At 45.2% G+C, this 57,671-nt stretch carries 59 protein-coding genes (1 of these 59 only partly in view); 54 read left to right on the top strand and 5 right to left on the bottom strand.

From position 1 onward, the window contains the following. Positions 1–564, bottom strand: partial view of an ABC transporter ATP-binding protein gene (locus tag G5A70_RS08295; RefSeq protein WP_173749196.1) — the 5' portion only. 1,194 nt of this gene lie to the left of the window's left edge; the window shows 564 of its 1,758 coding nt (coding positions 1–564); its start codon is at positions 562–564; the stop codon falls past the left edge of the window. Then, a complete protein-coding gene (locus G5A70_RS08290) occupies positions 561–2,345 on the bottom strand; it encodes an ABC transporter ATP-binding protein (protein WP_173749195.1) in 1,785 nt (594 codons plus the stop codon). Before G5A70_RS08290 ends, G5A70_RS08295 begins: the two co-directional genes overlap by 4 nt. Positions 2,346–2,533: 188 nt before the next feature. Here G5A70_RS08290 and G5A70_RS08285 point away from each other — a divergent pair, with 188 nt between their 5' ends. The 28 genes from G5A70_RS08285 (at position 2,534) to G5A70_RS08150 (ending at position 32,557) form a co-directional block, all read left to right on the top strand. Then, complete coding sequence (locus G5A70_RS08285; protein ID WP_308781650.1) at positions 2,534–3,019, top strand: MarR family winged helix-turn-helix transcriptional regulator; 486 nt, start codon at positions 2,534–2,536, stop codon at positions 3,017–3,019. After that, positions 3,012–4,745, top strand: coding sequence for an ABC transporter ATP-binding protein (locus tag G5A70_RS08280; protein WP_173749194.1), 1,734 nt, complete (start codon positions 3,012–3,014; stop codon positions 4,743–4,745). The genes G5A70_RS08285 and G5A70_RS08280 overlap by 8 nt, the downstream gene beginning before the upstream one ends. Next, positions 4,738–6,633, top strand: a complete 1,896-nt coding sequence (locus G5A70_RS08275) for an ABC transporter ATP-binding protein (RefSeq protein WP_173749193.1) — start codon at positions 4,738–4,740, stop codon at positions 6,631–6,633. Before G5A70_RS08280 ends, G5A70_RS08275 begins: the two co-directional genes overlap by 8 nt. Positions 6,634–6,835: 202 nt before the next feature. Continuing rightward, entirely contained in the window at positions 6,836–7,012 is a 177-nt protein-coding gene (rpsU, locus tag G5A70_RS08270; protein WP_004222305.1) for a 30S ribosomal protein S21, read from the top strand. Between the two features lie 76 nt (positions 7,013–7,088). After that, the gene (cls, locus tag G5A70_RS08265; RefSeq protein WP_173749192.1) at positions 7,089–8,624 is read left to right on the top strand and encodes a cardiolipin synthase; all 1,536 of its coding nucleotides are present in this window, start codon (positions 7,089–7,091) and stop codon (positions 8,622–8,624) included. 123 nt (positions 8,625–8,747) lie between these two features. After that, positions 8,748–9,335 (top strand): putative ABC transporter permease, encoded by a 588-nt coding sequence (locus tag G5A70_RS08260; RefSeq protein ID WP_173749202.1) that lies wholly within the window; start codon positions 8,748–8,750, stop codon positions 9,333–9,335. Positions 9,336–9,406: 71 nt separating this feature from the next. Beyond that, on the top strand, positions 9,407–10,609 hold the full coding sequence (locus G5A70_RS08255; RefSeq protein WP_173749191.1) for a D-alanyl-D-alanine carboxypeptidase family protein: 1,203 nt from the start codon (positions 9,407–9,409) through the stop codon (positions 10,607–10,609). A 112-nt stretch (positions 10,610–10,721) separates the two neighbouring features. Continuing rightward, complete coding sequence (locus G5A70_RS08250; protein ID WP_173749201.1) at positions 10,722–12,047, top strand: MATE family efflux transporter; 1,326 nt, start codon at positions 10,722–10,724, stop codon at positions 12,045–12,047. Next, positions 12,040–12,846, top strand: coding sequence for a metallophosphoesterase (locus tag G5A70_RS08245; protein ID WP_173749190.1), 807 nt, complete (start codon positions 12,040–12,042; stop codon positions 12,844–12,846). The genes G5A70_RS08250 and G5A70_RS08245 overlap by 8 nt, the downstream gene beginning before the upstream one ends. Before the next feature lie 69 nt (positions 12,847–12,915). Then, on the top strand, positions 12,916–13,668 hold the full coding sequence (locus tag G5A70_RS08240) for a segregation and condensation protein A (protein WP_173749189.1): 753 nt from the start codon (positions 12,916–12,918) through the stop codon (positions 13,666–13,668). 3 nt (positions 13,669–13,671) lie between these two features. Beyond that, positions 13,672–14,241: an SMC-Scp complex subunit ScpB gene (gene scpB / locus G5A70_RS08235; protein ID WP_173749188.1), complete on the top strand. Its 570-nt coding sequence runs from the start codon at positions 13,672–13,674 to the stop codon at positions 14,239–14,241. 90 nt (positions 14,242–14,331) lie between these two features. Then, positions 14,332–15,564, top strand: a complete 1,233-nt coding sequence (locus tag G5A70_RS08230; RefSeq protein ID WP_173749187.1) for a D-alanyl-D-alanine carboxypeptidase family protein — start codon at positions 14,332–14,334, stop codon at positions 15,562–15,564. 68 nt (positions 15,565–15,632) lie between these two features. Continuing rightward, positions 15,633–16,151, top strand: a complete 519-nt coding sequence (locus tag G5A70_RS08225) for a nitroreductase family protein (RefSeq protein ID WP_173749186.1) — start codon at positions 15,633–15,635, stop codon at positions 16,149–16,151. After that, positions 16,141–17,235, top strand: coding sequence for an arginase family protein (locus G5A70_RS08220; protein WP_173749185.1), 1,095 nt, complete (start codon positions 16,141–16,143; stop codon positions 17,233–17,235). The genes G5A70_RS08225 and G5A70_RS08220 overlap by 11 nt, the downstream gene beginning before the upstream one ends. Positions 17,236–17,239: 4 nt before the next feature. Further along, entirely contained in the window at positions 17,240–18,529 is a 1,290-nt protein-coding gene (locus G5A70_RS08215; protein ID WP_180211116.1) for a VWA-like domain-containing protein, read from the top strand. Further along, complete coding sequence (locus G5A70_RS08210) at positions 18,526–20,052, top strand: AAA family ATPase (RefSeq protein ID WP_173749184.1); 1,527 nt, start codon at positions 18,526–18,528, stop codon at positions 20,050–20,052. Before G5A70_RS08215 ends, G5A70_RS08210 begins: the two co-directional genes overlap by 4 nt. Before the next feature lie 103 nt (positions 20,053–20,155). Beyond that, positions 20,156–22,039, top strand: coding sequence for an anaerobic carbon-monoxide dehydrogenase catalytic subunit (gene cooS / locus G5A70_RS08205; protein ID WP_173749183.1), 1,884 nt, complete (start codon positions 20,156–20,158; stop codon positions 22,037–22,039). A gap of 18 nt (positions 22,040–22,057) precedes the next feature. Beyond that, on the top strand, positions 22,058–22,504 hold the full coding sequence (locus G5A70_RS08200; protein WP_173749182.1) for a 4Fe-4S dicluster domain-containing protein: 447 nt from the start codon (positions 22,058–22,060) through the stop codon (positions 22,502–22,504). Between the two features lie 3 nt (positions 22,505–22,507). Beyond that, on the top strand, positions 22,508–23,740 hold the full coding sequence (locus tag G5A70_RS08195) for an NAD(P)/FAD-dependent oxidoreductase (RefSeq protein ID WP_173749181.1): 1,233 nt from the start codon (positions 22,508–22,510) through the stop codon (positions 23,738–23,740). 204 nt (positions 23,741–23,944) lie between these two features. Continuing rightward, positions 23,945–24,094 (top strand): hypothetical protein, encoded by a 150-nt coding sequence (locus tag G5A70_RS08190; RefSeq protein ID WP_173749180.1) that lies wholly within the window; start codon positions 23,945–23,947, stop codon positions 24,092–24,094. A gap of 54 nt (positions 24,095–24,148) precedes the next feature. After that, positions 24,149–25,372: a tyrosine--tRNA ligase gene (gene tyrS / locus G5A70_RS08185; protein ID WP_173749179.1), complete on the top strand. Its 1,224-nt coding sequence runs from the start codon at positions 24,149–24,151 to the stop codon at positions 25,370–25,372. Positions 25,373–25,476: 104 nt separating this feature from the next. Beyond that, positions 25,477–26,019 (top strand): beta-class carbonic anhydrase, encoded by a 543-nt coding sequence (locus G5A70_RS08180; protein WP_173749178.1) that lies wholly within the window; start codon positions 25,477–25,479, stop codon positions 26,017–26,019. 290 nt (positions 26,020–26,309) lie between these two features. After that, complete coding sequence (locus tag G5A70_RS08175) at positions 26,310–26,951, top strand: hypothetical protein (protein ID WP_173749177.1); 642 nt, start codon at positions 26,310–26,312, stop codon at positions 26,949–26,951. 315 nt (positions 26,952–27,266) lie between these two features. Then, positions 27,267–28,703, top strand: a complete 1,437-nt coding sequence (locus tag G5A70_RS08170; RefSeq protein ID WP_173749176.1) for an acyl-CoA carboxylase subunit beta — start codon at positions 27,267–27,269, stop codon at positions 28,701–28,703. Positions 28,704–28,719: 16 nt separating this feature from the next. Then, positions 28,720–29,496 (top strand): OadG family transporter subunit, encoded by a 777-nt coding sequence (locus tag G5A70_RS08165; RefSeq protein WP_173749175.1) that lies wholly within the window; start codon positions 28,720–28,722, stop codon positions 29,494–29,496. 25 nt (positions 29,497–29,521) lie between these two features. Beyond that, positions 29,522–29,890, top strand: coding sequence for a biotin/lipoyl-containing protein (locus tag G5A70_RS08160; RefSeq protein ID WP_173749174.1), 369 nt, complete (start codon positions 29,522–29,524; stop codon positions 29,888–29,890). A gap of 76 nt (positions 29,891–29,966) precedes the next feature. Beyond that, positions 29,967–31,115, top strand: a complete 1,149-nt coding sequence (locus tag G5A70_RS08155) for a sodium ion-translocating decarboxylase subunit beta (RefSeq protein WP_173749173.1) — start codon at positions 29,967–29,969, stop codon at positions 31,113–31,115. A gap of 29 nt (positions 31,116–31,144) precedes the next feature. Beyond that, complete coding sequence (locus G5A70_RS08150; RefSeq protein ID WP_173749172.1) at positions 31,145–32,557, top strand: oxaloacetate decarboxylase subunit alpha; 1,413 nt, start codon at positions 31,145–31,147, stop codon at positions 32,555–32,557. 47 nt (positions 32,558–32,604) lie between these two features. Here G5A70_RS08150 and G5A70_RS08145 read toward each other — a convergent pair whose 3' ends face one another. Beyond that, positions 32,605–32,838, bottom strand: a complete 234-nt coding sequence (locus G5A70_RS08145) for a hypothetical protein (protein ID WP_226853568.1) — start codon at positions 32,836–32,838, stop codon at positions 32,605–32,607. A 170-nt stretch (positions 32,839–33,008) separates the two neighbouring features. Between G5A70_RS08145 and G5A70_RS08140 the strand changes: the two genes are divergently transcribed. Genes G5A70_RS08140 through rpsA form a run of 5 tightly spaced genes read left to right on the top strand, consistent with a single transcriptional unit; the run spans position 33,009 to position 37,827 of the window. Then, on the top strand, positions 33,009–33,941 hold the full coding sequence (locus G5A70_RS08140; protein ID WP_173749171.1) for a MurR/RpiR family transcriptional regulator: 933 nt from the start codon (positions 33,009–33,011) through the stop codon (positions 33,939–33,941). 11 nt (positions 33,942–33,952) lie between these two features. Next, positions 33,953–35,200: an NAD(P)/FAD-dependent oxidoreductase gene (locus G5A70_RS08135; RefSeq protein WP_173749170.1), complete on the top strand. Its 1,248-nt coding sequence runs from the start codon at positions 33,953–33,955 to the stop codon at positions 35,198–35,200. Between the two features lie 20 nt (positions 35,201–35,220). Then, the gene (gene cmk, locus G5A70_RS08130) at positions 35,221–35,889 is read left to right on the top strand and encodes a (d)CMP kinase (RefSeq protein ID WP_173749169.1); all 669 of its coding nucleotides are present in this window, start codon (positions 35,221–35,223) and stop codon (positions 35,887–35,889) included. 20 nt (positions 35,890–35,909) lie between these two features. Next, entirely contained in the window at positions 35,910–36,761 is an 852-nt protein-coding gene (gene ispH, locus G5A70_RS08125; RefSeq protein WP_173749168.1) for a 4-hydroxy-3-methylbut-2-enyl diphosphate reductase, read from the top strand. After that, positions 36,742–37,827 carry a 30S ribosomal protein S1 gene (gene rpsA, locus G5A70_RS08120; protein ID WP_173749167.1) on the top strand — a complete coding sequence of 362 codons (1,086 nt, stop codon included), beginning with the start codon at positions 36,742–36,744 and terminating at the stop codon, positions 37,825–37,827. Before ispH ends, rpsA begins: the two co-directional genes overlap by 20 nt. A 29-nt stretch (positions 37,828–37,856) precedes the next feature. On the opposite strand, the gene G5A70_RS08115 is transcribed toward rpsA, so the two are convergent. Beyond that, positions 37,857–38,981: a ribonuclease H-like domain-containing protein gene (locus G5A70_RS08115; protein ID WP_173749166.1), complete on the bottom strand. Its 1,125-nt coding sequence runs from the start codon at positions 38,979–38,981 to the stop codon at positions 37,857–37,859. Between the two features lie 107 nt (positions 38,982–39,088). Here G5A70_RS08115 and G5A70_RS08110 point away from each other — a divergent pair, with 107 nt between their 5' ends. The 21 genes from G5A70_RS08110 to G5A70_RS08010 all read left to right on the top strand — a co-directional run bounded on the left by G5A70_RS08110 (position 39,089) and on the right by G5A70_RS08010 (position 57,352). After that, the gene (locus G5A70_RS08110) at positions 39,089–40,012 is read left to right on the top strand and encodes a putative ABC transporter permease (RefSeq protein WP_173749165.1); all 924 of its coding nucleotides are present in this window, start codon (positions 39,089–39,091) and stop codon (positions 40,010–40,012) included. Positions 40,013–40,068: 56 nt separating this feature from the next. Beyond that, on the top strand, positions 40,069–41,391 hold the full coding sequence (gene rsxC / locus G5A70_RS08105; RefSeq protein WP_173749164.1) for an electron transport complex subunit RsxC: 1,323 nt from the start codon (positions 40,069–40,071) through the stop codon (positions 41,389–41,391). Positions 41,392–41,403: 12 nt separating this feature from the next. After that, entirely contained in the window at positions 41,404–42,363 is a 960-nt protein-coding gene (locus G5A70_RS08100) for an RnfABCDGE type electron transport complex subunit D (protein ID WP_173749163.1), read from the top strand. Next, on the top strand, positions 42,360–42,971 hold the full coding sequence (locus tag G5A70_RS08095; protein ID WP_173749162.1) for an RnfABCDGE type electron transport complex subunit G: 612 nt from the start codon (positions 42,360–42,362) through the stop codon (positions 42,969–42,971). Before G5A70_RS08100 ends, G5A70_RS08095 begins: the two co-directional genes overlap by 4 nt. A 1-nt stretch (position 42,972) precedes the next feature. Further along, positions 42,973–43,674: an electron transport complex subunit RsxE gene (gene rsxE / locus G5A70_RS08090; protein WP_173749161.1), complete on the top strand. Its 702-nt coding sequence runs from the start codon at positions 42,973–42,975 to the stop codon at positions 43,672–43,674. 12 nt (positions 43,675–43,686) lie between these two features. Continuing rightward, positions 43,687–44,262 (top strand): electron transport complex subunit RsxA, encoded by a 576-nt coding sequence (gene rsxA / locus G5A70_RS08085; protein ID WP_173749160.1) that lies wholly within the window; start codon positions 43,687–43,689, stop codon positions 44,260–44,262. Positions 44,263–44,275: 13 nt separating this feature from the next. Further along, a complete protein-coding gene (locus G5A70_RS08080) occupies positions 44,276–45,064 on the top strand; it encodes an RnfABCDGE type electron transport complex subunit B (RefSeq protein ID WP_173749159.1) in 789 nt (262 codons plus the stop codon). Between the two features lie 151 nt (positions 45,065–45,215). Then, the gene (locus G5A70_RS08075; protein WP_173749158.1) at positions 45,216–45,587 is read left to right on the top strand and encodes a NusG domain II-containing protein; all 372 of its coding nucleotides are present in this window, start codon (positions 45,216–45,218) and stop codon (positions 45,585–45,587) included. A 58-nt stretch (positions 45,588–45,645) separates the two neighbouring features. Next, a complete protein-coding gene (locus G5A70_RS08070; RefSeq protein ID WP_173749157.1) occupies positions 45,646–46,110 on the top strand; it encodes a Gx transporter family protein in 465 nt (154 codons plus the stop codon). Further along, the gene (ruvA, locus tag G5A70_RS08065; protein WP_173749156.1) at positions 46,107–46,718 is read left to right on the top strand and encodes a Holliday junction branch migration protein RuvA; all 612 of its coding nucleotides are present in this window, start codon (positions 46,107–46,109) and stop codon (positions 46,716–46,718) included. Before G5A70_RS08070 ends, ruvA begins: the two co-directional genes overlap by 4 nt. A gap of 15 nt (positions 46,719–46,733) precedes the next feature. Next, a complete protein-coding gene (ruvB, locus tag G5A70_RS08060; protein ID WP_173749155.1) occupies positions 46,734–47,723 on the top strand; it encodes a Holliday junction branch migration DNA helicase RuvB in 990 nt (329 codons plus the stop codon). A gap of 66 nt (positions 47,724–47,789) precedes the next feature. Beyond that, positions 47,790–48,200 carry a cell division protein ZapA gene (locus G5A70_RS08055; RefSeq protein WP_173749154.1) on the top strand — a complete coding sequence of 137 codons (411 nt, stop codon included), beginning with the start codon at positions 47,790–47,792 and terminating at the stop codon, positions 48,198–48,200. A 68-nt stretch (positions 48,201–48,268) separates the two neighbouring features. Further along, the gene (locus tag G5A70_RS08050) at positions 48,269–50,494 is read left to right on the top strand and encodes a U32 family peptidase (protein ID WP_173749153.1); all 2,226 of its coding nucleotides are present in this window, start codon (positions 48,269–48,271) and stop codon (positions 50,492–50,494) included. Positions 50,495–50,502: 8 nt separating this feature from the next. Beyond that, positions 50,503–51,831 (top strand): FtsW/RodA/SpoVE family cell cycle protein, encoded by a 1,329-nt coding sequence (locus G5A70_RS08045; RefSeq protein ID WP_173749152.1) that lies wholly within the window; start codon positions 50,503–50,505, stop codon positions 51,829–51,831. Positions 51,832–51,928: 97 nt separating this feature from the next. Further along, positions 51,929–53,266 (top strand): peptidoglycan D,D-transpeptidase FtsI family protein, encoded by a 1,338-nt coding sequence (locus G5A70_RS08040; protein WP_226853570.1) that lies wholly within the window; start codon positions 51,929–51,931, stop codon positions 53,264–53,266. Positions 53,267–53,411: 145 nt separating this feature from the next. Then, complete coding sequence (locus G5A70_RS08035; protein WP_173749150.1) at positions 53,412–53,864, top strand: NUDIX hydrolase; 453 nt, start codon at positions 53,412–53,414, stop codon at positions 53,862–53,864. Between the two features lie 86 nt (positions 53,865–53,950). Continuing rightward, positions 53,951–55,471, top strand: a complete 1,521-nt coding sequence (gene pap / locus G5A70_RS08030) for a polyphosphate:AMP phosphotransferase (RefSeq protein WP_173749149.1) — start codon at positions 53,951–53,953, stop codon at positions 55,469–55,471. Next, a complete protein-coding gene (locus tag G5A70_RS08025; RefSeq protein ID WP_173749148.1) occupies positions 55,465–55,800 on the top strand; it encodes a hypothetical protein in 336 nt (111 codons plus the stop codon). Before pap ends, G5A70_RS08025 begins: the two co-directional genes overlap by 7 nt. Before the next feature lie 4 nt (positions 55,801–55,804). Continuing rightward, entirely contained in the window at positions 55,805–56,716 is a 912-nt protein-coding gene (locus G5A70_RS15720) for a DUF2953 domain-containing protein (protein WP_226853566.1), read from the top strand. Positions 56,717–56,729: 13 nt separating this feature from the next. Then, on the top strand, positions 56,730–57,152 hold the full coding sequence (locus G5A70_RS08015) for a GerW family sporulation protein (protein WP_173749147.1): 423 nt from the start codon (positions 56,730–56,732) through the stop codon (positions 57,150–57,152). A gap of 53 nt (positions 57,153–57,205) precedes the next feature. Further along, positions 57,206–57,352, top strand: coding sequence for a hypothetical protein (locus tag G5A70_RS08010; protein ID WP_173749146.1), 147 nt, complete (start codon positions 57,206–57,208; stop codon positions 57,350–57,352). Positions 57,353–57,410: 58 nt separating this feature from the next. Here G5A70_RS08010 and rpmB read toward each other — a convergent pair whose 3' ends face one another. Then, positions 57,411–57,599, bottom strand: a complete 189-nt coding sequence (gene rpmB / locus G5A70_RS08005; RefSeq protein WP_173749145.1) for a 50S ribosomal protein L28 — start codon at positions 57,597–57,599, stop codon at positions 57,411–57,413. Positions 57,600–57,671 lie beyond the last annotated feature (72 nt).

Below are 57,671 nucleotides of genomic sequence, written 5' to 3'. Positions count from 1 at the left end.
AAACTTTGCCACAAAAAAGCTGAGAGGGGTCAGCACAATGATCAGAAGAGTGATAAATACGTTTTTGGAAAACATAAATACCAGGGTTCCCATAATGGTGACAACACCGGAAAAAAGCTGTGTGAAGCCTAAAAGCAAACCGTCTGAAAGGGTGTCTGCATCGGCAATCACCCGGCTGATGATATCTCCGGTGCTGTGTCTGTCCAGATAGGAGAGGGGAAGCACTTGAATATGGCGGATAGCTTTTGTGCGGATGTCCTGTACGGTACGGTAGGTCATGCGGTTATTGATGAGGTTCATGACCCAGGACGCGGCGCCGGAGAGAGCGGCCAATATGAGAATTTGCCATAGATACTGCCACATTTTGGAAAAATGCACCTGATTCCTGGCGACGATTTCATCAATGGCGTTTCCGAAAAGAATCGGAACATAAAGCTGAAGGATTACGGAAACTGCGGCAAGCACGATACTGGCTATCAGCAGAAACCGGTATCTTCCGATAAAGCGGAGTACCTTTTTAAAGGTTTCCATACTGCTGCTCTTTGTTTTCTTTGAAATACTCATGGGTTTCCCTCCCTTTTGGATGCCGGAAAGCTTTCGGCTTTGTGGTTTTCTGTATATTTTGTGCGTTCTTCGGGAAACTGTGAGAAGAAGATTTCCCGGTATGTTTCACAGGAGTCTACCAGCTGGTCGTGGGTGCCTTTTCCCACCAGGAGGCCATCGTCCAGAACGAGAATCTGTTCTGCATGACGGATACTGGCAGAACGCTGGGAAACCAGAAAGGTAGTCACATTTCCCCTTAGTGCATGAAGTGCCTTTCGCAGGGCTGCATCTGTGGCAAAGTCAAGGGCGCTGGCGCTGTCATCCAGAATGAGAATTTCAGGATTTTTCACAAGAGCACGGGCAATCGTAAGACGCTGACGCTGGCCTCCGGAAAGATTTTTTCCGTTCTGTGTCAGATGAAAGTCAAGCTGTCCCTCTTTTTTCTCCACAATCTCTCTGGCCTGGGCCATGGAAAGTGCTGCCCAGATTTCTTCATCTGTGGCATCTTCCCGTCCCCATTTCATATTTTCGCGGATGGTTCCCTTAAAGAGCGCTGCCTTTTGAGGAACAACCCCGATTTTTTCCCGGAGTACATCTTGGGTATAATTGCGAATATTTTGTCCGTCCAGAAGCACCTGACCTTCTGTGGCATCATAAAAACGGGCAATCAGGTTTACAAGGGTTGTTTTTCCGCTTCCGGTTCCTCCGATAATTCCTACAGTCTGTCCCTTTTCTACAGAAAAGCTGATGTCAGAAAGACTGGGAGCGCCTGTGTCCGGATAAGAGAAGGTCACATGTTCAAAAGCAACGGCACAAGCAGAGGGAGTGTGCGCTGCGGTTTCTTCCGGATAGTCCATAGCAGGTGTGATTTTCAGGATATCAGCCACACGGCCGGCGCAGGCTGCTGATTTGTTCAGCGTGATAATCAGAGAGGCCAGCTTAATCAGTTCAATAATCATTTGAGCCATATAGTTATAAAGCGCAACCACTTCGCCCTGCTGCATATTGCCTAAATGGACCTGGATTCCGGCTCTGCTGATGAGAATAACGGTGGCAAGGTTAATCAGGACATAAGTAAGCGGATTCAAAAGAGCGGACAATTTCCCTACAAATTCGTTGAGCTTTGTCAGTTCCCGGTTGTGCAGGTCAAATTCTGCCACAGATTCCTGTTCGCGGCAAAAGGCCCGAATGACCCGGACACCGGTGAGATTTTCTCTGGTAAGTCCGGTGACCTTGTCAAGTTTCCCCTGCACGTTCCGAAACAGGGGGATGCTGAGATACATAATGAGAAAGACGGCCAGAAAAAGTACAGGAATGGCTACAACAAAAATCAGGGCGCAGCGCACATTGACAGTAAAGGCCATGACCATGGAACCAAGGACAATAAAAGGGCTGCGCAGCAGCAGGCGGAGCCCCATGTTGAGGCCGTTTTGTACCTGGTTAATGTCATCGGTAAGCCTTGTAATCAGAGTATCTGTTCCCAGCCTGTCAAGCTGGGAGAAGGAAAAACTCTGTACATGGTCAAAGACAGCCTGTCTAAGCTCGGCAGCAAAGCCGGTGCTTGCCTTTGCGGCAAAAAACTGGGCTGTAATACTGACAGTCAGACCGGCAGCAGCCATGAGAAGCAGGATAAAAAAATTCTGAATGATAACCTCCCGGTTATTTCCCGCAATTCCCACATCAATCATACGGGCGATGACCACGGGAACCAGCAGGTCAAATACTACCTCCAGAAACTTGAAAAAGGGAGCCAGTATGCTTTCTTTTTTGTAGTTTTTCAAGTAGACAGCGAGACGTCGCATGTTCTGTTTCCTCCGTTTCTAAAATAAAGTTTCAGGAAAAACCTGATAGACAATCCATATTATACTCCAGCACAGAAAGATAGAAAAGGAGAAAAAGAAAAAAGTGTTGACATTAAAAAAAATGGTCTGTATAATATGAAAAAGTTAGGAAGCTAACTAAAAGAAGCGAGGTGCAAATGATGCAGGATATGGATGAAAAAATAAGAAACATGCATACAGGAAGACTGGTGAGAATACTCAACCATCAGTTAAAGAGAGAGCATAAACCCGTGGAAACTCCGGAAGAGAATGAACTTACCCCCATGCAGAGACATGTGCTGAAACACATTTTGCTGGAAACTCTCCACAGAGATATTTATCAGAAGAATATAGAGGAAGAGTTTAACATCAGAAAATCCACAGCGTCAGGAATTCTCAAACTCATGGAAAAAAACGGTTTCATATACCGGGAGAGTGTGAAGGAGGATGCCAGACTTAAGCGGATTCTTCCCACAAAGAAAGCAGAGGCCATGCGTCCCAGCATTCTGGAGCATATTCATGAAACAGAGGTTCGTATGACCCGGGGGATTTCCCAGGAGCAGCTTTTTCTGTGCAAAAAAACTCTTTATCAGATGTGTCAGAATCTTGCAGAAAAAAACAGGGAAAATAAGGAGGTAGACAGGATAAATGAATAAGACACTTTTAAAATCAGTCCGGGAATACAAAAAACAGTCGGTACTGGCCCCGTTATTTGTAATCCTTGAGGTATTGATGGAAGTTCTCATCCCCATGGAAATGGCAAAGATTATTGATACCGGCATTGCCGAAGGCAATCTTACCTACATTGTACAGCGGGGACTGATTCTTGTAGTCATGGCCATGCTGGCTCTTTGGTTTGGTGCGATTGCAGGAAAGATGGCTGCTATAGGTGCGGCCGGTTATGCCAAGAACCTGCGGCATGACATTTTTTACAAGGTACAGGAATTTTCTTTTAAAAATATTGACAGGTTTTCCACTTCGGGACTTGTTACCCGAATGACAACCGATATTACGAATGTACAGATGGCGTATATGATGAGTATAAGACTTCTGGCCAGAGCCCCCATTATGGTGCTTCTTTCCTGGGTTATGACTCTGCTGATTAACGTAAAAATCGCCCTTCTGTTTCTGATTGTCATCCCGCTGCTTGGCGGAACGCTTATTTTTATTGCAAAAAAAGCGCATCCTCATTTTATCAAAGTATTTGATGAGTATGATGTATTAAACAATTCCGTTCAGGAAAATGTAAATGCCTCCCGCGTGGTAAAGGCATTTGTAAGAGAGGATTTTGAAATCAGCAAATTCCACGGAATTTCAGGATATGTGTACAATCTTTTCACAAAGGCAGAAAAAATTGTTGCATGGAACTCCCCTGTTATGCAATTTACCATGTATGTTGTTGTACTGTTGCTTGTGGCAATCGGCGGAAAGAGTATTGTGACAGGAACTATGGCGACAGGAGAACTTACCAGTGTGATTGTGTATGCCCTTCAGATTCTCATGTCCTTGATGATGGTTACATTTGTGTTTGTTATGATTATGATTGCAGAGGCATCTACAGACCGTATTACAGAGGTTCTTACCGAAGTTCCGGAGATGAAGGATAAAGAAGATTCTGTAAAAGAGGTTCCAAATGGAGAAATTGTGTTTGACCATGTGAATTTCAGCTACAGCGGAAAAGGCGGCAATCTTTCTTTAAAAGATATTAACCTTCATATTAAATCAGGACAGACCATTGGTATTATCGGAGGAACCGGAAGTGCCAAATCCACTCTGGTTCAGATGATTCCCCGTCTTTATGACGTAACAGAGGGAAGCGTAAGGGTCGGAGGCAGAGATGTCCGTGACTATAACTTAGAGGCTCTTCGCGACCAGGTATCCATGGTGCTTCAGAAAAACGTGCTGTTTTCCGGTACGATTTATGAAAATATCCGCTGGGGAAATGAGCATGCCAGCGACGAAGAAGTGCAGAGAGTGTGCAGACTGGCTCAGGCAGACGGATTTGTCAATGAATTCCCGGCAGGCTATGATACCCAGATTGTTCAGGGCGGAAACAATGTTTCCGGAGGACAGAAACAGAGACTTTGTATCGCCAGAGCACTCTTAAAGAAACCCAAGATTCTAATTCTGGATGACTCTACCAGTGCAGTAGATACCAAGACAGACGCCCTGATTCGTAAGGCATTCCGCGAAGAAATACCGGATACCACAAAGATTATCATTGCGCAGAGAGTGGCATCTATTGAGGACGCGGACCAGATTATTGTTCTGGACGGAGGTTCTGTTGTGGGAGTAGGCACTTCCGAGGAGCTTCTGAAAACAAATGAAATTTACAGAGAAGTATACGAATCTCAGGTCAGAGGAGGTGAAGAGCATGAGTAAACAGGAAAACAAAAAGTCAAGAATCTCAAAAAATACACTGAAGACTGCAAAACGTCTTTTGAAATATGTAACAGAAACCTATAAAGTACGTTTCATTCTGGTTTTTATCTGCATTTTAATCAGTTCTGTGGCGACGATTTCCGTATCCCTGTCCTTGAAATTCCTGCTGGATGACTTTATTATTCCACTGATTGGACAGCAGAATCCGGATTTTGCAGGACTTTATAGTGCACTCAGTGTTCTGGGATGTATTTTCCTTCTGGGAGTTATTTCTACCTTTATTTACACAAGGATGATGGTTTACATCGGACAGGGTGTTTTAAAAAGAGTGAGGGATGATATGTTTGAGCATATGCAGACCCTGCCTATCCGTTACTTTGACCAGAGAACCAATGGTTCGATTATGAGTCTTTATACCAATGATACAGATACACTGCGTCAGATGATTAGCCAGTCCATTCCTCAGGCGCTGATGTCCTTTTTCACGATTATTGTAACTTTTATTTCCATGCTGGTACTCAGCCCGCTTTTGACAGTTCTGGCCGTTGTGGTTATTTTTGTAATGATTTTTGTTACAAGAAAAATCGGTGGAAACAGCGGGAAATACTTTGTCAGACAGCAGATGTCTTTGGCAGATGTGACTGGTTTTGTGGAAGAACGTATGAATGGACAGCGAGTGGTAAAGGTGTTTAATCATGAGAGAAAATCAGAAGAAGAGTTTGATGAGCTTAATGAGGCGCTGTTTGAGAGCGCATCCAGAGCCAATACCTTTGCCAATATGATGGGACCGGTAATCGGAAACATCGGAAATCTGCAGTTTGTACTCACTGCAGTTCTGGGCGGTTTCCTCTCTGTTCTGGGCGTAGGGGGAATTACCCTTGGCGTCATGGCTTCCTATCTGCAGTTTACAAAGAGCTTTACACAGCCTTTCATGCAGGTAGCACAGCAGTTTAACTCCATTGTTATGGCTCTTGCCGGAGCAGAGCGTATTTTCCAGTTGATTGACGAGGAACCGGAAAAAGATGAAGGCTATGTAACACTGGTAAATGCCAGAAAAGATGAAAAGGGCAATCTTGTGGAGTGCAAAGAGCGCACCGGTATGTGGGCATGGAAACATCCTCATTCCGCAGACGGTTCCGTTTCTTATACAGAGCTTACCGGCGATGTGGTATTTGAGAATGTAACCTTTGGCTACAATGAAGATAAGGTCATCTTAAAGAACATCAGTCTCTATGCAAAGCCGGGACAGAAGCTTGCATTTGTAGGCTCTACAGGAGCTGGAAAAACTACCATTACCAACCTGATTAACCGTTTCTATGATATTCAGGAAGGTAAGATTCGTTACGACGGCATTAATATTACAAAGATTAAAAAGGATGATTTACGCCGTTCCCTTGGAATCGTGCTGCAGGATACTCACCTGTTTACCGGAACCATTATCGATAACATCCGTTACGGAAAGCTGGATGCAACGGATGAGGAAGTGTATGCGGCAGCCCGCCTGGCTCATGCAGACCAGTTTATTCAAATGCTGCCAAACGGATACCAGACCATGTTAAGCGGTGACGGGGAAGAACTCTCCCAAGGACAGAGACAGCTGCTCTCCATTGCAAGAGCTGCAGTGGCGAATCCGCCGGTACTGATTCTGGACGAGGCGACCTCCAGTATTGATACACGAACAGAAAGCATTGTGCAGAAGGGTATGGATAACCTGATGAAAGGACGTACTGTTTTTGTCATTGCCCATCGTCTGTCCACTATCCGCAACAGTGATGCCATCATTGTTTTGGACCACGGAAAGATTATCGAAAGAGGAGACCATGAAGACCTTATTAAGATGAAGGGAACTTACTATCAGCTTTATACAGGTAAGCTGGAATTGTCATAAAAGAGACAGCATTGAGGGAGATTGGTGCTGGCAGGGATCATGTCGGCAGTAATCCTGAAAAAAATTCAGAAAAACTTGAAAAATTTGATTAAAACAGTTGACGAATGACAAAAATCTGCTATAATATCATTTGTGCAATAAAAATACCCAGACAGTTGTATTATGCACAATTTGCAGCTGGAGGGAGGTTAGGTGTGAGCTTATGTCAAATGTAATCGTAAAAGAAAACGAGACTTTAGATAGCGCTTTACGTCGTTTCAAGCGTAGCTGTGCAAAAGCAGGTATTCAGCAGGAAATCCGTAAAAGAGAGCATTACGAGAAACCAAGTGTTCGTCGTAAGAAAAAATCTGAAGCAGCTAGAAAACGTAAATATAATTAATGTGCAGTAAAAGCCTCTGGAAAGACCAGAGGCTTTTTTACAACATCTGCATATAGGACAATTCTAAAGGAAATGTATGAAAAAGATTATTGATATTATATCCAGCAGACTGTTTGTTACCATAGCGGCTGTGCTTTTGCAGCTTATCTGGATTTTTGCCATGCTTTGGGGCGTGGGTGCCTTTTCCGGGCATATTATGAATCTTATCAGCCTGCTTAGTGTGCTTATGGTACTCTGGATTGTAAATAAAAAAATCAACCCCTCGTATAAGCTGGCGTGGACCATTCTCATTCTTGCGGTTCCGGTGTTTGGCGTCATTATTTACCTTTTATTCGGACAATCCCGTGTGGCAAAAAAAATGACCCAGGAATCCGAAGCAGTAATGAAAGAGATTTCCAATTATTTTCGAGAAAGCAGGGAGACCAGAGAAGCCCTTTCAGCGGAGGATACGGGCGCTTCCAATCAGTCTGCTTATATAAGGAACTGCGCCGGATTCCCGGTGCATACCAATACCACAACCAAGTATTATGCAGTGGGAGACGACATGTTTATTGACATGCTGGAAGATTTAAAAAAAGCAGAGCATTTTATTTTTCTGGAGTATTTCATTATCCATGAGGGAAGAATGTGGAATGCCATCTTAGACGTATTGGAAGAGAAGGTAAAGCAGGGAGTAGATGTGCGCCTGATTTATGATGATATGGGCTGTGTAACCACACTTCCCACACGATATTATAAGAAGCTGCAGGCCAAAGGCATTAAGTGTGCAGCCTTTAATCCGGTGCGTCCCATTTTAAATATTGTGCTGAACAACCGGGATCACAGAAAAATTCTGGTGATTGACGGACATACCGGCTATACGGGAGGCGTCAATCTGGCAGATGAATATATCAACGAGAAAATGAGGTTCGGACATTGGAAGGATACCGGAGTACGTCTTGTAGGAGAGGGAGTCTGGAATCTGACGGTGATGTTTCTGCAGATGTGGAGTGTGATTACCAGAATGAAGACCCATCTGCCTGCCTATGGACCGTATGTGTACCATCCCGAAGAGTTTGAAAGCGACGGGTTTGTTCAGCCCTATGGAGATTCACCGCTGGACGGAGAAGTGGTAGGAGAAAATGTTTACTTAAATATCATCAATCAGGCCCAAAAATATGTGTATATTGCCACGCCTTATCTGATTATTGATAATGAGATGATGACGGCTCTTTGTCTGGCATCTAAAAAAGGGGTGGATGTGCGGATTATCACACCGGGAATTCCGGATAAAAAGCTGGTTTTTCTGTTGACGCAGTCTTATTATCAGCAGCTTTTAAGCGCCGGGGTACGGATTTATGAATATACGCCAGGATTTATTCACGCCAAAAATTTTGTCTGTGATGACGAACTGGCGGTAGTGGGAACCATTAATCTGGATTACAGAAGTCTGTATCTGCACTTTGAATGTGCGGCCTGGCTGTATAAATGCAGCGCAGTGGCCCAGGTAAAAGAAGATATGACGGAGACGTTTTCCGTTTGTAAGGAGATTACTCTGGATGTGTGCAGACGGCAGAATGTGCTGCAGAGAGGTATGCAGAGCATTCTCCGTCTGTTTGCTCCCATGCTGTAAAATTTATGAAAATTTTAGAGTTTCTGTCAAATGGGAATAGACGAACAGGGGATATCATGATATAGTAGACATACTTATCAGACGTTTACAGGAGAAGATTTTATTTTTAAGGAGAAAATTATGTTGTGGACAAAAGCGGTTTTGGGGACGGATGTTTACCATATTATCCAATGGTTTTTGATTTACAGTATTTTAGGCTGGGTTGTAGAGTCTATCTATATGTCTATCTGCAATCGAAAATTAACCAACCGGGGATTTGTAAGAGGTCCTATCTGCCCTATTTACGGTGTGGGCGCACTGACGGTATATTTTCTGCTGCGTCCGGTAGACCATAATCTGTATCTGCTGTACCTTATGGGATGTATTATTCCTACGCTGTTGGAGTATGGAACAGCGCTTCTGATGCTGAAGATTTTTGGAGAGGTCTGGTGGGATTATTCCCAGAAGCCTTTTAACTATAAAGGAATTTTGTGTCTGGAAAGTACCGTTGCCTGGGGTTTTTATACGCTGGGACTGTTTCTTTTCCTTCACAAAGGAGTGGAACGGGTAGTGGAGAGTTATTCCTTTCAGACAGGAACAAGACTGGGTGGAATTCTGCTGCTGATTTTTGCTGTGGATTTTGCCTATGCACTGTACCAGAAGAAAAAAGACTGTATTCCCGATTCTTTCCAGGAGTTTAAAGAGGGAATTCTGGCTTTCCGCTGGAGATAAGGCTCTGTTGTCATAAATGCCGGAGTTTTTGCTTACAATGCTATAAGAGTAAATGTGAAGGCAGGATAAAAATGGGCAGAAAAGCGGCGGTATTGTTAAGTTGGGTGCTGATTTTCTCCGTTTGGCTGACTGGATTTCCAGAAAGAATTCTGGCAGAGGAGGGAGAATTGATTACAGCGCCTCATGGTGTGCTGATGGAGGCATCTACCGGAAAAATTATTTATGAAAAGGACATGGATACCAGAGTAAAACCGGCCAGTATCACCAAGATTATGACCTTGCTTCTGATTTTTGATGAGTTGGAAAAGGGAAATTTACATATGGAAGACCAGGTGGTGACCAGCGCTTATGCCAAGTCTATGGGAGGCTCCCAGGTATTTTTGGAAGAGGGCGAAAAGCAGAGTGTGGAAACCATGATAAAGTGTATTGTCATTGCTTCGGGCAATGACGCCAGTGTGGCTATGGCCGAGCATATTGCAGGCAGTGAAAGTGAATTTGTGAAGCGGATGAACGAGAGAGCAGCAGGACTTGGAATGGAAAATACCCATTTTGAGGACTGCTGTGGTCTTACGGAGTCGGATAATCACTATACCAGCGCCCATGACGTGGCGAAGATGTCCAGAGAACTGGTGACGAAATACCCGAAGATTCTGGAATATTCTTCTGTGTGGATGGAAAACATTACCCATGTCACGTATAAGGGAAGCAGTGAGTTCGGACTTACCAATACCAATAAACTGGTGCGCAGCTATGATGGTTGTGTGGGGCTGAAAACCGGCAGTACCAGCGTGGCAAAATACTGTGTGTCTGCGGTGGCCAGGCGAAACGGAATTACTCTTATCAGCGTAGTGATGACAGCGCCGGATTACAAGGTGCGTTTCAAAGATGCGGCTGCCATGCTGAATCTGGGCTTTGGAAGCTGTAAACTCTATACGGACGAGAATACGAAGTCCCCGGGGACTGTACAAATAAAGGGCGGAGTTTTAGAGGAAATATCCTGCAGCTATAAAGAGAAATTTTGTTATCTGGATACCAAAGGAGCGAATACAGATTCCATTCAAAAGAAAATCCATATGAAGAAAACCGCAGAGGCGCCAGTGAAGAAGGGAGAGAAGGCGGGAAGGGCTGATTATTATCTGGATGGAAAGAAAATCGGAAGCGTGGACCTTGTCTTTGACAGGAATGTAAAAAAGGCAAAATACCGGGATTATCTTGAGAAAATCTGTAAAATTTTCCTGCAGGGAAGGGAAAAAAATATTTCTGAAAAGAAATAAAAAACATGTTGAAAGTCGGATTGCTTTATACTATAATAAGCCAAAGTTACCGAAAAATGATTTTAATTTGAGAGAGGGGTTTACTTTGGCAAGAGAACATGTACAGACAGATATGACAGCAGGAAGTCCGATGAAAATCATTTTGAATTTTACCATTCCTATTTTTATCGGAAATATGTTTCAGCAGCTTTACAGTATGGCGGATACGGTCATTGTAGGGAAGTTTGTGGGGACAAAAGCCCTGGCTGCGGTGGGAAGCGTAGGAACGATTATGTTTCTGATTTTGGGGTTTCTGCAGGGACTGACGGCTGGTTTTTCCGTGCTGACGGCCCAGAGATTCGGCGCAGGGGACATGGACGGCATGCGGAAAACCGTGGGAACGGCTGCAGTGCTTTCTCTGGGAATCACAGTGGTGATGACAGCGGGAAGTATGCTGACGATGAAACCACTTCTGGTATTTATGCACACACCGGATGATATTTTCCAGGATGCCTATGCCTACATTATGATTATCTGTGCAGGAATTGCGGCTACGGTACTTTACAACCTGCTGTCCGGTATTTTAAGGGCTTTAGGAGACAGCAAGACACCATTGTATTTTCTGATTTTATCGGCGGCCTTAAATGTAGGGCTGGATTTGCTGCTGATTATTGTATTTCATATGGGGGCGGCTGGCGCAGCCTATGCTACCGTGATTTCCCAGGCAGTATCCGGTATCGGGTGTCTGCTGTATATTATAAAAAAAGTGCCGCTTTTGAAGCTGCACAGAGGCGACTTTAAGGTAGAACCGTATATGGCGAAAATGCAGCTGGCTATCGGGCTTCCTATGGCGCTGCAGTATTCTATTACAGCCATTGGAACCATGATGGTGCAGTCTGCTCTGAATCTGCTGGGCTCTATGTCCGTGGCAGCCTTTACTGCGGCTAACAAGATTGAGCAGCTGGGAACCCAGGCTTATGTGGCGCTGGGAACGACCATGGCGACCTACTGTGCTCAGAACATGGGAGCAGGAGAAGTGAAGAGAATTCGCCAGGGATTCCGGGCAGCTACCATCATCGGCAGTATTTACAGTGTAATTCTGGCAGTCCCTGTTGTGACGGTGGGAAAATATCTGGTGTACTTCTTTGTGTCCGGAGATGTGTCCGGCATTATGGGGCAGGCAGACATTTATCTGAAATGTGTGGGTATTTTCCTGATTCCTCTTACCATTGTCAATGTATACCGAAATGGAATTCAGGGTATGGGCTACGGTTTGCTTCCTATGATGGCAGGTGTGGCAGAACTGGTGGGCAGAGGTGTCGTTGCTATGATTGCTGCTCAGAGACACAGCTATCTGGGAGCCTGTTTGGCCAGTCCCTTTGCCTGGGTGCTGGCAGGAGGACTTCTGCTGGTCATGTACTTCAAAATTATGAAACATCAGGAGAAATATATTGCTTAAGAAATTTAAAACGGTCAAGTATGAAATAGAATCTGACAAACTGAAACAGCAGGGCTTTCGCGCTGCTGTTATCAGTGATTTGCACAATGTGGAATTTGGGGAGAAAAATCAGCGACTGCTCCAAAAACTGGAAGAAGAACAGCCGGATATGCTGCTGCTTGCAGGCGATATGGTTCTGGGAAAAAAAGAGGCCTCTGTCAGGGCTGCTTATGATTTCCTTCGTCAGGCCGTGAAGATTGCCCCTGTGTTTTATGGGCTGGGCAACCATGAGCAGCGTATGAAGCAGAAACCGGAGGTTTTCGGAAGAGATTATCTGCTGTTTGAGAAGCAGATTCAGCGCTTGGGCGTGATTATGCTGGAAAATGCCACGAAAGCATATGAAATCAAAGGGGAAAAGCTGCTCCTTTCCGGACTGATGCTGCCTTACTCCTATTATGACAAGAGAGGGAAAAAGAAGCTTGAAAAGCGGGATATAAACCGTCTGGTAGGGAAATCTTCCAGAGAGTGGTTTCATATTCTGCTGACCCATACGCCTAAGTATGGAGACGCTTATCTGGACTGGGGCGGGGATTTGATTCTGGCAGGACATTACCATGGAGGCGTGATGAGACTGCCTTTTTTAGGTGGTGTCATCAGTCCGGATTTCCGTCTTTTCCCAAAATACTGCCGGGGACATTTCCAGAAAGAGGAAAGTCATCTGGTGGTAAGCGCCGGATTGGGCGAGCATACCATTCCGCTGCGGATTTTTAATCCCAGGGAGCTATTGCTCATAGACTGTCTGCCCAAAAGTCGGGGATAGGGTGGACTTTTGGAGGAAAATAGTGTAAAATGGCTTTCAGCGGTAAAAAGCAGGAAGAGGTAGAACAATATGGGAATCCCGGTAAAACTGCAGGTGTTTGAAGGACCTCTGGACCTTTTGCTTCACCTGATTGAGAAAAACAAAGTGAATATTTATGATATTCCCATTGTAGAGATTACAGACCAGTACATGGAATACATTCATGCCATGGAACGGGAAGACTTAAATATTATGAGCGAATTCATGGTTATGGCGGCAACGCTGATTTCCATTAAGTGCAGAATGCTTTTGCCAAGAGAGGTCAATGAAGAAGGGGAAGAGGAAGACCCCAGAGAAGAACTGGTGCGCCAGCTTCTGGAATATAAAATGTACAAATATATGTCTTATGAACTGCGGGACCGTATGGCTGCGGCAGCAAGAAATGTATACAAACTGCCAACCATTCCGGAGGAAGTGCTGGCTTATCGGGAACCGGTGGAGACTACAGATTTGCTGTCCGGACTGACCCTGAAGAAACTGAATACGATTTTTCAGAGCGTCATCCGCAGGCAGGAAGACAAGGTAGACCCCATCCGAAGCAAATTTGGAAAAATCGAGAAGGAAGAGGTCAGTCTGCCGGATAAGATGGAAGAGGTCAGAGAATATGCCAGAGTACACAGACATTTCGGTTTCCGGGATTTACTCAGCCGGCAGGCCAGCAAGGTGCAGGTTATTGTTACCTTTCTGGCTATTCTGGAACTGATGAAAATGGGCATTATTCACATTAGCCAGAGATATATTTTTGACGAAATAGAAATAGAAGCCCTTCAGGAGGAAGGATAGAACATGGAACTGAAAAAACTGGAAGGGGCCATAGAAGCGCTGCTGTTTGCCATGGGAGAGTCCGTGGAAGTAAGTGCACTGGCTAAGGCCATTGGACACGATACAGAGACCACAGCGAAAATCGTACGGAATATGATGCTTAAGTACCGGGAGGAAGACCGGGGCGTTAAGATTATTGAACTGGAGAACGCATTTCAGATGTGTACCAAGGAAGAGTATTATGATTATCTGGTGAAAATGGCGCTTCAGCCGAAAAAAGCTGTGCTTTCCGATGTCATGCTGGAAACCTTGTCTATCATTGCCTATAAGCAGCCTGTGACCAAGCTGGAAATCGAGAAAATCCGGGGCGTAAAGTGTGACCATGCCATTGCCAAGCTGATGGAATACGGATTGGTGCAGGAAGTAGGACGTCTGGACGCGCCGGGAAGGCCTATCCTTCTGGGAACCACAGAGGAGTTTTTGAGAAACTTCGGGGTGCAGGGACTGGACGAACTGCCGGAAATCGACCCGGTACAGATGGAGGATTTCAAGGCAGAAGCAGAAGAAGAGATTCAGCTGCAGCTGAATGTATAAAGAAACAGAAAAGATATTGCAAAACCAACGGGGGTTTGTGGTATCTTTTTTTGTACCTGGACATAAGTTTTAAGAAGAGGAGACAGGACTATGAAAAAAAGCAGACACCCTTTTCTTTTATTGTTGACAGTTGCTTTCTGCATGGAGTTCTTTCTGACCGGAACGGTATGCTATGCAGATACAGAAGCAAAAGAGGTAGGAAATCTTTACGCGCTGTCTGCCGTATTGATGGACGGAGATTCCGGACGGATTCTCTACGCAAAAAACGGTGAGGAAAAAAGGCCCATGGCCAGCACTACGAAAATCATGACCTGCATTCTGGTTCTGGAAAACAGCCGCCTGGATGAAGCGGCAGAGGTTTCCGCTTATGCGGCTTCCATGCCCAAAGTCCGCTTGGGGGTACAGCCTAAGGAGCGGTATCTGACAGGAGATTTGCTCTATTCGCTCATGCTGGAAAGTCACAACGATACGGCCGTGGTGCTGGCTGAACATGTGGCAGGCAGTGTGGAGGCATTTGCAGCTCTTATGAATGAAAAGGCGGAAGAAATCGGGTGTAAAGATACCTGGTTTATTACGCCAAACGGTCTGGACGCAGAGGAAGAGACGAAAGAAGGCATCTGGGAACACAGCACTACGGCAGCAGACCTGGCCCGGATTCTGCGCTATTGTATCAGCGAATCTCCTAAGAGGGAAGAGTTTCTTGCAATCACGGGAACGCCTTCCTATGATTTTTCAGACTGTGATGGGAAACGGACGTTTTCCTGCAGGAACCACAATGCATTTCTTACTATGATGGAGGGCGCCCTCACCGGGAAAACAGGTTTTACAGCCAAAGCAGGCTATTGCTATGTAGGGGCCTTAAAACGGGATAACCGAACCTTTATTGTGGCGCTTTTAGGCTGTGGCTGGCCCAACAACAAAGGGTATAAATGGGTAGACACCAGAAAACTTATGGAGTATGGTCTGAAGAATTATACCCTGCACCCCCTCTCTGAAGCCGCAAAACCTTCTGTTCCGGAAGAATTGCCGGTGGAGAACGGACAAAGCCGGATTCTGGGAGAAATGAGAGAGGTTCCCCTGGTATGCAGCCAGGGAGAAGACCGGCAGGTGCTTCTAAAAGAGGGAGAAACCATTGAAGTCACTTATGAAGGGGCGACTGGTCTTTCGGCCCCGGTAAAAAGAGGGGAGACCATCGGCAGGCTTACCTATGCCACAGAGGGGTGGATATGGAAAACAGAAGACATTACGGCAAAGGAAGATGTAGATAAAATCACATTTGACTGGTGCCTGAAGCAAACCGTAAAAAGATTTGCAGCCGGTTGAAAAAAAGCCGGGACATGGTAAAATAAAAGAAGCAAACAAAAAAAGCACAAAAGAAAGGAAATCTGGCTATGAACGAAATTATGAAAAATATTCTGACAAGAAGAAGTATCCGGGGATTTCAGGAAAAAGAAATTCCGAAGGAAGAACTGGAACAGATTGTGCAGGCAGGACTTTACGCTCCCAGCGGACATAACTATCAGACCTGGAAATTTACAGTTGTGACCAGCAAAGAGGAAATACAGAAGCTTGCAGAAATGATAGGAAAGAAGCTGAAAAGAGAACATTACGACATGTATCAGCCCCAGGTACTTTTGATACCTTCCAATAAAAAGGACAATCCTCATGCCATGGAGGACAATGCCTGCGCACTGGAAAATATCTTTCTGGCAGCCCATTCTTTCGGTGTGGGTTCTGTGTGGATTAATCAGTTGAGAGACGTATGTGAAGAGAAGGAAATCCGGGAAATACTGAGAGGCTGGGAGATTCCCGATGACCATCAGGTGTTCGGCATAGCGGCTCTTGGGTATGCGAAAGCACAGCCAAAGCAGGAGGTAAAGAAAATCGGGACGGTACATTATGTGGAATAAAACAGTTTTGATGAATTTTTCCGGTATTTATCCCCAGGAGGACTGCTTTAAAGAACAGGGAACCTGGTTGGATATGACAGATTTAAAAGGCGTGAACTGCTACTGTACGGAGGAAGCAGGAGAAATCATACGGCAGCGTATCCGGAAGTTCAGAGGGGAGGGAATTCATTTTCTGGATTCGGGAAACTATCATTATCTGAGTAAATTCTGGCTGGAAAAAATACAGAAGCCTTTTGCTCTGCTGGTCTTTGATCATCATACCGATATGCAGGAGGCTGCCTTTTTCGGCCTGCTTTCCTGCGGAAGCTGGGTGAGAGAGGTGTTGGATACCAACGAAAATCTGAGGGATGTGTGTATTGCAGGCCCTTCCCTGTCAGCCTTTGCAGAGTGTCAGGCAGAGGAAAGAGGTGTGACTGCTGTAGCCGAAGAAGAACTTTCCCAAAACGGAGAAGAAAAGCTGCTGGACTGGCTGAAAAGCAGTCAGCTTCCCCTGTATCTCTCCATTGACAAAGATATTTTGGCAGAAGAAGAGGCCAGAACCAACTGGGACCAGGGACAGGTTTCTCTAAAGCAGCTGTTAAACTGGATAAAGCTGGCCTTTGCCCACCGGAGGATTCTGGGTGTGGATGTCTGCGGAGAAAACCCTCAGGATACAGCTCTGCCGCCGAAAGAGGAAGACTTGAAAATCAACCGCAGAACCAACGCAGCGTTGTGGAACTGTTTGCAGGAAGCACTGGAAATGCAGAAGATTTGTGAGGAAGAGAGCAGAAAACTGGATGAAAAATTTCTCTCCAGCAAACAGGAAAGCCTGAAGCTGGACATTGCCCTGAAACGCTACTTTGAAGGGGGAATGAAATATGCATCTTATCTTTCTCTTCGTATCCGCCCGGCGGGGGAGCAGTTGATTCGGGAAGGCGAAAACCGTACGCTGAAACGTTTCCTGAAAGCATTTCCGGTGGATGGCGCTGTACTGGAGGATCTTCTTTTAAAAGCGGAAAAATATAAAAACACAGAGGCGCAGCTTCTTCTTTTGCAGAAAAAGAGAGAAGTGCAGGGATTTCAAGAGGAAAGCTGGGAATTGTAAAAGTATGAAAGAACAAACAATGCTCTGGGAGAAACTAAAGCGGACGGTCCTTACCAGATTGTGCTGCGAAAGTCCGGGACTTTACGGAACGTTTACCGGAATCTTTCTCGGTATGGAAGAGAAAAATCTGTCGGGTACGGATGGGAGCAGATTTTACTATTCTTTGGAGAAATTTTTCTCTCTCTACAGCCGGGAAGGGAATAAAGGGGTTCTCCGTTTCTTTCTTCACAGCCTTTTTCATGTGCTGTATTTCCATATGAATGTGAAAAAAGAGTGTTATGAAGAAGAATTTTATCACCTGGCCTGTGATATTGTGGTGGAATACACCATAGATTGTCTGGGCATGGAGAGACTGACAGGCACCATGTCAGAAGCAGAAAAAGGATTATGCAGGAAATTGTGGGAGAAAGAGAGCAGTTTATCTGTGAAAGAAGTCTATGACAAACTGAAAAACCGCTATGAAAAGGAAGGAAAAGAAGCCTGCAGAAGGGCTTTTTTTCGCAGGGACAGCCATAGCTTTTGGAAACCCCTGAAGCCCGGGCGTGTCAGAGAAATCCGACAGGCTGCACAGAACCTTGAAAAGGGCAGCCAGTCACAGGGACAGGATGGTTCCGGAAGGCGGGGAAGTGAGGCAGGAGAACAGCAAGAGTGGTATGAGGTACAGGCCAAAAGAAAACGGGATTATTACCGATTTTTGAGAAAATTTGCGGTAGAAAGAGAGGAATTGCAGCTGGACCTGGAGAGTTTTGATTATCTTCCATACTTGATGGGACTGGCCAGGTACGGAAATCTTCCGCTTTTGGAACCTTTGGAATACACAGATGCCCGAAAACTGGAGGAACTGGTGATTGCCATTGATACGTCCGGCTCCTGCAGCCGCCCTGTGGTACAGCGGTTTCTGGAGGAAACTTACGGGGTACTCAGCCGCAGAGAGGATTTTTTCAAAAAGATGAAACTTTACATCCTGCAGTGCGACTGTCTCGTTCAGGAAGCAGCCGTGATAACCAGTGAAAAAGAATGGAAGGAATATCTGAAACGAATCCGAATACAGGGAAGGAGCGGTACGGATTTCCGTCCTGTGTTCCGGTATGTGGAGGAGCTGCAGAAGAAGGGAGAACTGAAGCATTTAAAAGCGCTTCTTTACTATACAGACGGCGACGGGATTTATCCCACAGAGAAAACAGATTATGAGGCAGTATTTCTGCTGACCCGCCAGCCGCTTAAGGAAACAAGGATACCTTCGTGGATTCAGATAATGTACATGGATGAAAGAAATCAGGGAGATAAGACATGAGAAACATTGCACAGGCAAAAGAGGAGATTATCCACACCGTACAGGCTTATACGGCAAAAGATGAAAAGGGAAACTATAAGATTCCGTTGGTCTGCCAGCGCCCCATGCTGCTTATGGGACCGCCGGGCATCGGTAAGACCGCTATTATGAAGCAGATTGCCCGGGAAGAGAAAATCGGACTGGTGGAATATACGCTGACCCATCACACCCGTCAGAGTGCCGTGGGCCTGCCCATTCTGAAAAAGAAAAATTTTGGCGGGAAGGAGTACACGGTAACCGAATATACCATGAGTGAAATCATTGCCTCTGTGTACCAGTGTATGGAACAGCAGCAGGTTTCCGAGGGAATTTTGTTTCTGGATGAAATCAACTGTGTATCGGAAACTTTGGCGCCTACCATGCTGCAGTTTTTACAGAACAAGACTTTTGGAACGCACCGTCTTCCCCCGGGATGGGTGATTGTGGCAGCAGGAAATCCGGAAAGATACAACAAATCTGTCCGGGAGTTTGATATGGTGACTTTAGACCGGGTGCGGAGTATGGAAATTGAAGCAGACTATAAAGTCTGGAGAGCGTATGCCCAAAAGAGGCAGATACATACCGCCGTTTTGGCATATCTGGATTTAAAACAGGAAAATTTTTATCAGATACGGGAAAAACAGGAAGGAAGCTGCTTTGTCACAGCCAGAGGCTGGGAAGATTTATCTCGGATTCTGCAGGTGTATGAGGAACTGGAGATTCCCGTGACAAAGGAACTGGTAGAAGAATATATCCGGGACGGGGAAATTGCCGCAGACTTTGCAGGGTTTTATCAGCTTTGCAGGAAATACGAAAAAGAATGGGAACCGGACAGATTATTTTCTCTGGAAAACCGGGAAAATCCAACAGAAAAGGCAAAACTTTTAGAAGGGGCCGGGCTGGATGAAAAGCTTCTGCTGATGAATGGACTGGAGCAGGGGCTTACAGAACGGGTCAAGACTTGTCTTTTGGAGAAAGCCTACATGAACGGGATTTACGAAGAACTTGCCAGGATAAAGAAAGAGGCTGCGGGTGGCAGGGCATTTGATGAGATTTTGGAATCCTGTATCTGCGGGAAAAAAGAGCGGGATGCTATCCTCAAAGACCAGGGTCTGCTTTCCGGGGAAGAATGGGAAATTCGGCAGCGTGTTACCCGGTGGATTCAGGAAAAGCGGCAGGAAAGGAAACTTCTGGAGGGACAGACAGAAGCCCCCGGTTTTCCCTGGCTGAAAGAAGCGTTTTACAGGGAGACGCTGAAACTGAAAAGAGCAGAAGAGGAAGTCAAAGACGCGCTGGAATACAGCATTACTTTTATGAAAGGAGTGTGCGTCAAAGGCCAGGAACTGGCTCTGTTTCTGACCCATCTATCCGGCAATGAAGAGATTATGGCCTTTATCCGGCAGCATGGCTGTGAAACTTACCTCAAAGAGGGAGAAATCCTGCTGGCCAGTGAAGCGGAAGAAGCCTTAAAGAAAGAAATTCAGGACTTTCAAAAGCAGATTTAAAAGAAAAAAGGAAAAATTTGTAAGTTATTCTTGACTAATTTAGTCAAGAATTGTTATAATCTTAACAAATAAAAAGGAAAGTACATATCAGGAGGAAACAAGAATGAATCAGTGTTTTGGTTGTAACACCTGCGCCAGCGCAGATAAACCGCTGGAAGGATTTATCCGTGAATTGCCAATGGAAACTTCTCATCACAGAGTAGAAGGTCAGAGTACCAAATGCGGCTTTGGTCTGCAGGGTGTCTGTTGCCGTCTGTGTGCCAACGGACCGTGCCGTATCACACCGAAAGCACCAAGAGGAATCTGCGGCGCAACGGCAGACGTGATTGTGGCCCGCAACTTCCTGCGCGCAGTGGCAAGCGGTTCCGGCTGTTACATTCATATTGTGGAAAATACTGCATTAAACGTAAAGAAAACAGCAGAAATTAAAGGGGAGATTAAAGGTGAAAAATCCCTGGCAAGACTGGCTGAAATCTTCGGTGTACAGGGAACAGACAAATGGGATACTGCAAAACAGGTAGCCCAGAAGGTTCTGGATGACTTATATAAACCGGAATATGAAAAAATGGAACTGGTAGAGAAAATGGCTTATGCACCGCGTTTCAAAAAATGGCAGGAGCTGGGCATTTTGCCGGGCGGCGCAAAGAGCGAAGTCTTCCACGGCGTGGTAAAGTGTTCCACAAACTTAAATTCCGACCCGGTTGATATGTATACAGACTGTCTGAAATTGGGTATTTCCACCGGTTTATATGGCCTTACACTTACCAATCTGTTAAATGATGTACTTTTAGGCGAACCGGAACTTCGTATGGCGCCGGTAGGCCTGCGTGTGATTGACCCGGATTACATCAACATCATGATTACCGGACATCAGCACACCATTTTCGTGGATTTACAGGAAAGACTGACTTCCGAAGCCGCTGTTGCAAAGGCAAAAGCAGCAGGCGCGAAAGGCTTCAAGCTGGTAGGCTGCACCTGCGTAGGTCAGGATTTACAGCTTCGCGGCGCACACTATGAGGAAGTCTTTGACGGACATGCAGGAAACAACTACACCAGTGAAGCGGTTCTGGCTACAGGCGGTATTGACGCTGTACTTTCTGAATTTAACTGTACCCTTCCGGGGATTGAGCCCATCTGTGAAGAATTGAAAATCAAACAGATTTGCCTGGATGATGTGGCAAAGAAAGCCAATGCAGAATTGAAACCATTCGTATTTGAAGAGAGAGAAAAACAGAGCGAAGAAATCATTGATGAAATCGTAGAGGCATACAAGGCAAGAAGGGGAAGTGTTCCCATGAATCTGATGCCGGAACACGGAAATGACCACACGTTAACCGGTGTTTCCGAAGGCTCTTTAAAAGATTTCCTGGGCGGCAACTGGAAACCGCTCATTGACCTCATTGTATCCGGAGATATTAAAGGTATTGCTGGCGTGGTGGGATGTTCCAACCTGACTGCAGGCGGCCATGACGTACTCTCCGTAGAACTTACGAAAGAACTGATTGCAAAAGATATTCTGGTTCTGACAGCAGGATGTTCTTCAGGCGGTATTGAAAACTGCGGTCTTATGACACCGGAAGCAGCAAAACTGGCCGGACCGAAGCTTCGCGCAGTTTGTGAAAAATTAAACATTCCTCCGGTATTAAACTTTGGTCCATGTCTGGCTATCGGACGTCTGGAAATCGTGGCTACTGAACTGGCAGAAGCTATCGGTGTGGATATTCCTCAGCTTCCATTAGTGCTTTCCGCTGCACAGTGGCTGGAAGAACAGGCTTTGGCAGACGGCTGCTTCGGTCTGGCTCTGGGACTGCCCCTGCACCTGGGACTGCCTCCATTCGTAACAGGAAGCAAAACAGCCGTAAAACTGCTTACAGAGGATATGAAGAACCTCACAGGCGGACAGGTTATCATCAATGGAGACGCAAAGGAAAGCGCAGACATTCTGGACAAGATTATTGAAGAAAAACGTGCAGGACTGAATATCTAAAATCAACGGGGGTATCTCATGAAAAGAATAATGATAGATGCTGCCAAATGCGATGGGTGCAAAAGCTGCTCCATCGCATGCATGCAGGCACACAGAAAGGACGAAGGCAATGTATATACTCTGGACTTGACAGACATTGCCAATGAATCCCGGAACTATATTTACAAAAATCCAGACGGAAGCTATACGCCGGTTTTCTGCAGACACTGTGACATGCCGGAGTGCGTGATGTCCTGCATGAGCGGCGCGCTTACCAAGGACGAGCAGACAGGGCATGTGCAGTATGATGAGAAAAAATGCGGTTCCTGTTTTATGTGTGTGATGAACTGCCCATATGGGGTGTTAAAACCCGACGACAGTACACATATGAAAGTCATCAAATGTGATTTCTGTATTGAAAAAGGCGAAGAGCCAAGCTGTGTAAAGGCCTGTCCAAAGCAGGCTATCTGGGTTGAGGAGGTGTAGCAGATGGAATATGTGATTTTAGGAGCCGGAGCAGCAGGAATCACTGCGGCAAGGACCATCAGAAAAGCAGATTCTCAGGGGAACATTACCATGCTTTCCACAGATACACAGGTACATTCCCGCTGTATGCTGCACAAATTTTTAAGCCATGAAAGAACCGCAGAAGGGCTGAACTTTGCAGAGACAGATTTTTTTGAGAAAAACAGAATCCACTGGAAACCGGGTGTGACGGTGACAAAGCTGGATACTGCTGCAAAAAAAGTAATGACGGACAAGGGAGAGGAAATCTCTTACGACAAGTTGCTCATTGCCACAGGGGCGGAAAGCTTTATTCCTCCGGTGGGAAATTTAAGAGAGGCAAACAACGTTTTTGGACTGCGCCATTTAAAGGACGCACAGGCTATTGATGCCATGGCAAAAAAGGCAGAAAACATTGCTATTATCGGTTCCGGTCTGGTAGGTCTGGACGCAGCTTACGGCTTAATGGAAACAGGCAAAAAAGTGTCGGTTATCGAGATGGCAGAGCAAATTCTGCCCATTCAGCTGGACAAGACGGGCGCATATGAATACCAGAAGCGTTTTGAAAAGGCAGGTGCTGCCTTTTATCTGGGAAGAAAAGCTGCGGATACTATTATGAATGCAGAGGGAAAGATTACCCGTTTGGTGCTGGACAACGGTACAGAGATTCCCTGTGATTTGGTGATTGTGGCAGCAGGTGTGCGCTCTGCAGTGGCAGGCATGGACGGCGAAGGCATTGTCATTGACCGCGGCCTTCAGGTAAATGAATATCTGGAAACCGGAGCCGCAGATGTCTACGCAGCAGGCGATGTGACAGGACTTTCCGGAATCTGGCCGAATGCCCAGAAACAGGGGGAAACCGCAGCCCTTAATATGTGCGGAAGCAAAGTGGCCTATACAGACCGGTATGCCATGAAAAATACCATAAATTTCTTCGGATTGGTTTCCATGTGCGTGGGGTTGATTGTGCCTGAAGAGGGAGATACTGTAATAGCCAGAGAAGGGGCAAGCAGCTACAAACGCGTAATCTTAAGAGACGGTAAGGTTGCAGGCGTGCTTCTGCAGGGAGATATTTCCCATGGCGGTATCTGGCAGTATCTGATTAAGAACGGTATTCCGGTAGATACCATTGAGAAAGATATTTTCGCTCTGAACTTCGGAGATTTTTACGGAATGAAAGAAAACGGAGAGTATCAGTGGAACACTGCGTTAATGTGAGTTGCAAAAGCGGGTGAAACATGGCTTGACAAAAGCAGGCGGGATTTGTATACTGTCCTTGTATGAGTCAAAGGCAAAGACGGGAACAAGTAGTTTGCAGAGGAACGGACAGAAAGCAGCCGGCAGATGAGAGGCGCGTGGGAATCTGACAGATGAATACCTCCCTGAGCTTCACACCGAAAAGCAATGAGTAGGCTGTGACGGATGGGTGTACGTTACAACACCATGAGTATCGCTTACGCTGTACTTGCAGAGGCAGACCAGTGCGAACTGGCTGTGAATAAAGGTGGTAACACGGGAATTTCAGAGTTCTCGTCCTTTTATAAATTGAGAAAGGACGAGGGCTCTTTTTGATTTTCAAAAAACCTCTCCTTTCCGGAAAAAGCAGAAGAAAAGGAGAATACAGAGATGAAAATTTATGACGAACTGGTTGCCAGAGGATTGATTGCTCAGGTAACGGACGAAGAAGAAATCAGAGAACTGGTGAACAACGGAAAAGCAACATTTTACATTGGTTTTGACCCGACTGCAGACAGTCTTCATGTGGGACACTTTATGGCTCTGTGCCTGATGAAACGCCTGCAGATGGCAGGCAATAAGCCCATTGCCCTTATCGGCGGCGGAACCGGATACATCGGCGACCCTTCCGGAAGAAGCGATATGCGTTCTATGATGACCCCGGAAATGATTCAGCACAACTGTGACTGCTTTAAAAAGCAGATGGAACGTTTCATTGATTTCTCTGAAGGAAAAGCTTTGATGGTGAATAACGCAGACTGGCTGTTGGATTTGAATTATGTGGAACTTTTAAGAGAAGTGGGTCCGCATTTCTCTGTAAACCGTATGCTTACTGCTGAATGCTACAAGCAGCGTATGGAAAAGGGACTCAGCTTCCTGGAATTTAACTACATGATTATGCAGAGTTACGACTTCTACATGCTGTACCAGAAATACGGCTGTAACATGCAGTTCGGCGGAGATGACCAGTGGAGCAATATGCTGGGCGGAACGGAGTTAATCAGAAGAAAGCTGGGTGAAAATGCCTGTGCCATGACCATTACCCTGCTTTTGAACTCCGAAGGCAAGAAAATGGGCAAGACACAGTCCGGCGCTGTATGGTTAGACCCCAACAAGACTTCTCCTTTCGATTTCTATCAGTACTGGAGAAATGTGGCAGACGCAGACGTACTGAAATGTATCCGTATGCTCACCTTCCTGCCGTTAGAGCAGATTGATGAAATGGACAGCTGGGAAGGCAGCCAGTTAAACAAAGCCAAAGAAATCCTGGCTTACGAGCTGACCGAACTGGTACACGGAAAAGAAGAAGCAGAAAAGGCGCAGGAAGCAGCCAGAGCATTATTCACCAGCGGAAATGCGGCAAATATGCCTTCTGCAAAAATTGAGGAAAGCGCGCTGACAGACGGAAACATAGACTTAATTTCTCTTCTGGTAAACAGCGGACTGGCCAATACACGCTCCGAAGCCAGACGCGCCATTGAGCAGGGCGGTGTGTCCGTGGACGGAGAGAAAATTACAGATATCAAATACCTGCTTGCAGGAGAAAAACTGCAGGGTGAAGGTATTGTATTGAAAAAAGGGAAGAAAAACTTCAGAAAAGTAACTATGGCGTAAAAAGAAGGGGCCTTGTAGCAAAAAGAATTTCTTGCATAACCGGATTCTTGAAATTATAATCAGTCTTATGAAACAGCAACAGAATAAAAGGAGGTTTCCCACCTATGATTCAGCAGATTATCGAATATAACCGAGAATTTGTAAAAAAAGAGAGCTACAAACCCTATATTACCAGCAAATACCCTGACAAAAAACTGGCGATTCTTACCTGTATGGATACCCGGCTGACAGAACTTCTGCCGGCAGCACTTGGTATCCGGAATGGAGATGCTAAAATCATCAAAAATGCTGGCGGTGTCATTACCCATCCCTATGGAAGTGTTGTCCGCAGTCTTCTGGTTGCACTCCTGAAACTTGGTGTGCAGGAAATTATGGTCATTGGTCATACAGATTGCGGTGTTCAGGGAATGGATGCTGAAGAAATGCTGGAAAAGCTCACACACCGGGGAATACCGAAAGAACACATTGATATTGTCCGGCGGAGCGGAATTGACCTGAATCAATGGCTGGGAGGTTTCTCTTCTTCTGAAGAATCTGTCCGTGAAACAACTGCGGCGCTGAAAAACCATCCTCTGATGCCGAAAGATGTAACTATACAAGGCTTTATCATGGATTCTGTTACCGGTGCACTGACCAGCATCTGTTAAGTTATGAAAGGAAGGGCGCGATTTATTTTGAGTCACGCCCTCCACAAAAGATTTCTCGTATAGTTTTATAAAATGATATTGTCTTCTCTCAGTGTTTGTAGTAGAATAAAGCTAAATCAAAAAAGTCTGCGCTGCATTCCATTCGGCGTGTATACATTTTCTATTGGATTCTATTTCATTCTTATTTTCATTTTATCTTCGTTTTCATCAGATTCTTTTATTTCCCGGATAAAGTAGTAAAAAGAAGAAACATTCCCATTGTGCAGGTGCAGACGGAAAGAGGCTGTCTTATGAAGAAAGAGGGAATTTTGTTTCAAGGTCTCTGTATACAAGAAAGGCAAAGACTGGATTTTGTGGAGGAGGAAGGCTTTTACTATGAGAAGAGAAAACCGTATCAAAAGACGGAAAAAAAATATGCAGATGTCACCTATTTTCTCCTTTACATTATAAGCAAGAACCAGATGTGCAGAGAGATGGTGCAGGATATGGAAACGCAGTGGCTGGAGTATCTCCGGGAGAGGGCAGGAAACAGTGTCTATCAGGGAGAAGGATTCTGGGACAGCCTGTCAGGAGAGGAAAAAATATGTGCAGAAGCAGTTTTAGGACTTTTGGAGGATATCCGGGGGGATGAGGAAGAACGGGCAGAACTGGCTTGGATTGGGTTTTGGTATCTGATTTACAAAGGATTCCAGGAGACCTATTGCTTTTTCAAAAACATTCCCCGAACTACTTTTCAGGTGCTCTGTCAGCGGGCCGGGGAGAAAAAACGAGAACGCTGTATGGGAATCAGTTATTTATGTATGGAATTTTTGTTTGCAGAAGAATTGGGGGTGCAGATAGAGAAAAATGGGACGTATCCCCTTTTGTACGGCTGTATGAAAACCTGTCAAAAGATGTGGGAGAGTTGTCTGGAAAGTGAAAAAACGAAATAAAAAAGGAAAAAAGGCACATTCTATAGACAGAGTGTCAGAAACAAAAGTCCTTTTCAAAAGAAAATCTAAAAAATAGTAAAAATCTTCTGTTAAAGCTGTTAAAAAATTGTCAAAAACTATTGAAAAAAAAACCGAAACAAGGTACAATTATAATTGGCAGAGATTGGTTTTACTATTGTAATGTAATGCAGTGAACCGGAGATGATTTCTGCGCGAAAACCGGATGAGGCGTGCGGTAACAGTGCGGAAATCCCGGTAAGCAGCAGGCAGATTTTTTCTGCTGTGAAAAATAAATTTAAGATGGAGGGCTGAACAATGAGTAGTACAGCACAAACCTTAGCAAGTAAAAGAATTAATTCTTTACTTGATGAGAACAGCTTTGTTGAAATCGGCGGCTATGTAACAGCCAGAAACACAGACTTCAACTTATCTGAAAAAGAAACACCGGCAGACGGCGTCGTTACCGGATACGGTGTCATTGACGGCAGCCTGGTATATGTGTACAGCCAGGACGCCTCCGTGTTAAACGGTTCCATTGGTGAAATGCATGCGAAAAAAATTGCAAATCTGTACGATTTGGCCATGAAGACAGGCGCACCGATTATCGGTCTGCTTGATTGTGCCGGCTTAAGACTGCAGGAAGCAACGGATGCATTAAATGCTTTTGGTGAAATCTACACAAAACAGGTTATGGCCTCTGGCGTAATTCCTCAGATTACAGGAATTTTCGGTACCTGCGGCGGCGGACTTGCAGTGGTTCCTGCACTGACAGACTTTACTTTCATGGAAGACACAAAGGGAAGACTGTTTGTAAATTCCCCGAATGCACTGGAAGGAAACGAAATTTCCAAGTGTGATACTTCAAGCGCTGCATACCAGAGCGAACATGCAGGCTTGGTAGATGTTGTGGGAAGTGAAGAAGAAATTTTAGGACAGATGAGAACTCTGATTTCCATGCTTCCGTCCAATTTTGAAGATAATTCTTCCTATATAGAGTGTGCAGATGATTTAAACCGTGTTTGCCCGGAACTGGAAAACTGTGTGGGAGATACTTCTATTGCACTTTCTCAGATTGCAGACAACCAGGAATTCTTTGAAGTAAAAGCAGCTTATGCAAAAGATATGGTAACAGGTTTCATCCGCTTAAACGGTGCAACGGTAGGTTGTGTTGCAAACAGAAGCGAAGTTTACAACGAAGAAGGCGAAAAGACAGAAACTTTTGAAAACGTATTATCCGCAAGAGGCTGCAAGAAAGCGGCTGAATTTGTGAAATTCTGTGATGCATTTGAAATTCCGGTTCTGACTCTTACCAATGTAAAAGGATACAAAGCGACAAAATGCTCTGAGTCCAATATGGCAAGAAACGCAGCAGAACTGACAAATGCTTTCATCAGTGCAACGGTTCCAAAGGTAAACATTGTAATTGGCGAAGCTTTCGGAAGCGCTTACCTGACTATGAACAGCAAATCTACAGGCGCGGATATGGTATTTGCATGGCCAAACGCACAGATTGGTATGATGGACGCGAAACTGGCTGCCAAAATCATGTATGCAGACGCAGACGCAGCTACTATTAATGAAAAAGCAGCAGAATATGCAATGCTGCAGTCCAGCGCTCTTTCTGCAGCAAAGAGGGGTTATGTGGACACTATCATTGAAGCAGAAGATACAAGAAAATATGTAATTGGCGCATTTGAAATGCTGTTCACTAAGAGAGAAGACCGCCCAAGCAAGAAACATGGCACAGTTTAAGCGAGGGGGAGATGATATGAAACAGAGATGGAAAAAAATAGGCAGTTTAGTATCAATCGGTGTTCTGGTATTTTCTCTGTCCGCCTGCGGTCAGACGAAAGATGAAATCAACAGTACGGTACAGAATAATCTCTATCAGACTACTGTTGCTACGGTACAGTCTCTGGTGCAGTATGACAAGGCGACAATGGAACAGTCCATAGAAGAAAATCCGAACATGGACGACTTTACCAAGAATGCATTTGTTTCCTGGGGAGATTCTTCCGAAGAACTGGGTGCATTTAAGGAATTTAAAGAAACAACACCGGAAGAGGCCGTAAAGAAAGACGGAAGCCAGTATGTCATCACTTTAGAGGCAGAGTTTGAAAACAGGGACGCTGTGGTAGAAATGGTATACGACAGCAAGCTGAACGCAGAAAGCGTGGGATTCAGTGCAGACTACAGCATGAAAGAAAAAATGCTTGATGCGGTTATGAACGCCATTGTAGGTCTTGCAACCGTATTTATCATGCTGATTTTCTTAAGCTTTGTGATTTCTCTGATGAAATATGTACCAAAGCTGGAAGCAGCTCTGACAAAGAAGAAAGATTCCAACCAAGCGGTACCTGCACAGGAAGACAATATTGCAGCAGTCAACAGCGCACCAGCGCCTGCACCGGTACAGGAAGAACTGGCAGATGACGGCGCTTTGGTGGCGGTTATTGCCGCAGCTATTGCAGCAGCAGAAAATACGTCCACAGACAGCTTTGTGGTACGTTCTATCAGAAAATCAAACAAAAGAAGCTGGAAATAAGTTTTAGTGGTAGGAGGAAAGAAATATGAAATCTTATACAATTACAGTAAATGGCGTTGCATATGATGTAACCGTAGAAGAAGGAAGCGGAAACGCTGCACCTGCAGCAGCACCTAAGGCAGCACCGAAAGCTGCTCCAAAAGCAGCACCGGCTGCAAAACCTGCAGCAGCGGCAGCAGGGGCGATTGAAGTAAAAGCATCTGTTCCTGGTAAAGTCTGCAAAATCGAAGCAAACGTAGGACAGGCTTTAAAAGCCGGTGACCCGATTGTCATTCTGGAAGCCATGAAAATGGAAATTCCGGTTGTTGCACCTCAGGATGGTACACTTGCAGGCATTAACGTAGCTGTAGGCGATGCAGTAGAAAACGGTGCTGTACTGGCATCCATGAACTAGAATTTGCATACAGTGTAAATTCCCAAGAAACAGGTACAGATACCTGTGAATAACGAAATAAATGGGAGGTAAAAAAATGTCTAACATTGCAGATACAGTGTCAAACCTGATTGGGCAGACAGCTTTTATGAATCTGACATGGGGCAATCTGATTATGATTTTAGTAGCATTTGTCTTTTTATTCCTTGCTATTAAAATGGGATTTGAGCCGCTTTTGCTGGTGCCAATCGCTTTTGGTATGCTGCTGGTAAATATCTACCCGGATATTATGGCCAGCGCAGAAGAAACGTCCAATGGAGTAGCCGGACTTCTTCATATTTTCTATATTCTTGATGAATGGAGTGTGCTCCCATCTTTGATTTTCCTTGGTGTAGGTGCCATGACAGACTTTGGTCCTTTGATTGCCAATCCAAAGAGTTTCTTAATGGGTGCAGCAGCACAGCTGGGTATTTATGTTGCCTATTTCCTGGCTATCTTTATGGGATTCAACGGAAAAGCAGCAGCAGCTATTTCTATTATCGGTGGTGCTGACGGCCCGACTTCTATCTTCCTGGCAGGAAAGCTGGGACAGACGGGACTTATGGGAGCTATTGCCGTAGCGGCTTATTCCTATATGTCCTTAGTGCCGATTATTCAGCCGCCGATTATGAAGCTTCTGACTACAGAAGAGGAAAGAAAAATTAAAATGGAACAGCTTCGTCCCGTATCCAAACTGGAAAAAATCCTGTTCCCGATTATCATTACCGTTGTTGTTTGTCTGATTCTGCCTACCACAGCACCACTGGTTGGTATGCTGATGCTGGGTAACCTGTTCCGTGAATCAGGGGTTGTAAAACAGCTTACAGAGACAGCTTCCAATGCTCTTATGTACATTGTTGTTATTCTGCTGGGTACTTCCGTAGGAGCTGCAACAAGTGCTGAGGCTTTCCTGAAACTGGATACGCTGAAAATTGTAGCATTAGGTCTGGCAGCGTTTGCATTCGGTACAGCCGGAGGTGTGCTTCTGGGTAAACTGATGTGCAAGCTGACCCACGGCAAGATTAATCCGCTGATTGGTTCTGCCGGTGTATCCGCAGTACCTATGGCTGCCCGTGTATCCCAGAAGGTTGGTGCAGAAGCAGACCCGACCAACTTCCTGCTCATGCATGCAATGGGACCAAATGTGGCCGGTGTTATCGGTACAGCCGTAGCAGCTGGTACTTTCATGGCTATCTTTGGTGTATAAACCAAGAAATATAAATGGAGGAAAAAAAGATGGCAGACGTAGTAAAAAAACCAATAAAAATTACTGAAACAATTCTGCGTGACGCACATCAGTCTCTGATTGCTACTAGAATGACAACAGAGCAGATGTTGCCTATGGTGGAAAAGCTGGATAAAGTCGGCTACCATTCCGTAGAGTGCTGGGGTGGAGCAACTTTTGATGCTTCCCTGCGTTTCTTAAAGGAAGATCCATGGGAAAGACTTCGTAAATTCCGTGATGGATTTAAAAATACAAAATTGCAGATGTTATTCCGCGGACAGAATATCCTGGGATACCGTCCATATGCAGACGACGTAGTGGAATATTTCGTACAGAAATCCATTGCAAACGGTATTGATATCATTCGTATCTTTGACTGTTTAAACGATCTTCGCAACCTGCAGACAGCAGTAAAAGCAGCCAATAAAGAGAAAGGACACGCACAGGTGGCGCTGTCTTATACTCTGGGTGATGCTTATACTCTGGACTACTGGGTAGAAATGGCAAAGAAAGTAGAAGATATGGGTGCAGATTCTATCTGTATCAAGGATATGGCAGGTCTTCTGCTTCCGTATACAGCAACCGAACTGGTAACAGCTTTAAAAGAAGCTGTAGATATTCCGATTCAGCTGCATACACACTATACTTCCGGTGTTGCTTCCATGACTTACTTAAAAGCCGTAGAAGCAGGCGTAGACGTTATTGATACTGCTATGTCACCGTTCGCTCTGGGAACTTCCCAGCCAGCTACAGAAGTTATGGTAGAGACCTTCAAGGGAACTCCATACGACACAGGTTTTGACCAGAAATTACTGGCAGAAATCGCAGACTACTTCCGTCCAATCCGTGACGAGGCTTTAGACAGCGGTCTTCTGAATCCGAAGAACCTGGGTGTAAACATCAAAACACTGTTATATCAGGTACCGGGCGGTATGCTTTCCAACCTGACATCCCAGTTAAAAGAACAGCACGCAGAAGACAAATTCTACGATGTGCTGGAAGAAGTGCCAAGAGTGCGTAAAGACCTTGGTGAACCGCCGCTGGTTACTCCATCTTCTCAGATTGTGGGTACACAGGCTGTATTTAATGTCATCATGGGCGAGCGTTACAAGATGGTGACAAAAGAAACCAAAGATGTATTAAGCGGAAAATACGGTGTAACTGTAAAACCGTTTGACAAAGAGGTACAGAAGAAATGTATCGGTGACACAGAAGTCATTACCTGCCGTCCGGCTGATTTGATTCAGCCTGAACTGGATACCTTAAGAGGCGAAATGGCTCAGTGGTCCGAACAGGAAGAAGACGTACTTTCTTACGCACTGTTCCCACAGGTTGCTACAGACTTCTTCAAATACAGAGAAGCACAGCAGACAAAGGTAGACCCTAAGGAAGCAGATACGAAAAACGGAGCTTATCCGGTATAAAATAGCATTGTCCAAGCAGAGCAAGAAAAGCGAAGGCTCAGAAGTCCTTAACGGGACATCTGGGCCTTCGCTTTTTTCAATACTTCAAGGTCAGATTTTGTGACCTTTAGATTGGTTTTATAGGATTTTCCGTCCGGACAGGTGACCTGCACATCAATGACAGTGCCTTCCTGGGCCGCGTGATTGGAAACAGCTTTCAGAAAAGGGAAGAGCTTTGGATGGTTTTTCTCAATGGTATTTTTCATACGGCGAAGTTCCATAAGCTTCAAAGGATTCATCATAAGTCAGTGCCTCCTAGGTATGTATTTTTCTCTGAAAAAGGGGTTGAGTTGGAAACAGTATAGAGGAGAGAAGGAAAAAAGTCAACAGAAAGAAAATTTTTGCTGAAACTTTTTCTTTTTTGTGCTATGATAGGGTACATGTGAAAGAATCAGCAAAGAGGGGTCAGAAGATGAACAATACAGAGCATTTGCTCAGTAAAATGAACCAACAATATCAAAATTTCAGTAAAGGACAGAAAAAGCTGGCGGCCTATATCCGGGAAAATTATGATAAAGCCGCCTTTCTTACGGCTGCAAAGCTGGGAGAAACCGTAGGAGTCAGTGAGTCCACGGTGGTCCGTTTTGCTATTTATCTGGGATATAAGGGGTATCCGGAGTTTCAGAGGGAATTGGAAGAACTGGTACGCAACAAATTAAATTCCATACAGAGAATGGAGGTTACCTATGGAAAGGTGCCGCAGTCTGAAATCTTAGATACGGTCCTTCATTCAGATATTGAAAAGATTAAGATGACACTGGAAGCCGTAGATCATGAGGCTTTTGAACTGGCTATTGAGACGATTTTAAAGGCACGGAATATTTATATTGTAGGAATCCGAAGCTGTGCGCCTCTGGCGGGCTTTCTGGCTTTTTATCTGAATCTCATCTGTGACGGGGTACATCTTTTGAATACCAACAGTTCCAGCGAGTTGTTTGAACAGATGATTCGGATAGGCGAAGAGGACGTGATTATTGGTATCAGTTTCCCCCGGTATTCCATGAGAACCTTAAAGGCACTGGAATTTGCCAATAACAGAAATGCCAAGGTTGTTACGCTGACAGACAGTATTCATTCTCCTATGAATCTGTACTCCTCCTGCAATCTTATTGCCAGAAGTGATATGGCGTCCATTGTAGACTCCCTGGTTGCGCCTCTGAGCGTGATTAATGCCCTGGTGGTGGCGCTCAGTATGCGGAAGCAGAAGGATGTCGTGGAAACCCTGGGATCCCTGGAAAAAATCTGGGATGAATACCAGGTATACAACAAAGATGAGATTAATGTGGCAGATAACCATGACATTGAGTTAAAAAAGACAGAAGTACCCCGGAAATCCAGGGATTAAAGGAGTGTTTTATGGCTAAAATAATAATTATAGGAGGAGGCGCCGCCGGAATGGCAGCGGCGGTCTTTCTGGGGGAACAGAACCATCAGGTACACCTCTTTGAAAAAAATGAAAAGCTTGGGAAAAAGCTGTTTATTACAGGAAAGGGACGCTGCAATATCACCAATTCCTGTGATGAGGAGACTTTTTTTCAATCTGTTGTCAGTAACCCTAAGTTTCTTTACAGCGCTTTTTACGGCTATACAAACCGGGATGTCATCGCTTTTTTTGAAAGTCTGGGACTGGCTGTAAAAGAAGAGCGGGGCGGCAGAATTTTTCCGGTATCTGACCATTCCTCTGATGTGATTAAGGTTTTGGAGCAGCGGATGAAAGCGTTGGATGTGAAGATACATTTAAAAAGCAGAGTGGAAAAAGTGTTGACGGAAAACTCCCTGGAGGGGGAAGAGAAGATACGGGGCGTACTTTTGGAAAACGGAGCCGAAATTTTGGCGGACAGAGTCATTGTAGCCACAGGAGGCTGTTCTTATCAGGCCACGGGCTCTACGGGAGACGGTTATACCTTTGCAAGGGAAACCAATCATAAAGTGACGGAACTGCGTCCTGCTCTGGTTCCGATAGAGACAAAGGAAGAATATGTAAAAGACATGCAGGGGCTGGCTTTAAAAAATGTCCGCTTTACTGTAAAAGACGGAAAGAAAGTGCTGTATGATGATTTTGGAGAACTGCTTTTTACCCACTTTGGGATTTCCGGTCCTTTAGTGCTGACAGCCAGTTCCCGCATTGGGAAGAAGCTGGAAAAAAAGGAACTTCAGGCTTTTCTGGATTTGAAGGCAGCCTTGTCAGAGGAGCAGTTGGACGGAAGGCTTTTGCGGGAGTTTGAAAACGGAAAGAACAAACAGTTTAAAAACGTCATAACCGGCATGTTTCCGGCAAAGCTGTATCCAGTCATGCTTTCTCTGGGAGGGATTCCTCCGGAAAAGAAAGTCAACGAAATTACAAAAGAGGAAAGGCGGGAGTTCATCCAAGTGATAAAGCACTTCCCTCTGACGCTTACGTCCCTCAGGGGATTTCGGGAGGCCATTATCACTCAGGGCGGTGTCACCGTAAAAGACATTCAGCCAAAAAACATGGAGTCGAAAAAGGTGAAAGGGCTTTTCTTTATTGGTGAGGTATTAGATTTAGATGCCGTAACCGGCGGGTTTAACCTGCAGATTGCCTGGTCTACAGCCAAAGCGGCAGCAGAGGAAAGTTTTGAATAAACAGCAAAGGAGAAAAAGATATGTCAGTAAATATCGCCATTGACGGTCCGGCAGGTGCCGGAAAAAGTACCATAGCCAAGGCTGTGGCAAAAGAACTGGAATTTATTTATGTGGATACAGGCGCCATGTACCGCGCTATGGCGCTGCACCTTCTGCGCCAGGGGATTGTTCCCGGGGAAGAAGCGCAGATGGATGCAGCCTGTGAAAATGCAGAAATTTCCATTGTATATGAAAACGGCGCCCAACAGGTGCTGTTAAACGGCGAGAATGTGACCGGAGATTTGCGCAGGGAGGAAGTGGGGAATATGGCTTCCGTCAGTTCTGCAAGACCCCGTATCCGGGAAAAACTGGTGGAACTGCAGCGTGTTCTGGCTTCCCAGACCGATGTGGTTATGGATGGACGCGATATCGGCACCTGCGTTTTGCCGGATGCAGATGTGAAAATTTATCTTACGGCCAGCGCCCGCACAAGAGCCCTGAGAAGGTGCCGGGAACTGGAAGAAAAGGGAGTCTCCTGTGTGCTGGAAGAAATTGAAGCAGACATTAACGACAGAGATTACAGAGATATGACCAGAGAGATTTCTCCCCTTAGAAAGGCCGAAGACGCTGTGCTGGTAGACTCCTCTGAAATGTCCATTGAGGAAGTAAAAGAGGCCATTATCCGTCTCTACCGGGAAAGCCGGAAGTAAAGAAAGCGGGGGAGAGGCATATGGAAGTAAAAGTTGCAAAAACCGCGGGCTTTTGCTTTGGCGTAAAGCGGGCAGTGGAAAAAGCCTATGAAGTGGCAGAACAGACCGCCGGCGGGGTTTATACTTATGGACCCATTATTCACAACGAAGAAGTGGTGTCGGATTTGGAGAAAAAAGGCGTCCGGGTTTTAGAGTCCGAAGAAGAACTGAGAAATCTGCAGGATGGCACAGTGATTATCCGGTCTCATGGTGTGCCGAAATATATTTATGACCTTTTGAAGGAAAAGCAGATAGCCTGTGTGGACGTTACCTGTCCCTTTGTTCTGAAAATTCATCGGATTGTGGCCGAAGAAAGCCTGAAAGGCCGCCACATCGTCATTGTAGGCAATGCGGACCATCCGGAAGTGGTGGGAATTAAGGGCTGGTGTGAAGGTCCCTGCACGGTGATTAAGACAAAGGAAGAGGCAAAAAAATTCCTGGAAGAAGGCCATGAAAAGGTGTGTATTGTATCCCAGACGACATTTAATTACAATAATTTTCAAGAAATAGTTGAAATTTTGGGCGAAAAGCGTTATGATAGGCTTGTTATAAATACGATTTGTAATGCAACACAAGACAGACAGTCTGAAGCAGAAGAAATCGCTAAGCAAGTAGATACCATGATTGTCGTGGGAGGCAGACATAGCTCCAATACTCAGAAGCTATATGAAATTTGTAAAAGCGAATGTGAAAATACTTATTATATACAGACACTTGCTGACTTGGATTCTGATAGTTTCCGATCCGTTCAATGTGTAGGTATTACAGCAGGGGCATCAACCCCAAATAAAATAATTGAGGAGGTTTCAAAACATGTCAGAATTAAGTTTTGAACAAATGCTGGATGAAACATTTAAAACAATTAGGAATGGAGAGGTAGTCGAAGGTACAGTTATCGATGTGAAAGAAGACCAGATTATTCTGAACATTGATTATAAAGCTGACGGTATCATTACCAGAAGTGAATATTCTAATGACCAGAACTTAGACCTTAGAACTGTTGCTCAGCCAGGTGACACTATGGAAGCAAAAGTCCTGAAGTTAAACGACGGAGACGGACAGGTTCTCTTAACATACAAGAGACTGGCTGCTGATAAAGGCAACAAGAGACTCGAAGAAGCATTTGAAAATAAAGAAGTGCTGACAGCAAAAGTAAACCAGGTATTAGACGGCGGTTTAAGCGTACTTGTAGAAGAAGCAAGAGTATTCATTCCTGCAAGTCTGGTGTCCGACACTTACGAAAAAGACCTGACAAAATATCAGGATCAGGAAATTGAATTTGTTATCACAGAGTTCAATCCAAAAAGACGCCGTGTTATCGGTGACAGAAAACAGCTTCTGGTAGCTAAGAAAGAAGAACTGAAGAAAGAACTTTTCGAGAAAATCCATGCAGGAGATGTTGTAGAAGGAACTATCAAAAACGTTACAGACTTTGGTGCATTTATTGACCTTGGCGGCGCTGACGGTCTTCTTCACATTTCTGAAATGTCATGGGGAAGAGTAGAAAACCCGAAAAAAGTATTCAAAGCAGGGGATAAGATTACTGTCCTGATTAAAGAAATCAACGGGGATAAGATTGCGTTAAGCCTGAAATTTGAAGACCAGAATCCATGGTTGCATGCAGCTGAAAAATATGCAGTAGGAAATGTTGTAGAAGGCAAAATTGCCCGCATGACAGATTTTGGTGCATTTATTGAATTAGAGCCAGGTGTAGACGCTCTTCTTCATGTTTCTCAGATTTCCAGAGCACATGTAGAAAAACCATCTGATGTATTAAAAGTAGGTCAGGTTGTTTCTGCAAAAGTTGTTGATTTCAACGAAGAAGAAAAGAAAATCAGCCTCAGCATGAAAGTTCTTGAGCCAGCTCAGGACGAAGCAGAAGAGACAGTAGAAGAATAATAAAAAATCTTTTTTATTAAAAACAGCCCTCACTTTTTAGTGATGGCTGTTTTTAAAATTCCATGGACATAAGAGAGAAGGGTTTCCTGGGAAGCGTTTTCAAAGGGCCAGAGTGCATATTTTTCTTTGGCATGATAGTCCTCCTGGAGAAGAGGAAGGTTTGGAGAGCCGGGAGCATAGACAAAGCAGCCGGATACTTTTTTGCAGCAGTTGTGAGCCTTTGCTTTTTGCCGTCGGCTTTTGTCCAGATAAAGAGCTATGCTTTTGTGTACCGCCTCATCTTCATAGGGAAGATAATAATAGTTTTGATAATCTGGGTAGAAATATTTCAGGGTGCCTTGGTAGAGAGGCATTTTTATTTTGGCTGTAGTATTTAATACAGTAATGTAACAAAAAGGCAAAGCTGCAGAAAGAGCAGCGCACACCGAATGTTTCATGGAAAGAGTAAACAGAAGTTTCCGAAGGGGAGTTCCTTCCGGGCTGTTTTCTGTGAGCTCTTCGGCTTTTTCTATGGTATATTCCCGGTTTAAAAGCTGGCGCAGCCCGCCCAGGGGAAGGAGGGCTGCCATACCTTTGAGGTCATCGCTGTTGTGTAGCAGAAGAAGTTTCTGGCTCTGTGTATCAGGAGATTTTACATAGTTTTGATAAATTTTTATCATTTCTTTGCCGGATAACAGGTCTTCTCTGGGATAAGAAACCAGATTTTCAAAATCTTTTTGTCTGTGGCCGGGCATTTGACGGAAAAAACAGGGCATGCGGAGGAGCTCCCGGTATAAATCTATCTGAGGCATATCAGAGAAAGTCTGGGGAATTTGCAAAGCTTTGCAGCGGTTGGCCAGATAGGGGACATCAAAGGAAGCGCCGTTAAAGTGTACCAGATATTTTTTAGAGGAAGCTATGCGGCAGAATTCCTTTAAAAGCAGGCTTTCTGATGTATCATCGCTGTGCTCTGACAGAAACTGGCAGAGTTCAAAGTCCTGGGCGTCTTCTCTTTGGAAGAGAAGCCCTATGAGAAAAACACGGCTGTTTTTCGGACTCAGTCCTGTAGTTTCAATGTCGAAAAACAGGAAATCCGAAGGATTGGAATCGGGTGAAAAAAATCCGGATTTCAGTTCTGGTGATAATGTATAGATAATTTGTTTATTTGTTATCATTTTAACAAAATCCTTTCAAATTGTTCTTGAAATAGTACGAAAAATCACTAAAAAATTCTAGTGATTTTCGTAAAAAAATGTTATATTATATAACGAAGGAGAAAAGCATGGATATTACAATAGCAGGGATATCTCTATATTATATCATAAGTTGGTTTTTTATCTACAGTTTTTTAGGCTGGGTATGGGAATCCGCATATGTATCTGTGAAAAAAGGAAAACCCGTAAACAGAGGATTTATCAATGGCCCACTGTGTACTATTTATGGCGCAGGTGCAGTCAGTGTATATCTGATTTTAAAGCCTTTTGACGGGAATCTGCTGATTCTCTATGCAGGCGGGGTTGTAACGGCCACACTTCTGGAACTGGTAACCGGCTGGCTGATGGAGAAAATTTTCCATACCAGATGGTGGGATTACAGTAAACAGAAGTTTAATTTTCATGGGTACATTTGTGTCGGGGCTTCCCTGGGCTGGGGTGTATTTACCGTTTTACTGTTCCAGGTACTTCACCCGTTTGTGTCCTGGCTGACTGGATTGTATCCGCAGTCTGTGGGAAAAATTGTACTTTTGATTGTGACTCTTTTGTATCTTGTGGACTTTATTTCATCGGCAGCCGCAGCTTTTGGTCTGAGCAAGGCCTTTGCCAAAGCGGAGGATATGCTGGAGGATCTTACTGTGTATTTGCAGGGTACCAGGGTCTATGAGACGAAAGAGGAGATTCGGGAGAAGCTGGAATCTGTCAGAAATTACCGGCGGTTACAGGATTCTCTGGAATGGCTGTCCGGCAGAAAGCAGGAAATTCTGGAACGCTTTGAAAGTCTGGTACAGGACAGACGCCTCTTGGATGCAGAGAGTTATATGGAGAAAAAACGGGAATTGGAACAGCGTCTGGACGAATATGTAAAAAAATATACCGATATCCGCAAAAAACAGAGCCGTATCAGGAAACGTATGGTCTGCGCGTATCCTGAACTGAAAAGTCAGTTTAAAACTTACAGAGAAAAGCATCAGAAAAAAAAGACAGACTAATAGCAGGAGTATAATCAGAAACATCTGATTATCGATAGATAAAGGAGGGACAAATTATGGCGTTTTTAACCTTTAGGGGTGGCGTTCACCCTTACGATGGAAAAGAACTGTCCAAAGAAAAGCCTGTCCGGGAATTTTTGCCCGGGAAAGAACTGGTATATCCGCTTTCACAGCATATTGGTGCTCCGGCACAGCCTGTTGTGAAAAAAGGGGATTACGTTCTGGCGGGCCAGAAAATTGCAGAAATGGGAGGCTTCGTTTCTGCGCCTGTTCACGCATCTGTGTCAGGAACTGTGAAAGAAATAAAGAAAGTCAGAAATAATGTAGGCGCTATGGTAGATGCCATTGTCATTGAAAATGATGAAAAGTATGAAACCGCAGAGTTTCAGCCGGCGCAGTCTCTGGAAAGTCTCACAAAAGAGGAAATTATAGCCAGAATCAAAGAGGGCGGCGTAGTAGGTATGGGAGGAGCAGGTTTCCCTACCCATGTAAAGCTTTCTCCAAAAGAACCGGATAAGATTGAATATGTACTGGTAAACGGTGCAGAGTGTGAACCTTATCTGACTTCTGATTACCGCCGTATGCTGGAACAGCCGGAGTGGATTATCAATGGTTTGAAATGTATTCTCAAGCTTTTTGACAATGCCAAAGGCTATATTTGTATTGAAGACAACAAGCCGGATTGTATTGCAAAAATCAGCGAGCTGGTGAAAGATGAGCCGAGAATTGAGGTCAGCACCTTAAAGACCAAATATCCTCAGGGCGCAGAGCGCTGCCTCATTGCGGCAGTCAGCGGCAGGGAAATCAATTCTTCCATGCTTCCGGCAGACGCGGGCTGCGTAGTAGACAATGTGGATACCGTATGTGCGGTATACCGGGCTGTTATGAAAGGCGAACCGGTTATGGACCGTATTGTTACCATTACAGGAGATGCCGTAGCAGAGCCCTGTAATTTAAAGGCACGCACAGGTACGTCTTTTGCGGAGCTTCTGGAAGCGGCAGGCGGTTTGAAGCAGCCTGCGGAAAAAATGATTTCCGGCGGTCCTATGATGGGATTTGCTATGTTTGATTATCATGTGCCGGTAGTAAAGACTTCTTCTGCGCTGCTGTGCATGACAAAAGATGAGGTTTCTGCCCAGGAACCTGCCGCATGTATCAACTGCGGCAGATGTGTCACGGCCTGTCCGGCCAGACTGGTACCCTCCAGACTGGCAACGTATTCGGAGAACGGCCGGGAAGAGATGTTTGTAAAATATCATGGTATGGAATGTGTGGAATGTGGCTGCTGCAGTTTTGTCTGTCCGGCAAAACGCCCGCTGACCCAGTCTATGCGTTCTATGAGAAAAATGGTTCTGGCTAACCGCAGAAAACCGAAATAGGAGGAGAAAATCATGAGTGACTTATTACACGTCTCATCTTCCCCTCATGTAAGGTCGAAGGTGGATACCGGCAGCATTATGCTTACGGTACTTCTGGCATTGATGCCTGCAGCGCTGGTGGGCGTTTATAATTTCGGACCCCACGCGCTTTTGCTGATTCTGATTTCCATTGCTGTGTGCGTGGCAACAGAAGCAATCTATGAAAAAATCGTACATAAGAAACTGACAATCAAGGACTATAGCGCAGCCGTTACCGGACTTTTGCTGGCACTGAATCTGCCACCGAAGGCTCCCTGGTGGATTCCCGTTATCGGCGGTGTGTTTGCTATTCTTATTGTAAAACAGCTGTTTGGCGGTCTGGGACAGAATTTTATGAACCCTGCTCTGGCAGCCAGATGTTTCCTTTTGATTTCCTTTACAGGAAGAATGACAGATTTTACTGTGCCGGATAATGCATGGGGAAACATTGTGGATACCGTATCCGGCGCTACACCTCTTGCTGCCTTAAAAGCAGGAGAAAGCGTAGACTGGGTGAGCCTGTTCTTTGGTAATATACAGGGAACCATTGGGGAGACTTCTGCGCTTGCCATTTTAATCGGTGCAGCAATTCTTCTGGCAAGAGGTATCATTGATTTGCGGATTCCGCTGACTTATATTGGCACCTTCGCTGTATTTGTGCTGCTGTTCGGCGGCCATGGTCTGGATTTGAACTATCTGCTGTGCCACTTATTCGGCGGCGGTCTGATGTTGGGCGCCTGGTTTATGGCAACGGATTATGTGACAACTCCGATTACAAAGAAGGGACAGCTGGTATATGGCGTGTGTCTTGGTATTTTTACCGGACTTTTCCGTATTTTCGGCGGTTCTGCAGAAGGAGTTTCCTATGCTATTATTTTCTGCAACCTGTTGGTGCCGCTGATTGAACGTTTTACAATGCCGGCAGCCTTCGGAATGGGAGGTAAAAAAGCATGAAAAAGAATACAATTATAAAAGATACCCTGATACTGACCCTGATTACTCTGGTAGCGGGCGGTCTTTTGGGTATGGTATATGAGGTGACAAAAGAGCCCATTGCCCAGCAGGCTGAAAAGGAAAAGCAGGAGGCTTACAAGGCCGTGTTTGAAGACGCGGATTCCTTTGAGGTATGCGTGGAGGCAGACGATGCAGACCTGGCTGCTTATCTGACAGAAAACGGTTTTGAGGCACAGACGGTCAATGAAGTGATGGAGGCCAAGGATGCGTCCGGAGAAACCATTGGCTATGCGCTGAATATGACAACTTCGGAAGGCTATGGCGGTGACATCAGTTTTTCCATGGGTGTAACACTGGACGGTACCTTAAACGGAATTTCCATTCTGGATATTAACGAGACTGCAGGTCTTGGTATGAACGCCACAAAAGATGAGTTTAAGGGACAGTTTGCCGGCAAGCAGGTGGATGCTTTTGAGGTGACAAAATCAGGCGCAGCGTCTGACAATGAAATCAATGCCATCAGCGGCGCTACCATTACGTCGAAAGCCATAACAGGCGGCGTCAATGCAGGGCTTTGTGCCTTTGAATATGTGAAGGAGGGAAAATAAGATGAAAGCAAATTCACCTGGTGAACGTCTTTATAATGGTATCATCAAAGAAAACCCGACTTTTGTTCTGGTGCTGGGTATGTGTCCGACACTGGCCGTTACCACAGCAGCTATCAACGGTATCGGTATGGGGCTGACGACTACGGTGGTTCTGGCTCTGTCCAACTTGTTTATTTCACTCCTTAGAAATGTGATTCCCGACAAGGTGCGTATGCCGGCTTATATCGTCATTGTTGCGTCCTTCGTAACCATGGTACAGCTTCTGCTGCAGGGCTTTATTCCGGCGCTTTATGATGCTCTGGGAATTTATATTCCTCTGATTGTAGTAAACTGTATTATTCTGGGAAGAGCGGAATCCTATGCTTCTAAAAACGGTCCGGTATCCTCTATCTTCGACGGTATCGGTATGGGACTGGGATTTACCCTTTCCATTACCATTCTGGCAGCATTTCGTGAGCTTATCGGTGCGGGAACCGTATTCGGATTTCAGGTAATGCCTTCTGCGTACGAACCGGCTACCATTTTCATTCTGGCGCCGGGTGCCTTTTTCGTACTGGCCTTTCTGGCGGCTATCCGTGCAAAACTGCAGGATAAAAGGCCGAAGGAAGAACAGAAACCGGTACACTGCATGGAAGGCGGCTGTGCTTCCTGTGGAAATGAAGGCTGCAGCGGAAAATTTTATGACAATACGGTGAAAAAGTAAGGGGGACAGAACATGAAAGAATTACTTATTATAGCAGTAGGAGCAGCCGTGGTAAACAATGTTGTTCTGAGCCAGTTCCTCGGACTTTGTCCTTTCTTCGGTGTTTCTAAGAAGATTGAGACAGCAGCAGGCATGGGCGGCGCAGTTATTTTCGTTATCACCCTGTCTTCACTGGTAACCAGTTTGATTTATCAGTTTCTTCTGACTCCGCTGAATATGGAGTATATGCAGACCATAGTATTTATTTTGGTTATTGCAGCTCTGGTACAGTTTGTGGAAATGTTTTTGAAGAAGTCCATGCCGGCTCTGTATGAGAGTCTGGGTGTGTACCTTCCTCTGATTACTACCAACTGTGCAGTACTGGGTGTTGCGGTTATCAATGTGCAGAAATCTTACAATGTACTGCAGGGAACGGTTAACGGATTTGCCACAGCTCTTGGTTTTACCATTTCCATTGTGCTGATGGCAGGTCTTCGTGAAAAAATGGAATACAACGATGTACCGAAATATTTTCAGGGATTTCCTATGGTACTTTTGACGGCAGGCTTAATGGCCATTGCGTTTTTCGGTTTTTCAGGAATTATTTAAGGAGGCATAGACTATGATAACAGGTATTATCATTGCGGCAGTCCTGGTAGGCGGCGTAGGTCTCTTTATTGGACTTTTCCTGGGAGTTGCCGGAAAGAAATTTGAAGTGGAAGTAAATGAAAAAGAAATTCAGGTCAGAGAAGAGCTGCCGGGCAATAACTGCGGCGGCTGTGGATATCCGGGCTGTGATGGTCTGGCTGCAGCCATTGCAAAAGGTGAGGCGCCTGTAAATGCCTGTCCGGTAGGCGGTTCTGCCGCAGCAGCAAAGATTGCGGCTATTATGGGTCAGGAAGCGGGAGAAGCTGTCCGTATGACTGCGTTTGTAAAGTGCGCAGGGGACTGCGAAAAAGCAGGACAGAGTTATGATTATACAGGAGTGCAGGATTGTAAAATGGCTGCGCTCATGCAGAACGGCGGTTCCAAAACCTGTTCTTATGGCTGTCTGGGCTATGGCTCTTGTGTGAAGGCCTGCGGATTTGACGCTATTCATATTATCAATGGAATTGCTGTAGTAGATAAAGAGAAATGTAAGGCCTGCGGCAAATGCGTGGCCGAGTGTCCGAAGAAACTCATTGAGCTGATTCCTTACAAACAGAAGCAGGCGGTGTCCTGTAATTCCAAGGATAAGGGAAAAGCAGTGATGAGCGCCTGTCAGGTGGGCTGTATCGGCTGTAAGAAATGTGAGAAGGAATGTCCGAAAAATGCCATTACCGTGGTGGATAATGTGGCGCATATTGATTCTGAGAAATGCGTCAACTGTGGTATCTGCAAGAAGACGTGTCCGAGAAAGATTATTTTGTAAAAATATGAAATGTGCAACCCCCTTTCAAGTTTCAACTTGTGGAACCTTGAAAGGGGGTTGTGTTGTGATGCGAGCATTTCACGAACACACATTTGCATTTTCGGCTTTCCTGTGATAAGATAAAACCCAGAAAACGAAACAGGAGATGTTTATGAAGAAAAAAGATATATTTCTGGTAGGAGGAATTTTAATCCTTGCCCTTCTTTGCTGGTTGGTGCCAAAGGGACTGCGTCTGGTTGACGGGAACAAAGAAACAGAACTTAAAATTACTGTTGCCGGAGAGGTTTATGGAACTTATTCCTTGGAAAAAAACCAGGTCATAAAGATTCAGGATACGAATGTGTGTGAAATAAAAGATGGAAAAGTAAAGATGACAGAGGCAAGTTGTCCGGACCATGTGTGTATCCGGCAGGGAACGATTGACGCACCGGGAGAGACCGTGGTGTGCCTGCCTAATAAAGTGGTGCTGGAGATTGTGTCCAAGGACGGGGAAGAAGACGGCCTGGACGCAGTGGTGAAATAAAAGCAAAGGAGAAATCATTATTTATACAAGAACAGGAAAAATCGCATGGCTGGGGCTTATGGCGGCTCTGGCAATTATTTTTGGATATGTGGAAATGCTTCTGCCTGTATTTTTCGTAGTTCCCGGTATGAAACTGGGGCTGGCGAACCTAGTAACCGTGTTTGTGCTGTACAGGTATCGGGCAAAAGAAGCGGCAGTTATATCCCTTATCCGCATTGTAGTGATTGGTTTTCTCTTTGCCAATCTGTTTTCTATTCTGTACAGTCTGGCAGGAGCGGCTTTGAGTCTTTTGTGTATGACCGCAGCCAGGCGGTTTTCGGGGCTGTCTATAGTGGGAGTCAGCATTTTAGGCGGTGTGACCCACAATCTGGGGCAGCTTATAGTGGCGGCTCTTGTGGTAGAAAACGGCAAAGTATTTTACTACTTTCCGGCGCTTTTGATTTCCGGTCTGGTAACCGGGGCGCTTATCGGGATTGTGACAGGAGAAATTTTAAAGAGAACGACAGGAAGGAAATCAATATGATAGCATATATAAAAGGTGTTGTGGCAGAAATTTGGGAGGACAGAATTATTTTGGAGTCCCAGAACATGGGGTACAATATTTTTATGCCTATGGCCAGTGTGGATACTGCGCTGCACACGGGGGAAGAGGCAAAGATATACACCTATCTCAATGTCCGGGAAGATGCCATGCAGCTTTTCGGATTTCTCACAAAAGACGATTTGAATACTTTTAAGCTGCTTTTGAGTGTTAATGGTATTGGACCTAAGGCGGCTCTTGGGGTTTTATCCGGACTTTCAGCAGACGAACTGCGGTTTGCAGTTCTGGCTGATGATGTAAAAACCATCTCGAAAGCGCCGGGTATTGGAAAGAAGACAGCCCAGAAGCTGATTTTGGAATTAAAGGATAAGCTGGATTTGCAGGAGGCTTTCCAGCTAAAGACTCAGCATGTGCAGGAAACAGGCAGCGATACGGCGGACCTGTCCGGTATGCGGAAAGAAGCGGTAGAGGCGTTGACTGCCCTGGGATATTCCGGCGCAGATGCCCTGCGGGCTGTGAAAAAAGTGGAACTTACAGCAGATATGAACGTAGAGGCGCTTTTAAAGGCAGCTTTGAAAAATATGTTCTAAGAGGCGGAGAATGTCATGGAAAAGAGAATTATTACTACCGACGTCATGGAAGAGGATTTGCGGACAGAAGGCAATCTGCGTCCGCAGTTTCTTTCTGACTATATCGGTCAGGAGAAAGCAAAGAGCAATCTGAAAATCTATATTGAAGCGGCCAAGCAAAGAGGTGATGCCCTGGACCATGTGCTTTTCTACGGTCCTCCGGGTCTTGGAAAAACCACTCTTGCGGGAATTATTGCCAATGAGATGGGCGTACATATGAAAGTTACCAGTGGTCCGGCGATTGAAAAACCGGGAGAGATGGCAGCTATTCTCAACAATCTGCAGGAAAATGACGTGTTGTTTGTAGATGAAATCCATCGTCTGAACCGGCAGGTGGAAGAAGTTCTGTATCCTGCTATGGAGGATTATGCCATTGATATTATGATAGGAAAAGGGGCAACGGCCCGCTCTATCCGTCTGGATTTGCCGAAGTTTACCCTGGTAGGAGCCACCACCAGAGCGGGGCTTCTGACTGCGCCTTTAAGAGACCGTTTTGGTGTGGTACATCATCTGGAATTTTATACGGAAGAGGAATTGCAGACCATTATCCTTCACTCAGCAAAGGTGCTGGGGGTAGAGACTGACCGGGACGGGGCTTTGGAAATGGCCAAGCGTTCCAGAGGTACGCCCCGTCTGGCAAACCGGCTTTTAAAGAGAGTACGGGATTTTGCACAGGTAAAATACAACGGGAAAATTACAAAAGAAGTGGCGGATTTTGCCCTGGATTTGCTGGAAGTGGACAAGTATGGTCTGGACCAGACCGACCGACTGCTTCTGACTACGATTATTGAGCGGTTTTCCGGCGGCCCGGTAGGTCTGGATACGCTGGCTGCAGCCGTGGGAGAGGATGCGGGAACCATTGAGGATGTATATGAACCATACCTGATTAAAAACGGGTTTTTACTGCGTACTCCAAGGGGAAGAGCTGTAACAGAGCTGACCTATCATCATCTGGGAATAAAATAATGGTTGTTTTTCCCGAAAATTCGATTATAATAGACATAGGAATGTAGAAAAGGCAGGAGGAACCAGATGGCAGTGAAGAATACAACCCAGGTGCTGATTGGCGGTAAAATCATCACATTGAGTGGTTATGAAAGTGAAGAATACCTGCAGAAGGTTGCAAATTATATGAACAGCAAGATGACAGAACTGGGACAGATTCCGGGATACAACCGGCAGGCTCAGGAGACCAGACATACGCTTTTAAGCCTGAATATTGCCGATGACTATTTTAAGGCAAAACGGCAGGCTGAAATGTTCGAGGAAGAACTGGAAGCCAAGGACCGGGAAATGTACGATTTGAAACATGATTTGATTAACGGTCAGGTGGAGTTGGAGCGCGCTCAGAAGGAAACCCAGGAAAGTACTCTGCAGATAAGGTCTTTAGAGGCGAAGATTGCAGAGCTGGAGCAGGAATTGGACGAGCTTTTAAAGGAATAAAAGAAGGAAAGATGGAAGGGGTGGGCATTTTTGTTTCGCCCCTTTGTATTTTACAGGAAAGGAATTATATGAGAGCAGAATTATTAGCGCCGGCAGGTTCTTTTGAGGGACTGCAGGCTGTGGTTAAGGCAGGGGCAGACGCAGTATATATTGGCGGAAGCATGTTTGGCGCCAGGGCCTATGCCAAAAATCCCCGGAAGGAGGAAATGCTGGAAGCCATTGATTATGCCCACATACATGGGAAACAGATATATCTGACGGTAAATACACTTTTAAAAAATCAGGAACTATATCGGCAGTTATACGAGTTTCTGGCGCCTTATTATGAGCAGGGCGTGGACGCAGTGATTGTACAGGATTTGGGTGTGCTGTCCTTTTTGAAAAAGGAATTTCCGGAGCTTGCCATTCACGCCAGCACCCAGATGGCCATTACAGGACCAAAAAGCGCCGGGCTTTTAAAGGAAGCAGGTGCGTCCAGAATTGTGACGGCAAGAGAACTTTCTCTGGAAGAAATCCACCGGATTTATCAGGAAACAGGGGTGGAGATAGAGAGTTTTGTCCATGGGGCTCTTTGCTATTGCTACTCCGGCATGTGTCTTTTCAGCAGTATGCTGGGGGGAAGAAGCGGCAATCGGGGACGGTGCGCCCAGCCCTGCCGTCTGCCATACACAGCATTGGAAAAGGGAAAAGCCGTAAGTGGTACAGAGCCGTCCTATCTGCTTAGCCCCAAGGATATGTGCACAGTGGACATTCTGCCGGAAATTCTGCAGGCAGGAGTTTACTCTCTGAAAATCGAGGGAAGAATGAAGAAACCGGAGTATGCAGCCGGAGTGACCGCCATATATAGGAAATATCTGGATTTGTACCTGCGTACAGGACAGGCTTATGAGGTGGAAAAGGTGGACCGGCAGGAGCTTTTGGATTTGTATCAGAGAGACGGTTTTCACAAGGGCTATTATCATATGCACAATGGCCCGGAAATGATGGCCACGGTCAATGAAAAGGAGCAGAGCCGGAAGCAGGGGACGGTTGGAAAGCGAAATGAGGCGCTTTTTGCCAGACTGAAAAAGCAATATTTAGACACAAAAAAACAAGAAAAAATTAATGGGAATTTAATCCTGTTTGCCGATACACCTGCTATACTGGATTTAGACTTTCAGGACATCCATGTGCAGGTACAGGGAGACCTGGTAGAAAGAGCCCAGAAAAGACCCCTTCTGGCAGAACGTGTAAGGCAGCAGATGGAGAAGACGGGACAGACGCCCTTTGTCTTTGATTCTCTGGAAATTCTCACAGATGAGGCAGGCTTTCTCCCTATGCAGAGTCTTAATGAACTGCGGCGGCGGGGACTGGAAGAACTGCAGCAGCAGTATCTGGCCGGGTATCGAAGAACGCTTCGAAAGCCGGAAACAGAACAGAAACCGTCTTTGGCAAAAGAGAAAAGGGCGCAGGCAGAAGCGGTGAAATTCTATGTGTCTGTAGAAAAGAGAGAACAGTGGGAGACTGCTTTAAAGCAGAGGGAGGTCACTGGAATTTTTTGCAGCATGTCCATGTTTAAACGAAAGGAATTTCTAAAAGAGGTGCTTTGGGCTGCAGAGGAAACCCACAGGGCGGGCAAAGAATTTTATCTGGCGCTGCCTTATATGCTGCGAGAGGGAAGAATGGACGGCATGGAGCGGGAAATAACCCAAATCGCAGAAAAGACCGAGGGATTTCTGGTGAGAAATCTGGAAGAACTGGGATATCTGAAAAAATTGGGGCTGCTCTTTAAAGCAGTCACAGACTATTCCGTGTACAGTTTTAATGACCTTGCGGAAGAATTTCTGGAAAATCTACAGGTGAAGAGAACCACGGTTCCGCTGGAATTAAATAGCAGTGAAATCCGGCACAGACGTCATGAAAACAGCGAGATGATTGTATACGGCTTTTATCCCATGATGGTTTCTGCCCAGTGCGTGAAAAAGACCTGCGGCTGCTGCGACCATAAGTCAGGGGAACTACAGATAAAAGACCGGTATGGTCAGCAGTTTACGACAAAATGCTTCTGCGATTTCTGTTATAATGTGATTTACAACAGTGTGCCCACCGGGCTTTTGGAGGAGGCAGAACAGATAAGAGACATGGGATTTTTGGCGCTGCGGATGAATTTCACATCCGAAGGGCCGGAAAGGATGAAAGAATTGTTAAATGCATTTGCGGCGGCTTATCTGGCAGAGGAAAACAAAGGGAAAAAGAAAGACGCGTTTCAAATATCCGGTGTTACGAAAGGACATTTTAAACGTGGAGTGGAGTAGGTGAAAAAGTGCTTAATATCATTATTGAACTTTCAAAATACCTCATACTGATACTGATTGCACTCTATACCTTAGAGAGCTTTACAGTTTTTAAGTATGAGGACGATTACGACAAACGGTATATTTTAAGAAAACAGCTTTTGCTGATTGTATTTATGGATTTTACGGCTTTTCTGGTAATCTTTCTGAAGGAAGAAAAGCTGGAAATAGTGTATCTGTTCGGTGCGCTGTTGTTGTATCTGGTGGTTGTGCAGGGGCTGTACCGGCTATGTTATAAGAAGGCGTCCATCCTTCTTCTAAATCATATGTGTATGCTTTTGTCCATTGGTTTTATTATGCTGGCAAGGCTGTCTCCGGATTCGGCTAAGCGGCAGTTCATCATTGTGGCAGCGGCTACGGTCATTGCCATGATTGTGCCGATTCTCATTAAAAAAATGTATTTTCTGAAGATGTGGACATGGTTTTATGCAGCCGCGGGATTGGGGCTTTTGCTGGTGGTACTGATTTTTGGGGCCAATGTCAACGGGGCAAAAATCAACATCAACCTGGGTTCTTTCGTTTTTCAGCCTTCAGAATTTGTAAAGATTATTTTTGTGTTTTTTGTGGCCAGCAGGCTGTATAAGAAAAGTGCACAGTTTAAAGATCATGTGATTACTACCATTGTGGCGGCGGTACATGTACTGGTGCTGGTGCTATCCAGGGATTTGGGAAGCGCCGTGGTATTTTTCATCACTTATGTGGTGATGCTGTATGTGGCGACTAAAAAGCCTGTATATCTTGTGGCCGGCCTGGGAAGCGGCGCTCTGGCGGCTATAGTTGCCTATTTTCTCTTTTCTCATGTGCAGCAGAGGGTTATAGCCTGGAAAGCGCCCTTTTCTGTGTATGAGAGTTCTGGCTACCAGATTGTTCAAGGTCTGTTTGCCATTGGGGCAGGAGGCTGGTTTGGCATGGGGCTTTGCCAGGGTTCCCCGGAAATGATTCCTTTTGTGAAACAGGACTACATGTTTGCAGCTATCTGCGAGGAGCTGGGCGGCCTGTTTGCCATATGTATGATTCTCATTTGCATGAGTATGTTCCTTTTGGTAGTGAACATTTCTCTGCGCATTAAAAAACGTTTCTATAAACTCATTGCCCTGGGGCTTGGGACAGAATACGCCTTTCAGGTTTTTCTTACCATTGGAGGTGTCAGCAAGTTTATTCCCATGACGGGAATTACCCTTCCCCTGGTCAGCTACGGAGGAAGTTCTGCACTGAGTACCATTATTATGCTGGCCATTATTCAGGGCTTGTATATTTTAAGAGAAGACGAGGACGAGGAACTTGAAAAGCAAAAATAAAAATAAAAAAAGAAAAAAAGCAAAACGGGCCCGGAACAGGGAGTATACCATTATCAGTTATTTTTTTGTAGTGATTTTTCTCTCCCTGATTGGCTATATGGTCTATTTTAATGTGGCAAAGCGGGAGGCGGTTATCAGCAGCCCTTATAATACCCGCCAGAATCAGATGGAAGAGCGGATTTTAAGAGGAAGTATTCTTTCCGCAGACGGACAGGTACTGGCCAGAACAGAGACAGATGAAGCGGGAAACGAGACGAGAGTTTATCCGTATGGAAATATGTTTGCCCATGTGGTGGGATATGACAGTCATGGGAAGAATGGTGTGGAGGCTTTGGCTAACTATTCTCTTATGACTTCACACAGTGACTATATTGATCAGGTGAAAAATGAGATTCTGGAAAACAAGAATCCGGGGGACAATGTGGTGACTACACTGAATACCAAGCTGCAGGAAAGGGCTTACAATGCCCTGGGCGGATATAATGGTGCAGTTGTGGTTATGGATCCTAAAACAGGGGCGGTGCTGGCCTCTGTGAGCAAACCGGACTTTAATCCCAACACTTTAAGCGCAGACTGGGACTATCTGGTCAGCGATTCCAGCAACAGCAGTCTTTTGAACCGGGCTACGCAGGGTGCATATCCGCCGGGCTCCATTTTTAAGGTAGTAGATGCATTGGCATATATGCGGAAAAACGGAACCATTGACAATTTCTCCTATAACTGCACAGGCAGTATTACAGTGGATAACCATACCATTCCCTGCTTTGGCGGGGAAGTGCATGGCAGTGAAGACTTCACAACTGCTTTTGCAGAATCCTGCAATACGGCTTTTACCCAGATAGGATTGGATTTGGGAGGCAGCAATCTGCAGAAGACGGCGGAAGATTTGCTGTTTAATAAGAAATTGCCCATTCCCATTGATTATACCAAGAGCAAATTCGACCTGGGCAGTACACCGGGCAATCCGCTTTTGATGCAGACTTCCATCGGACAGGGGAATACCCTGGTATCTCCTATGCATATGGCGCTGATTACCAGTGCAATAGCTAATGATGGAAAACTGATGCAGCCGTATTACATTGACCGGGTGGAAACAATTAACGGCACAAAGGTAAAAAGTACAAAGCCAACGGTTTATAAGGAACTGATGACAGCAAGCGAAGCAGCTACTCTGAAAAACCTTATGGCAGAGGTGGTGAACCGGGGAACCGGAACTCAGCTTTCCGGGGAGAGTTATTCTGCGGCAGGAAAGACAGGTTCTGCGGAATACTACGGTGCAGACGGAAGCATTAAGACTCACTCCTGGTTTATTGGATTTTCCAATGTGGAAGACCCGGATTTGGTGGTGGCTGTCATTGCAGAAGGCGCAGGAACCGGAAGCTCGGTAGCAGTTCCGGTGGCTCATGAAATTTTTAATGCCTTCTATTATGGCTAAAAACAGGGAAAACTTAACAAAGTCCACAAATTTTACCGCTATAGTTTGTTAAATTTGTTGCACTTGTCCGAAAAAAGAGGTATACTACCAATAAAGAAACACAACGCAGGCACCGTAGGTGCTTTAAGCAGGAGGATTGTGCAAAATGATTGAAGCAACAAGCTGTGGCGGGGTGGTAATATATCGAGGAAAAATACTGACCTTGTACAAGTCCTACAAGCATAAATACGAAGGCTGGGTACTGCCCAAGGGAACCGTAGAGGAAGGCGAAGACTATAAGGATACGGCGCTGAGGGAAGTCAGGGAAGAAGCCGGAGTAAATGCCAATATTATTAAATATGTAGGAAAAAGTCAGTATAGTTTTTGCATACCGGAGGATACTGTAGAAAAGGATGTCTACTGGTATCTGATGTCTGCCGGAAGCTATTACAGCAGGCCTCAGAGGGAAGAGTATTTTGTGGACTCCGGTTTTTACAAATTCCATGAAGCTTACCATCTTTTACGTTTTTCAAATGAAAAGCAGATATTGGAAAAGGCTTATAGTGAATACCTGGATTTGAAAAAAGCAAATCTGTGGGGAAATCGGAAGTATTTCTAATCAGGGCTGTCCCATGAGCGGCACATTCGGGAGTGCATGCTTCGTGCGGCAGCCTTTTTGGCAAAGGTGCAAAAGGAGGAAGAAATATGCTGGAACAGATTGACCTTACAAAGAAAATGACAAAGGAAGCTTATCAGGAAGGCATAGATAGTCTAAAAGAGCGGCTGGCCGGCCTGCAGAGAGAGTGCAGAAGCCTGGGGATTCCGGTCATACTTGTTTTTGAAGGACTGGATGCCTCTGGAAAAGGGGTACAGATTAATCATCTGATTCACCCGTTAGACCCCAGAGGGTTTCAGGTTTTTGCCATTAAGGAGGCAAACGAAGAGGAAAGACTGCACCCCTTTCTCTGGCGATTCTGGACAAAGATTCCGGAGAAGGGAAGAATTGCTATTTTTGATACCAGCTGGTATAGGCGGCTTTCCACAGAACGGTTTGAAAAAAACTTTCCGGAAAAAGAGTTTTTGCATACCTGCGAGGAAATTAATAGTTTTGAGCGAACTCTGACAGACGACGGCAATGTGCTTATCAAGTTTTTTCTCTATATCAGCCAGAAAGAGCAGAGAAAACGGTTTGATAAAATGCTGGGTTCAAAAGAAACCGCCTGGAAGGTCAGCAGGCAGGACGAAAAGAGAAACAGGAATTACCGCAGATATAAAAGTATAAATGAAGAAATGCTGGAAAAGACAGAAACAGCCTGTGCGCCCTGGGTTATTGTGGAGGCAGAGAACCGGAGATTTGCTACTGTAAAGATTTACACAGAGGTTATCCGCCGTCTGGAAGAGGCGGTGCGGGCTAAGAAAAAGGAAGAAGAAAAAAATACAAAGACAGACGATGGAGCGCCAAGTGTGCTGCCGGAATGTTCGTTGGTGTCTTCGGTTTTGAGTAAGGTGGATTTATCTCTTTCTTATACAGAAAAGGAATACAAACAAAAATTGAAAAAACTGCAGAGCCGCATAGAACTTCTTCACAGTGAAATTTATCGCAGGAGGATTCCGGTAGTACTGGGGTTTGAAGGTTGGGATGCGGCTGGGAAAGGCGGAGCCATTAAACGTCTGACAGAACCTATGGACCCCCGAGGGTATGTGGTGAACCCTACGGCTGCTCCCAGTGATTTGGAGAAAAGCCATCACTATCTCTGGCGATTTTGGAGAAATATGCCCAAAGCCGGACATATTGCTATTTTTGACAGAACCTGGTACGGCAGAGTTATGGTAGAGCGAATTGAAGGTTTTTGTACAAAAGAAGAATGGCAGAGGGCTTACCGGGAAATCAACGAAATGGAGGAGTCTTTGGTTCATGGGGGTGCCATTGTGCTGAAATTCTGGCTGCAGATTGACAAGGAAGAACAGAAGCGGCGCTTTGATGCCAGAATGGAAAATCCGAAGAAACAGTGGAAAATTACGGAGGAAGACTGGCGGAACAGGGAAAAATGGGATCTCTATGAGGAGGCCGTCAATGAAATGATTATCCGTACATCTACCTCACAGGCGCCATGGATAATTGTGGAAGGAAATCAAAAATACTATGCCAGAATCAAGGTTCTGGAAACCGTGGCAGAGGCTTTAGAGGAGCGTTTGAAAAAGGAAAAAAAGGAATCGTTATGTTGAATTGGTATAAGAAACTGTATGTTGGTGATAATGCAAGAAAGAAGAAAAAACAGCTGATACGGAAAATCAGTATGGGCGCAGGGGTGGTGGATGTTTATCTCATTACCCTGGCATCCAATCCAAGGAACCAGCTGGATATTTTTTCGGCCAATGAACTGAAGCAAAGAGCCAGAAGAAAACATTGTCCCTTGATTATAGGACTCTGCCGAGGTTATGGGGAAGCCCTGGAGATGACAGAAATGTTGGTGCGAAAAACATACGAACAGACCGGTACAGCCCAGGTGCGGCAGTGGCTGGAACATCAGATTGGAGAGGAGAGCAGCAGGTGACATTATGATTGTGCTACATATCTTACTGGGAATTTTAAAAGCAGTGGGTATCCTTCTGCTGATACTTCTGGGACTGCTTCTGCTGCTCATATTCTCTCTGCTGTTCTGTCCGGTAGGCTATGGGATACAAGGGGAAAAAGATGAGGCAGGATGCAGAGGAACGGCAAAGATATCCTGGCTTTTTCATCTGGTATCTGTGAAGGGAACCTACAGCGGAAGCACCGGGGAAATGCAATGTACGGTGAGACTGTTTGGAATTCCCCTGGAAAAAAGACGGGAGCGCAGGAAAAACAGCAAAAACACTGTTTCTTTTCTCGCAGAAGCATCAAAAGAACAGGCGCAGGAACAACCTCCAAGGACGGAAGCGAAGGCGCAGGAAACAGAACCTAAGCCGGAAACAACAGAGGAGAACAAACAAAAAAAGCAGAAGCACACTCCCCCAAGGGAGTCATGGTTAAAAAAAGCATGGAACTTTCTGAAAAAAATGTGGGAGCTGCCAAGCAGATTTTTCAAAGCACTGAAAAATTTCCGGTTAACATGGAAGAAAATCTGTGCTAAAATGGAATCCATCAAAAAACTTTTGAAATCAGAACAGTTTCAAAATGGAAAGTCACTGCTTTTTGCAGAAGTAAAGAAGTTTCTTCGCCGCATACGTCCCGGCAAAGTGGAGGGACATGTGAAATTTGGACTGGAAGATCCGTGTCTGGCCGGTGAACTTTTGGGCGCGGCGGGCATATTTTACCCTCTTTATGGGAAACACTTTACCATAGAACCTTATTTTGACCGAAATCTTTTCCAGGGAAGAATCGGTATTAAGGGGCGGATTTACGGAATTCACTTTGTGCTTCTGGCATGGAACCTGTTTTGGAGCCGGGATATCCGGTATCTGGTGAAAAAAATAAGAACATATTTTTAAGGAGGAAGCAGACATGGCTGCAGAGAATAATTTTCGGACTACAGTAGAATCTTTGTTTAAGGGAATGGACAGCTTTATTACTACAAAAACAGTGGTAGGAGAAGCGATTACCGTGGGAGATACCATTATTCTGCCTTTGGTGGATGTTTCTTTTGGCGTAGGGGCAGGTGCTTTTGCCGAAGAAAAGAAAAACAACGGCGGCGGCGCTATGGGAGGAAAGATTTCTCCCAGTGCGGTGCTGGTCATTTCCGGCGGTGTGACAAAACTGGTGAATATCAAGAATCAGGACGGTCTTACTAAGGTTTTGGATATGGTGCCGGATTTCCTGAATAAATTTACAGAGGGTAAGAAAGAATCTGAAGTTGTGATTCATACCGAAGAAAAAAAAGAGGAAAAAACAGAAGACAAAGCCCAGGAAACAGGGAAAACAGAATAGAAAGGAAGCGGCTTTGCATATACTAATAGGGAAAAGGCAAAGGAGAGCAGAGCATGAGCCGTGTATGTGGATTGTTTCTGTTTGCATTCGGAATGGGACTGTTTATTGCTTTGATTTTTCCCAAGACGCTCTTCATGGTGGTTGTGGCAGCTTTGTGCCTGCTGATAGGGTACAATCTGTTCTGCAGCTGCCATTTTTAAAACAAACAAAAAACAGACCTTGTCTTTTCGACAAGGTCTGTCAATGTGTCAATCAGTATTAAGCTCTTTCCACTTTACCACTTCTTAAACAGGAAGTACAAACATACATTTTCTTTGCGTTTCCGTTGTCTGTTTTAACTTTTACAGATTTGATGTTGGATTTCCACATTTTGTTTGACCTTCTATGAGAATGGCTCACGCTGATTCCAAAATGAGCACCTTTTTCACAAATTGCGCACTTTGCCATGGTAGCACCTCCTTAAATATATAATAAGTCCGTGTAACAAACTCACAACACTGACTATTTTAGCAGATGATA

Origin of the sequence: Blautia hansenii (assembly GCF_013304445.1) — a bacterium.
GTDB lineage: Bacteria > Bacillota > Clostridia > Lachnospirales > Lachnospiraceae > Blautia.
This window is presented reverse-complemented; position numbering and strand designations above follow the sequence as displayed.

Bases quoted from the DNA above. Each gene is read 5' to 3' on its own strand.
- G5A70_RS08290 (WP_173749195.1), bottom strand. From the start codon at position 2,345: ATGCGACGTCTCGCTGTCTACTTGAAAAACTACAAAAAAGAAAGCATA.
- G5A70_RS08285 (WP_308781650.1), top strand. From the start codon at position 2,534: ATGGATGAAAAAATAAGAAACATGCATACAGGAAGACTGGTGAGAATA.
- G5A70_RS08280 (WP_173749194.1), top strand. From the start codon at position 3,012: ATGAATAAGACACTTTTAAAATCAGTCCGGGAATACAAAAAACAGTCG.
- G5A70_RS08275 (WP_173749193.1), top strand. From the start codon at position 4,738: ATGAGTAAACAGGAAAACAAAAAGTCAAGAATCTCAAAAAATACACTG.
- rpsU (WP_004222305.1), top strand. From the start codon at position 6,836: ATGTCAAATGTAATCGTAAAAGAAAACGAGACTTTAGATAGCGCTTTA.
- cls (WP_173749192.1), top strand. From the start codon at position 7,089: ATGAAAAAGATTATTGATATTATATCCAGCAGACTGTTTGTTACCATA.
- G5A70_RS08255 (WP_173749191.1), top strand. From the start codon at position 9,407: ATGGGCAGAAAAGCGGCGGTATTGTTAAGTTGGGTGCTGATTTTCTCC.
- G5A70_RS08250 (WP_173749201.1), top strand. From the start codon at position 10,722: ATGACAGCAGGAAGTCCGATGAAAATCATTTTGAATTTTACCATTCCT.
- G5A70_RS08240 (WP_173749189.1), top strand. From the start codon at position 12,916: ATGGGAATCCCGGTAAAACTGCAGGTGTTTGAAGGACCTCTGGACCTT.
- scpB (WP_173749188.1), top strand. From the start codon at position 13,672: ATGGAACTGAAAAAACTGGAAGGGGCCATAGAAGCGCTGCTGTTTGCC.
- G5A70_RS08230 (WP_173749187.1), top strand. From the start codon at position 14,332: ATGAAAAAAAGCAGACACCCTTTTCTTTTATTGTTGACAGTTGCTTTC.
- G5A70_RS08225 (WP_173749186.1), top strand. From the start codon at position 15,633: ATGAACGAAATTATGAAAAATATTCTGACAAGAAGAAGTATCCGGGGA.
- G5A70_RS08220 (WP_173749185.1), top strand. From the start codon at position 16,141: ATGTGGAATAAAACAGTTTTGATGAATTTTTCCGGTATTTATCCCCAG.
- G5A70_RS08215 (WP_180211116.1), top strand. From the start codon at position 17,240: ATGAAAGAACAAACAATGCTCTGGGAGAAACTAAAGCGGACGGTCCTT.
- G5A70_RS08210 (WP_173749184.1), top strand. From the start codon at position 18,526: ATGAGAAACATTGCACAGGCAAAAGAGGAGATTATCCACACCGTACAG.
- cooS (WP_173749183.1), top strand. From the start codon at position 20,156: ATGAATCAGTGTTTTGGTTGTAACACCTGCGCCAGCGCAGATAAACCG.
- G5A70_RS08200 (WP_173749182.1), top strand. From the start codon at position 22,058: ATGAAAAGAATAATGATAGATGCTGCCAAATGCGATGGGTGCAAAAGC.
- G5A70_RS08195 (WP_173749181.1), top strand. From the start codon at position 22,508: ATGGAATATGTGATTTTAGGAGCCGGAGCAGCAGGAATCACTGCGGCA.
- G5A70_RS08190 (WP_173749180.1), top strand. From the start codon at position 23,945: ATGGGTGTACGTTACAACACCATGAGTATCGCTTACGCTGTACTTGCA.
- tyrS (WP_173749179.1), top strand. From the start codon at position 24,149: ATGAAAATTTATGACGAACTGGTTGCCAGAGGATTGATTGCTCAGGTA.
- G5A70_RS08180 (WP_173749178.1), top strand. From the start codon at position 25,477: ATGATTCAGCAGATTATCGAATATAACCGAGAATTTGTAAAAAAAGAG.
- G5A70_RS08175 (WP_173749177.1), top strand. From the start codon at position 26,310: ATGAAGAAAGAGGGAATTTTGTTTCAAGGTCTCTGTATACAAGAAAGG.
- G5A70_RS08170 (WP_173749176.1), top strand. From the start codon at position 27,267: ATGAGTAGTACAGCACAAACCTTAGCAAGTAAAAGAATTAATTCTTTA.
- G5A70_RS08165 (WP_173749175.1), top strand. From the start codon at position 28,720: ATGAAACAGAGATGGAAAAAAATAGGCAGTTTAGTATCAATCGGTGTT.
- G5A70_RS08160 (WP_173749174.1), top strand. From the start codon at position 29,522: ATGAAATCTTATACAATTACAGTAAATGGCGTTGCATATGATGTAACC.
- G5A70_RS08155 (WP_173749173.1), top strand. From the start codon at position 29,967: ATGTCTAACATTGCAGATACAGTGTCAAACCTGATTGGGCAGACAGCT.
- G5A70_RS08150 (WP_173749172.1), top strand. From the start codon at position 31,145: ATGGCAGACGTAGTAAAAAAACCAATAAAAATTACTGAAACAATTCTG.
- G5A70_RS08145 (WP_226853568.1), bottom strand. From the start codon at position 32,838: ATGATGAATCCTTTGAAGCTTATGGAACTTCGCCGTATGAAAAATACC.
- G5A70_RS08140 (WP_173749171.1), top strand. From the start codon at position 33,009: ATGAACAATACAGAGCATTTGCTCAGTAAAATGAACCAACAATATCAA.
- G5A70_RS08135 (WP_173749170.1), top strand. From the start codon at position 33,953: ATGGCTAAAATAATAATTATAGGAGGAGGCGCCGCCGGAATGGCAGCG.
- cmk (WP_173749169.1), top strand. From the start codon at position 35,221: ATGTCAGTAAATATCGCCATTGACGGTCCGGCAGGTGCCGGAAAAAGT.
- ispH (WP_173749168.1), top strand. From the start codon at position 35,910: ATGGAAGTAAAAGTTGCAAAAACCGCGGGCTTTTGCTTTGGCGTAAAG.
- rpsA (WP_173749167.1), top strand. From the start codon at position 36,742: ATGTCAGAATTAAGTTTTGAACAAATGCTGGATGAAACATTTAAAACA.
- G5A70_RS08115 (WP_173749166.1), bottom strand. From the start codon at position 38,981: ATGATAACAAATAAACAAATTATCTATACATTATCACCAGAACTGAAA.
- G5A70_RS08110 (WP_173749165.1), top strand. From the start codon at position 39,089: ATGGATATTACAATAGCAGGGATATCTCTATATTATATCATAAGTTGG.
- rsxC (WP_173749164.1), top strand. From the start codon at position 40,069: ATGGCGTTTTTAACCTTTAGGGGTGGCGTTCACCCTTACGATGGAAAA.
- G5A70_RS08100 (WP_173749163.1), top strand. From the start codon at position 41,404: ATGAGTGACTTATTACACGTCTCATCTTCCCCTCATGTAAGGTCGAAG.
- G5A70_RS08095 (WP_173749162.1), top strand. From the start codon at position 42,360: ATGAAAAAGAATACAATTATAAAAGATACCCTGATACTGACCCTGATT.
- rsxE (WP_173749161.1), top strand. From the start codon at position 42,973: ATGAAAGCAAATTCACCTGGTGAACGTCTTTATAATGGTATCATCAAA.
- rsxA (WP_173749160.1), top strand. From the start codon at position 43,687: ATGAAAGAATTACTTATTATAGCAGTAGGAGCAGCCGTGGTAAACAAT.
- G5A70_RS08080 (WP_173749159.1), top strand. From the start codon at position 44,276: ATGATAACAGGTATTATCATTGCGGCAGTCCTGGTAGGCGGCGTAGGT.
- G5A70_RS08075 (WP_173749158.1), top strand. From the start codon at position 45,216: ATGAAGAAAAAAGATATATTTCTGGTAGGAGGAATTTTAATCCTTGCC.
- G5A70_RS08070 (WP_173749157.1), top strand. From the start codon at position 45,646: ATGGCGGCTCTGGCAATTATTTTTGGATATGTGGAAATGCTTCTGCCT.
- ruvA (WP_173749156.1), top strand. From the start codon at position 46,107: ATGATAGCATATATAAAAGGTGTTGTGGCAGAAATTTGGGAGGACAGA.
- ruvB (WP_173749155.1), top strand. From the start codon at position 46,734: ATGGAAAAGAGAATTATTACTACCGACGTCATGGAAGAGGATTTGCGG.
- G5A70_RS08055 (WP_173749154.1), top strand. From the start codon at position 47,790: ATGGCAGTGAAGAATACAACCCAGGTGCTGATTGGCGGTAAAATCATC.
- G5A70_RS08050 (WP_173749153.1), top strand. From the start codon at position 48,269: ATGAGAGCAGAATTATTAGCGCCGGCAGGTTCTTTTGAGGGACTGCAG.
- G5A70_RS08040 (WP_226853570.1), top strand. From the start codon at position 51,929: ATGGTCTATTTTAATGTGGCAAAGCGGGAGGCGGTTATCAGCAGCCCT.
- G5A70_RS08035 (WP_173749150.1), top strand. From the start codon at position 53,412: ATGATTGAAGCAACAAGCTGTGGCGGGGTGGTAATATATCGAGGAAAA.
- pap (WP_173749149.1), top strand. From the start codon at position 53,951: ATGCTGGAACAGATTGACCTTACAAAGAAAATGACAAAGGAAGCTTAT.
- G5A70_RS08025 (WP_173749148.1), top strand. From the start codon at position 55,465: ATGTTGAATTGGTATAAGAAACTGTATGTTGGTGATAATGCAAGAAAG.
- G5A70_RS15720 (WP_226853566.1), top strand. From the start codon at position 55,805: ATGATTGTGCTACATATCTTACTGGGAATTTTAAAAGCAGTGGGTATC.
- G5A70_RS08015 (WP_173749147.1), top strand. From the start codon at position 56,730: ATGGCTGCAGAGAATAATTTTCGGACTACAGTAGAATCTTTGTTTAAG.
- G5A70_RS08010 (WP_173749146.1), top strand. From the start codon at position 57,206: ATGAGCCGTGTATGTGGATTGTTTCTGTTTGCATTCGGAATGGGACTG.
- rpmB (WP_173749145.1), bottom strand. From the start codon at position 57,599: ATGGCAAAGTGCGCAATTTGTGAAAAAGGTGCTCATTTTGGAATCAGC.